57 protein-coding genes and 1 tRNA gene (2 of these 58 cut by a window edge) are annotated in these 54,190 nt (G+C 68.3%); 30 read left to right on the forward strand and 28 right to left on the reverse strand.

The window, feature by feature from the left end:
• Both AC1RN5_RS01400 and AC1RN5_RS01405 read right to left on the reverse strand, forming a co-directional pair.
• A protein-coding gene (locus AC1RN5_RS01400) for a DHA2 family efflux MFS transporter permease subunit (protein ID WP_493039497.1) crosses the window boundary here: on the reverse strand, nt 1–879 show its 5' portion. The gene continues 648 nt to the left of window position 1, outside the view; 879 of the gene's 1,527 nt are visible here — the first part of the coding sequence; it begins with the start codon at nt 877–879; its stop codon lies off the left edge, out of view.
• Nucleotides 880–888: 9 nt separating this feature from the next.
• Nucleotides 889–1,980, reverse strand: a complete 1,092-nt coding sequence (locus AC1RN5_RS01405; protein WP_493039498.1) for an HlyD family secretion protein — start codon at nt 1,978–1,980, stop codon at nt 889–891.
• Between the two features lie 145 nt (nt 1,981–2,125).
• On the opposite strand from AC1RN5_RS01405, the gene AC1RN5_RS01410 reads away from it, so the two are divergent.
• From AC1RN5_RS01410 to AC1RN5_RS01430, 5 genes are all read left to right on the forward strand, one after another.
• A complete protein-coding gene (locus AC1RN5_RS01410) occupies nt 2,126–3,073 on the forward strand; it encodes a LysR family transcriptional regulator (RefSeq protein ID WP_493039499.1) in 948 nt (315 codons plus the stop codon).
• 117 nt (nt 3,074–3,190) lie between these two features.
• A complete protein-coding gene (locus tag AC1RN5_RS01415) occupies nt 3,191–3,871 on the forward strand; it encodes a sensor histidine kinase (RefSeq protein ID WP_493039500.1) in 681 nt (226 codons plus the stop codon).
• A gap of 181 nt (nt 3,872–4,052) precedes the next feature.
• Nucleotides 4,053–5,231, forward strand: a complete 1,179-nt coding sequence (locus tag AC1RN5_RS01420; RefSeq protein ID WP_493041462.1) for an aspartate aminotransferase family protein — start codon at nt 4,053–4,055, stop codon at nt 5,229–5,231.
• Nucleotides 5,232–5,343: 112 nt separating this feature from the next.
• Nucleotides 5,344–6,279 (forward strand): ornithine carbamoyltransferase, encoded by a 936-nt coding sequence (gene argF / locus AC1RN5_RS01425; RefSeq protein WP_493039501.1) that lies wholly within the window; start codon nt 5,344–5,346, stop codon nt 6,277–6,279.
• A gap of 207 nt (nt 6,280–6,486) precedes the next feature.
• On the forward strand, nt 6,487–7,398 hold the full coding sequence (locus tag AC1RN5_RS01430) for an Hsp33 family molecular chaperone (protein WP_421932967.1): 912 nt from the start codon (nt 6,487–6,489) through the stop codon (nt 7,396–7,398).
• A 134-nt stretch (nt 7,399–7,532) separates the two neighbouring features.
• Here AC1RN5_RS01430 and metZ read toward each other — a convergent pair whose 3' ends face one another.
• The gene (metZ, locus tag AC1RN5_RS01435; protein ID WP_493039502.1) at nt 7,533–8,717 is read right to left on the reverse strand and encodes an O-succinylhomoserine sulfhydrylase; all 1,185 of its coding nucleotides are present in this window, start codon (nt 8,715–8,717) and stop codon (nt 7,533–7,535) included.
• 208 nt (nt 8,718–8,925) lie between these two features.
• Here metZ and AC1RN5_RS01440 point away from each other — a divergent pair, with 208 nt between their 5' ends.
• The 3 genes from AC1RN5_RS01440 to AC1RN5_RS01450 all read left to right on the forward strand — a co-directional run bounded on the left by AC1RN5_RS01440 (nt 8,926) and on the right by AC1RN5_RS01450 (nt 10,632).
• On the forward strand, nt 8,926–9,147 hold the full coding sequence (locus AC1RN5_RS01440; RefSeq protein ID WP_421932965.1) for a hypothetical protein: 222 nt from the start codon (nt 8,926–8,928) through the stop codon (nt 9,145–9,147).
• A 5-nt stretch (nt 9,148–9,152) separates the two neighbouring features.
• On the forward strand, nt 9,153–9,371 hold the full coding sequence (locus AC1RN5_RS01445; protein ID WP_493039503.1) for a hypothetical protein: 219 nt from the start codon (nt 9,153–9,155) through the stop codon (nt 9,369–9,371).
• Between the two features lie 232 nt (nt 9,372–9,603).
• Complete coding sequence (locus tag AC1RN5_RS01450) at nt 9,604–10,632, forward strand: 2'-deoxycytidine 5'-triphosphate deaminase (protein ID WP_493039504.1); 1,029 nt, start codon at nt 9,604–9,606, stop codon at nt 10,630–10,632.
• Nucleotides 10,633–10,819: 187 nt separating this feature from the next.
• Here the strand turns inward: AC1RN5_RS01450 and AC1RN5_RS01455 are convergent, their stop codons facing one another.
• Nucleotides 10,820–11,419, reverse strand: coding sequence for an HD domain-containing protein (locus tag AC1RN5_RS01455; RefSeq protein ID WP_493039505.1), 600 nt, complete (start codon nt 11,417–11,419; stop codon nt 10,820–10,822).
• Between the two features lie 137 nt (nt 11,420–11,556).
• Here AC1RN5_RS01455 and AC1RN5_RS01460 point away from each other — a divergent pair, with 137 nt between their 5' ends.
• From AC1RN5_RS01460 to AC1RN5_RS01495, 8 genes are all read left to right on the forward strand, one after another.
• Nucleotides 11,557–11,763: a hypothetical protein gene (locus tag AC1RN5_RS01460; protein WP_421932961.1), complete on the forward strand. Its 207-nt coding sequence runs from the start codon at nt 11,557–11,559 to the stop codon at nt 11,761–11,763.
• A 131-nt stretch (nt 11,764–11,894) separates the two neighbouring features.
• Nucleotides 11,895–12,596: a hypothetical protein gene (locus AC1RN5_RS01465; RefSeq protein WP_493039506.1), complete on the forward strand. Its 702-nt coding sequence runs from the start codon at nt 11,895–11,897 to the stop codon at nt 12,594–12,596.
• Complete coding sequence (locus AC1RN5_RS01470) at nt 12,583–14,103, forward strand: hypothetical protein (RefSeq protein WP_493039507.1); 1,521 nt, start codon at nt 12,583–12,585, stop codon at nt 14,101–14,103. Before AC1RN5_RS01465 ends, AC1RN5_RS01470 begins: the two co-directional genes overlap by 14 nt.
• A gap of 130 nt (nt 14,104–14,233) precedes the next feature.
• Nucleotides 14,234–14,308 (forward strand) — tRNA-Gly (locus AC1RN5_RS01475).
• A gap of 128 nt (nt 14,309–14,436) precedes the next feature.
• Complete coding sequence (locus tag AC1RN5_RS01480; protein WP_493039508.1) at nt 14,437–15,720, forward strand: cytochrome P450; 1,284 nt, start codon at nt 14,437–14,439, stop codon at nt 15,718–15,720.
• A gap of 61 nt (nt 15,721–15,781) precedes the next feature.
• A complete protein-coding gene (locus AC1RN5_RS01485; protein ID WP_493039509.1) occupies nt 15,782–16,351 on the forward strand; it encodes a TetR/AcrR family transcriptional regulator in 570 nt (189 codons plus the stop codon).
• Nucleotides 16,352–16,443: 92 nt separating this feature from the next.
• Nucleotides 16,444–17,325 carry a class I SAM-dependent methyltransferase gene (locus AC1RN5_RS01490; RefSeq protein ID WP_493039510.1) on the forward strand — a complete coding sequence of 294 codons (882 nt, stop codon included), beginning with the start codon at nt 16,444–16,446 and terminating at the stop codon, nt 17,323–17,325.
• 1 nt (nt 17,326) lies between these two features.
• Complete coding sequence (locus AC1RN5_RS01495) at nt 17,327–18,670, forward strand: MBL fold metallo-hydrolase (RefSeq protein WP_493039511.1); 1,344 nt, start codon at nt 17,327–17,329, stop codon at nt 18,668–18,670.
• Between the two features lie 77 nt (nt 18,671–18,747).
• Here the strand turns inward: AC1RN5_RS01495 and AC1RN5_RS01500 are convergent, their stop codons facing one another.
• Nucleotides 18,748–19,212 carry a MarR family winged helix-turn-helix transcriptional regulator gene (locus AC1RN5_RS01500; RefSeq protein WP_493039512.1) on the reverse strand — a complete coding sequence of 155 codons (465 nt, stop codon included), beginning with the start codon at nt 19,210–19,212 and terminating at the stop codon, nt 18,748–18,750.
• Nucleotides 19,213–19,614: 402 nt separating this feature from the next.
• On the reverse strand, nt 19,615–19,905 hold the full coding sequence (locus AC1RN5_RS01505; RefSeq protein ID WP_493039513.1) for a DUF6356 family protein: 291 nt from the start codon (nt 19,903–19,905) through the stop codon (nt 19,615–19,617).
• Nucleotides 19,906–19,967: 62 nt separating this feature from the next.
• Between AC1RN5_RS01505 and AC1RN5_RS01510 the strand changes: the two genes are divergently transcribed.
• Together AC1RN5_RS01510 and rsgA are read left to right on the forward strand one after the other, a co-directional pair.
• Nucleotides 19,968–20,429 carry an Lrp/AsnC family transcriptional regulator gene (locus AC1RN5_RS01510; RefSeq protein ID WP_493039514.1) on the forward strand — a complete coding sequence of 154 codons (462 nt, stop codon included), beginning with the start codon at nt 19,968–19,970 and terminating at the stop codon, nt 20,427–20,429.
• Between the two features lie 282 nt (nt 20,430–20,711).
• The gene (gene rsgA / locus AC1RN5_RS01515) at nt 20,712–21,785 is read left to right on the forward strand and encodes a ribosome small subunit-dependent GTPase A (protein ID WP_493039515.1); all 1,074 of its coding nucleotides are present in this window, start codon (nt 20,712–20,714) and stop codon (nt 21,783–21,785) included.
• On the opposite strand, the gene AC1RN5_RS01520 is transcribed toward rsgA, so the two are convergent.
• On the reverse strand, nt 21,782–22,174 hold the full coding sequence (locus AC1RN5_RS01520; RefSeq protein ID WP_493039516.1) for a putative quinol monooxygenase: 393 nt from the start codon (nt 22,172–22,174) through the stop codon (nt 21,782–21,784). The genes rsgA and AC1RN5_RS01520 overlap by 4 nt on opposite strands.
• Nucleotides 22,175–22,377: 203 nt before the next feature.
• On the opposite strand from AC1RN5_RS01520, the gene AC1RN5_RS01525 reads away from it, so the two are divergent.
• The gene (locus tag AC1RN5_RS01525) at nt 22,378–22,980 is read left to right on the forward strand and encodes a sensor histidine kinase (RefSeq protein WP_493039517.1); all 603 of its coding nucleotides are present in this window, start codon (nt 22,378–22,380) and stop codon (nt 22,978–22,980) included.
• Here AC1RN5_RS01525 and AC1RN5_RS01530 read toward each other — a convergent pair.
• The 3 genes from AC1RN5_RS01530 to AC1RN5_RS01540 form a co-directional block, all read right to left on the reverse strand.
• Complete coding sequence (locus AC1RN5_RS01530) at nt 22,977–23,678, reverse strand: Crp/Fnr family transcriptional regulator (protein ID WP_493039518.1); 702 nt, start codon at nt 23,676–23,678, stop codon at nt 22,977–22,979. The two genes, AC1RN5_RS01525 and AC1RN5_RS01530, sit on opposite strands and share 4 nt — an antisense overlap.
• Before the next feature lie 358 nt (nt 23,679–24,036).
• The gene (locus AC1RN5_RS01535; RefSeq protein ID WP_493039519.1) at nt 24,037–24,534 is read right to left on the reverse strand and encodes a pyridoxamine 5'-phosphate oxidase family protein; all 498 of its coding nucleotides are present in this window, start codon (nt 24,532–24,534) and stop codon (nt 24,037–24,039) included.
• A gap of 154 nt (nt 24,535–24,688) precedes the next feature.
• Nucleotides 24,689–25,228, reverse strand: a complete 540-nt coding sequence (locus AC1RN5_RS01540; RefSeq protein WP_493039520.1) for an AAA family ATPase — start codon at nt 25,226–25,228, stop codon at nt 24,689–24,691.
• A gap of 94 nt (nt 25,229–25,322) precedes the next feature.
• Between AC1RN5_RS01540 and AC1RN5_RS01545 the strand changes: the two genes are divergently transcribed.
• Together AC1RN5_RS01545 and AC1RN5_RS01550 are read left to right on the forward strand one after the other, a co-directional pair.
• The gene (locus AC1RN5_RS01545; protein ID WP_493039521.1) at nt 25,323–26,585 is read left to right on the forward strand and encodes a cytochrome P450; all 1,263 of its coding nucleotides are present in this window, start codon (nt 25,323–25,325) and stop codon (nt 26,583–26,585) included.
• 121 nt (nt 26,586–26,706) lie between these two features.
• Nucleotides 26,707–27,105: a response regulator gene (locus AC1RN5_RS01550; protein WP_493039522.1), complete on the forward strand. Its 399-nt coding sequence runs from the start codon at nt 26,707–26,709 to the stop codon at nt 27,103–27,105.
• 33 nt (nt 27,106–27,138) lie between these two features.
• On the opposite strand, the gene AC1RN5_RS01555 is transcribed toward AC1RN5_RS01550, so the two are convergent.
• The 4 genes from AC1RN5_RS01555 to AC1RN5_RS01570 all read right to left on the reverse strand — a co-directional run bounded on the left by AC1RN5_RS01555 (nt 27,139) and on the right by AC1RN5_RS01570 (nt 29,289).
• Complete coding sequence (locus tag AC1RN5_RS01555) at nt 27,139–27,273, reverse strand: hypothetical protein (protein WP_304829386.1); 135 nt, start codon at nt 27,271–27,273, stop codon at nt 27,139–27,141.
• Nucleotides 27,274–27,483: 210 nt separating this feature from the next.
• Complete coding sequence (locus tag AC1RN5_RS01560) at nt 27,484–28,365, reverse strand: PhzF family phenazine biosynthesis protein (protein ID WP_493039523.1); 882 nt, start codon at nt 28,363–28,365, stop codon at nt 27,484–27,486.
• Nucleotides 28,366–28,404: 39 nt separating this feature from the next.
• Nucleotides 28,405–28,776 (reverse strand): GFA family protein, encoded by a 372-nt coding sequence (locus AC1RN5_RS01565; RefSeq protein WP_493039524.1) that lies wholly within the window; start codon nt 28,774–28,776, stop codon nt 28,405–28,407.
• A 12-nt stretch (nt 28,777–28,788) separates the two neighbouring features.
• Nucleotides 28,789–29,289, reverse strand: a complete 501-nt coding sequence (locus tag AC1RN5_RS01570) for an MOSC domain-containing protein (protein ID WP_493039525.1) — start codon at nt 29,287–29,289, stop codon at nt 28,789–28,791.
• 124 nt (nt 29,290–29,413) lie between these two features.
• Here AC1RN5_RS01570 and AC1RN5_RS01575 point away from each other — a divergent pair, with 124 nt between their 5' ends.
• The 3 genes from AC1RN5_RS01575 to AC1RN5_RS01585 all read left to right on the forward strand — a co-directional run bounded on the left by AC1RN5_RS01575 (nt 29,414) and on the right by AC1RN5_RS01585 (nt 33,365).
• Nucleotides 29,414–31,189 carry a DUF885 domain-containing protein gene (locus AC1RN5_RS01575; RefSeq protein WP_493039526.1) on the forward strand — a complete coding sequence of 592 codons (1,776 nt, stop codon included), beginning with the start codon at nt 29,414–29,416 and terminating at the stop codon, nt 31,187–31,189.
• 270 nt (nt 31,190–31,459) lie between these two features.
• Nucleotides 31,460–32,470 (forward strand): zinc-dependent alcohol dehydrogenase family protein, encoded by a 1,011-nt coding sequence (locus tag AC1RN5_RS01580; RefSeq protein ID WP_493039527.1) that lies wholly within the window; start codon nt 31,460–31,462, stop codon nt 32,468–32,470.
• A 328-nt stretch (nt 32,471–32,798) separates the two neighbouring features.
• The gene (locus AC1RN5_RS01585; RefSeq protein ID WP_493039528.1) at nt 32,799–33,365 is read left to right on the forward strand and encodes a hypothetical protein; all 567 of its coding nucleotides are present in this window, start codon (nt 32,799–32,801) and stop codon (nt 33,363–33,365) included.
• A gap of 61 nt (nt 33,366–33,426) precedes the next feature.
• Here AC1RN5_RS01585 and AC1RN5_RS01590 read toward each other — a convergent pair whose 3' ends face one another.
• On the reverse strand, nt 33,427–33,846 hold the full coding sequence (locus tag AC1RN5_RS01590; RefSeq protein ID WP_493039529.1) for a MerR family transcriptional regulator: 420 nt from the start codon (nt 33,844–33,846) through the stop codon (nt 33,427–33,429).
• A gap of 54 nt (nt 33,847–33,900) precedes the next feature.
• Here AC1RN5_RS01590 and AC1RN5_RS01595 point away from each other — a divergent pair, with 54 nt between their 5' ends.
• Nucleotides 33,901–35,847 carry a TonB-dependent receptor plug domain-containing protein gene (locus AC1RN5_RS01595; RefSeq protein ID WP_493039530.1) on the forward strand — a complete coding sequence of 649 codons (1,947 nt, stop codon included), beginning with the start codon at nt 33,901–33,903 and terminating at the stop codon, nt 35,845–35,847.
• Between the two features lie 64 nt (nt 35,848–35,911).
• Here AC1RN5_RS01595 and AC1RN5_RS01600 read toward each other — a convergent pair whose 3' ends face one another.
• On the reverse strand, nt 35,912–36,565 hold the full coding sequence (locus AC1RN5_RS01600) for a leucine-rich repeat domain-containing protein (RefSeq protein ID WP_493039531.1): 654 nt from the start codon (nt 36,563–36,565) through the stop codon (nt 35,912–35,914).
• A 3-nt stretch (nt 36,566–36,568) separates the two neighbouring features.
• Entirely contained in the window at nt 36,569–37,516 is a 948-nt protein-coding gene (locus AC1RN5_RS01605; protein ID WP_493039532.1) for an amidohydrolase family protein, read from the reverse strand.
• 108 nt (nt 37,517–37,624) lie between these two features.
• Between AC1RN5_RS01605 and AC1RN5_RS01610 the strand changes: the two genes are divergently transcribed.
• Nucleotides 37,625–38,650 (forward strand): lysine-2,3-aminomutase-like protein, encoded by a 1,026-nt coding sequence (locus tag AC1RN5_RS01610; protein ID WP_493039533.1) that lies wholly within the window; start codon nt 37,625–37,627, stop codon nt 38,648–38,650.
• Between the two features lie 117 nt (nt 38,651–38,767).
• Here AC1RN5_RS01610 and AC1RN5_RS01615 read toward each other — a convergent pair whose 3' ends face one another.
• Nucleotides 38,768–39,187: a CBS domain-containing protein gene (locus AC1RN5_RS01615; RefSeq protein ID WP_493039534.1), complete on the reverse strand. Its 420-nt coding sequence runs from the start codon at nt 39,185–39,187 to the stop codon at nt 38,768–38,770.
• 127 nt (nt 39,188–39,314) lie between these two features.
• Here AC1RN5_RS01615 and AC1RN5_RS01620 point away from each other — a divergent pair, with 127 nt between their 5' ends.
• Nucleotides 39,315–39,908, forward strand: a complete 594-nt coding sequence (locus tag AC1RN5_RS01620; RefSeq protein ID WP_493039535.1) for a hypothetical protein — start codon at nt 39,315–39,317, stop codon at nt 39,906–39,908.
• Here AC1RN5_RS01620 and AC1RN5_RS01625 read toward each other — a convergent pair.
• The 3 genes from AC1RN5_RS01625 to AC1RN5_RS01635 form a co-directional block, all read right to left on the reverse strand.
• Nucleotides 39,905–40,135, reverse strand: coding sequence for a hypothetical protein (locus AC1RN5_RS01625; protein WP_493039536.1), 231 nt, complete (start codon nt 40,133–40,135; stop codon nt 39,905–39,907). The two genes, AC1RN5_RS01620 and AC1RN5_RS01625, sit on opposite strands and share 4 nt — an antisense overlap.
• 61 nt (nt 40,136–40,196) lie before the next feature.
• Nucleotides 40,197–40,820 carry a terminase small subunit-like protein gene (locus AC1RN5_RS01630; RefSeq protein WP_493039537.1) on the reverse strand — a complete coding sequence of 208 codons (624 nt, stop codon included), beginning with the start codon at nt 40,818–40,820 and terminating at the stop codon, nt 40,197–40,199.
• A 142-nt stretch (nt 40,821–40,962) separates the two neighbouring features.
• Nucleotides 40,963–41,400: a PaaI family thioesterase gene (locus AC1RN5_RS01635; RefSeq protein WP_493039538.1), complete on the reverse strand. Its 438-nt coding sequence runs from the start codon at nt 41,398–41,400 to the stop codon at nt 40,963–40,965.
• A gap of 524 nt (nt 41,401–41,924) precedes the next feature.
• Here AC1RN5_RS01635 and AC1RN5_RS01640 point away from each other — a divergent pair.
• A complete protein-coding gene (locus AC1RN5_RS01640) occupies nt 41,925–42,857 on the forward strand; it encodes a hypothetical protein (protein WP_493039539.1) in 933 nt (310 codons plus the stop codon).
• Nucleotides 42,858–43,131: 274 nt separating this feature from the next.
• Here the strand turns inward: AC1RN5_RS01640 and AC1RN5_RS01645 are convergent, their stop codons facing one another.
• The 6 genes from AC1RN5_RS01645 to AC1RN5_RS01670 form a co-directional block, all read right to left on the reverse strand.
• Nucleotides 43,132–43,992 carry an SDH family Clp fold serine proteinase gene (locus tag AC1RN5_RS01645; RefSeq protein ID WP_493039540.1) on the reverse strand — a complete coding sequence of 287 codons (861 nt, stop codon included), beginning with the start codon at nt 43,990–43,992 and terminating at the stop codon, nt 43,132–43,134.
• Nucleotides 43,993–44,420: 428 nt separating this feature from the next.
• A complete protein-coding gene (locus tag AC1RN5_RS01650; protein WP_493039541.1) occupies nt 44,421–45,509 on the reverse strand; it encodes an acyl-CoA dehydrogenase family protein in 1,089 nt (362 codons plus the stop codon).
• 178 nt (nt 45,510–45,687) lie between these two features.
• The gene (locus tag AC1RN5_RS01655; protein ID WP_493039542.1) at nt 45,688–46,896 is read right to left on the reverse strand and encodes an acyl-CoA dehydrogenase family protein; all 1,209 of its coding nucleotides are present in this window, start codon (nt 46,894–46,896) and stop codon (nt 45,688–45,690) included.
• 87 nt (nt 46,897–46,983) lie between these two features.
• Nucleotides 46,984–48,192 carry an acyl-CoA dehydrogenase family protein gene (locus AC1RN5_RS01660; protein WP_493039543.1) on the reverse strand — a complete coding sequence of 403 codons (1,209 nt, stop codon included), beginning with the start codon at nt 48,190–48,192 and terminating at the stop codon, nt 46,984–46,986.
• 69 nt (nt 48,193–48,261) lie between these two features.
• Entirely contained in the window at nt 48,262–49,473 is a 1,212-nt protein-coding gene (locus AC1RN5_RS01665; protein WP_493039544.1) for an acyl-CoA dehydrogenase family protein, read from the reverse strand.
• Between the two features lie 84 nt (nt 49,474–49,557).
• The gene (locus AC1RN5_RS01670) at nt 49,558–50,781 is read right to left on the reverse strand and encodes an acyl-CoA dehydrogenase family protein (RefSeq protein ID WP_493039545.1); all 1,224 of its coding nucleotides are present in this window, start codon (nt 50,779–50,781) and stop codon (nt 49,558–49,560) included.
• 149 nt (nt 50,782–50,930) lie between these two features.
• On the opposite strand from AC1RN5_RS01670, the gene AC1RN5_RS01675 reads away from it, so the two are divergent.
• Nucleotides 50,931–52,604 carry a phosphatidylglycerol lysyltransferase domain-containing protein gene (locus AC1RN5_RS01675; RefSeq protein ID WP_493039546.1) on the forward strand — a complete coding sequence of 558 codons (1,674 nt, stop codon included), beginning with the start codon at nt 50,931–50,933 and terminating at the stop codon, nt 52,602–52,604.
• A gap of 1 nt (nt 52,605) precedes the next feature.
• Here the strand turns inward: AC1RN5_RS01675 and AC1RN5_RS01680 are convergent, their stop codons facing one another.
• Nucleotides 52,606–52,797 carry a hypothetical protein gene (locus AC1RN5_RS01680; protein ID WP_493039547.1) on the reverse strand — a complete coding sequence of 64 codons (192 nt, stop codon included), beginning with the start codon at nt 52,795–52,797 and terminating at the stop codon, nt 52,606–52,608.
• 227 nt (nt 52,798–53,024) lie between these two features.
• On the opposite strand from AC1RN5_RS01680, the gene AC1RN5_RS01685 reads away from it, so the two are divergent.
• On the forward strand, nt 53,025–54,190 hold the start of the coding sequence (locus AC1RN5_RS01685; RefSeq protein WP_493039548.1) for an SEL1-like repeat protein. Its footprint extends 1,882 nt past the window's final position; only the first 1,166 of its 3,048 coding nucleotides appear in the window; it begins with the start codon at nt 53,025–53,027; the stop codon falls past the right edge of the window.

Below are 54,190 nucleotides of genomic sequence, written 5' to 3' on the forward strand. Positions count from 1 at the left end.
CTGCATCATCGGCGGCAGCAGGGCCATGGTGCTGAACAGCAGGATGCCGATGAAGAAGCCGAAGACGCTGGCGGTGAGGAAGTTGCGGTCGCGCACCAGGGCCCGGTCGAAGAAGGGGTGGCTGGCGGTCATGGTGTGGATCACGAAGATCCACAGGCCGATGATGGCCAGCAGCAGCTCGGCCCAGACCTCGGGGGCGGCGAACCAGTCGAGGCTGGGGCCGCGGTCCAGCATCAGCTGGAAGGCGCCGATGAACAGCACCAGGGTCCCGAACCCCAGGAAGTCGAAGGGCTTGGCCCGGCCGCCGCGGTCGGGCGAGATGAACAGCCACACCCCCAGCAGGGCCATGATGCCGATGGGCAGGTTGATGAAGAACACCCAGCGCCAGGAGAGGTGCTCGGTGAGATAGCCCCCGAGCGCAGGCCCCAGGATCGGCCCCAGGATCGCGCCCGCCCCCCAGATGGCCATGGCCTGGCCGTGCTTCTCCGGCGGGTTGATGTCCAGCAGGACGGCCTGGGACAGCGGGATCAGGGCCGCGCCGAACACCCCCTGCAACAGGCGGAACATCACGATCTCCGCCAGGCTGTTGGAGACGCCGCACAGCATGGAGGCGATGGTGAAGCCGGCGATGGAGATCAGGAACAGGGGCTTGCGGCCGATCTTGTCGGCCAGCCAGCCGCTCATCGGCGTCATGATCGCCGCCGAGACGATGTAGGAGGTCAGGACCCAGGTGATCTGTTCGGGCGAGGCCGAGACGCTGCCCTGGATGTGGGGCAGGGCGACGTTGGCGATCGTCGTGTCCAGGGAGTTCATCACCGTGGCCAGCATGATCGAGATGGTGATCGGCCAGCGGTTGGCGGCGTCGTGCTTGCTGATCATGGCGAGGGCCTAGCTGGCCGCGCGGCCCGGGGCGCGGACGTCGACCTTCACGTGGGCCGAGAGGCCGGCGCGGCCGGCGGTCTCCGGCGGGGCGTGATCGAAGGCGATGCGCACGGGGAGGCGCTGGGTGACCTTCACCCAGTTGCCGGTGGCGTTCTGGGCGGGCAGGGCGGAGAAGACCGAGCCGGTGCCGGGGCTGAAGCTTGAGACGTGGCCCTTGAGCGGATGCTTGGGGTCGGCGTCGATCTTGATGGTCACCGGCTGGCCGACCTTCATGTCCTCCAGCTGGTCCTCCTTGAAGTTGGCCTCCACCCAGGGCTGGCCGGTGATCAGCCAGAAGACCGTCTGGGAGGGGTTCACATAGGCGCCGGGCTGCAGCTGCTCGACGCGGGTGACCACGCCGTCGGTGGCGGCGATCACCTGGCCGTAGGACTGGTTGAGGGTGGCGCGCTCGAGCTGGGCGCGGGCGGCCAGCACCGCCGGCTGACGGTCCGTCGAGAGGCCGGGGTCGCCGTTCAGGTTGGCCAGGGCCGCGGCCACCTGCTGGCGGGCCACGGCGATCTGCTGGCGGGCCTGCTGGGCGGCGTGGACGGCCTCGTCATAGGACTGGCGCGAGGCCACCCCGGCCTCGACCATGGCCTTCTGGCGGGCGGCCTCGCGGGTGGCGAAGTCGAGGGTCTCGTTGGCCGAGGCCAGGGCGGCCTGCTGTTGCTCATAGGCCGCGCGCAGGGCGCGGACCTGGAGCTGGGCCTGGGCCAGGTTGGCCTCCGCCTGGGCGGTGTTGGCCTGGAAGTCGCGCTGGTCGAGGCGGAACAGGGGCTGCCCTTTGCGCACCCGCTGGTTCTCCTTGACGTAGACCTCCACCACCCGGCCGCCGACGCTGGAGGAGACCGGCGCCTTGGCGATCTGGACATAGGCGTTGTCGGTGGACTGGTAGCGGCCGCCGGTGATGACGAAGAAGAGGGTGACCGCCAGGATCGCCAGGGGCCCGCCGATGATCAGCGGCCAGCGCCAGCGGCGCAGCCAGGTGTCGCGCGCGCCGGACTGGGCGGCCTGGACCTCGGCGTCTGCGATCGCGGTATAGCCTTCGGCGTCGCTCACGGGCGCGTCCTTCTGCAGGTTCTTTGGAGACGACAACGCGCCCAGGCTCCCCACAGACCCGGGTTCGTGTCTAACCGTGCAGATAGACGCGACGTCACGATGAGCAAAATGATATGTCGTCACGCAGCAAATGAACGAGCTGCATATGCCCTCTATCGATCTGAATCTGTTGCGGGTCTTCGACACCCTGCTCACCGAACGCAGCGTCACCCGGGCCGGGGCGCGGCTCGGCCTCAGCCAGTCGGCGGTGAGCCACGCGCTCAATCGGCTGCGCTACGCCCTGGGGGACGAGCTGTTCGTGCGCGGCACCCAGGGCATGACCCCCACCGCCCGGGCCGCCGAACTGGGGCCTCAGGTCCACGCCGCCCTGTCCCAATTGCAGGCCGCCATCGCGCCGCGCGACTTCGATCCCGCCACCACCGAGCGCCGGTTCACGGTGGTGGCCGGCTCCTACGCCTGCGCCGTCCTGATCCCGCGGCTGGTGGAGCGCCTGGCCGAGGAGGCGCCGCGGGCCGAGCTGGTGGTGGCCGACGCCGCCGTCGACGTGCTGGAGCAGCTGGACGCCCGCCGCACCGACTTCGTGGTGGGGGCGGTGCTGGCAGGGCCGCCGCGGCTGTCGATCGCCCCCCTGATGACCGACACTCTGGTCTGGGTGGTGCGCGCCCAGAACCCCCTGGCCGGCGCCCCCATCGGCCTGGAGGCGCTGCTCTCCCTGCAGCATGTGGTGATCTCCCGCCAGCCGGCCCTGGACGACATGCGCCGCGCCAATACCGGCCTGCTGATGCATGCGAGCTGGGAGGACATGGGCGCCTTCGACGCCGCCCTGGCCGACAGCGGCCTGTCGCGCCGGGTGGGGGTGGTGGTGCCCGACACCTATTCGGCCCTGGGGATCGTCGCCCGCTCGGACATGGCCGCCCTGATCCCCCGCCGCCTGGCCCTGCTCTCGGCCCAGCGGGGCTTCATCCAGCTGGCCGACCCGCCCTATCCCGCCGCCCCCATCGAGCTGTCGCTGCTGGCCCTGAAGGACCGGCTGGGGGACCCGGCCATCGCCTGGATGCACGATCTGCTGTGCGCGGTGGGCGCGGAGGTCTGAGGGCGGGGGACCGGCGATTCTCGGCACGCGCGAACTTGATCGTCGTCAATGCCCGCGGGTTGAATCGGCGTCTGGTGAAGCTGGGCGTGGGGCGCTCCCGAGAGCCGGATGGAAGCCATGCAGGTAGATCTGTCGCGATGTGAGGGCTGGATCGCCGGCGGCCCGCCGCCCGCCGGTCGGGGCGAGCAACCCGTCCCCGAGGTCGCCTCGACCTGCGACGACTGCAGCCTGCTGGTGGAGGCCGACCACCGGATCGCCAACCACCTGGCCATGCTGAGCGGCTATGTGCGCCTGAAGGCGGCAGGCGTGGACGGCGAGACCCGGCTGCTGCTGGAGACCATCGGCGCCCAGGTGGACGCGGTGGGCCGGCTGCATCGGGCCCTGGCCGCCCATGGCCAGCACGGCGACGTGGACCTCAGCGAACACCTGCGGACCATCTGCGCGCCCTTCGCCGCGGGCCTGTCGGGCGCGGCCAAGCTGATCCAGGACATTCCGGCGGCCTGTCCCGTGCGCCCCGAGCAGGTCCTGCCGGTCAGCCAGATCGTCTCGGAGGTGATCACCAACGCCTTCAAATACGCCCCGGCCGGGATCGTCCTGGTGCGCTGCCGCGGGGGCGAGGCGGGCGGGGTCGAGATCGAGGTGGTGGACGACGGCCCGGGCCTGCCGCCGGGCTTCGATCCGGGCGTCGACGGCGGCCTCGGCTTCCGCCTGATCCGGGCGTTGAGCCGGCAGGTGGGGGCGACCCTGGCCTTCGACTCCGCCGGCCAGGGCCTGAACGTGCGCCTGACCCTGCCCTGAGGCCGGCCCTGTCACCGATCGGTCGCGCGCAAGCAATATTGACAGATCGGGGTTCGGAGACGAAAACGTCGAGCCTTCCTGTCCCCGCCGCCACGCGCCGGGGACGCTTCTCTTTTGGGAGGTATCCCCAGTGACTGAAAAGACCGCGACGCAAGCCGCGCCCGTTCCCAGCGATCACATCATGGGCGTGTACAACCGCACCCCGCTGGCGTTCGAGCGAGGCGTGGGCGCGCGACTCTTCACCACCGACGGGGACGCCTATCTCGACTGCATGGCCGGCATCGCGGTCAACGCGCTCGGCCACGCCAATCCCAAGCTGGTGGCGGCGGTGAAGGACCAGGCCGAGAAGCTCTGGCACGTGTCCAACATCTTCACGATCCCGGGCCAGGAAAAGCTGGCCAAGGTGCTGACCGACGCCACCTTCGCCGACGAGGTGTTCTTCACCAACTCCGGCGCCGAGGCCATCGAGTGCGCCATCAAGACGGCGCGCAAGTACCACTGGGCCAAGGGCCACCCTGAGCGGATCGACATCATCGGCTTCGACGGCTCCTTCCATGGCCGGACCCTGGCGGCGGTCAACGCCTCGGGCAACGCGGCCTATCTTGAGGGCTTCGGTCCCCGCATGCCGGGCTTCATCCAGGCCAAGTTCGGCGACATGGAGGCCCTGAAGGCCCTCGTCGGCCCCACCACCGCGGCGATCATCGTCGAGCCGGTTCAGGGCGAGGGCGGCGCCCGCTCGCTCAGCGAACAGCAGCTCCAGGCCCTGCGCCGCCTGTGCGACGAGACCGGGACCCTGCTGATCTACGACGAGATCCAGTGCGGCCTGGGCCGCACCGGCAAGCTGTTCGCCTATGAGTGGGCCAGCGACGCCGCGCCGGACATCATGGCCATCGCCAAGGCGCTGGGCGGCGGCTTCCCGGTGGGCGCCTGCCTGGCCACCGCCGAGGCCGGCCAGGGCATGACCGTGGGCTCCCACGGCTCCACCTACGGCGGCAATCCGCTCGCCATGGCCGTGGGCCTGGCGGCCATGGAGGAGCTCAACAGCCCCGAGCTGCTGGCCCACGTCCGCGAGGTCGCCGGCTACTTCACCCAGCAGCTCTCGGGCCTGCAGGAGCGCTTCCCCGACGTGGTGGAGGACATCCGCGGCAAGGGCCTGCTGATCGGCATCAAGCTGAAGACGCCCAACCGCGAGTTCATGCAGCATGCCCGCGACCAGCATATGCTGATCGCCGGCGGCGGCGACAACTGCGTGCGTCTGCTGCCGCCGCTGAACCTGACCCTGGAAGAAGCCCAGGAAGCCATGGCCAAGCTCGAGGCCGCCTGCGAGGCGGCGCGAACCCAGGCGAAAGCCGCGGCCTAACTCCACACCGCTCATCCCGGCGAAGGCCGGGACTTTAGATTAGGACTCCACGCTCTCAGGCTGAACCTGGGCCCCGGCCTTCGCCGGGGTGAGCGGGAGTTGGGAGATTCCCATGACCCAAGTCAGACACTTCCTCGATCTCTGGCGGATTCCCCCCGCCGACCTGCGCGCCATCCTGGCCGACGCCAAGGCCCGCAAGGCCGCGCGCAAGGGCTGGACCCAGGGCCGCGTGGACGCCGACGCGCCTGGCGCCGAGCGGACCCTGGCCATGATCTTCGAGAAGAACTCCACCCGCACCCGCTTCTCCTTCGACGCGGCCATGCGCCAGCTCGGCGGCGACGTGATCATCTCCACGGCGGCCGACATGCAGCTCGGCCGCGGCGAGACCATCGAGGACACCGCCAAGGTGTTGTCGCGGATGGTGGACGCGGTGATGATCCGCGCCAACCGCCACGCCGACCTGGAGACCTTCGCCTCGGTCTCCACCGTGCCCCTGATCAACGGCCTGTCGGACAAGAGCCACCCCTGCCAGATCCTCGCCGACCTGCTGGCCTATGAGGAGCGCTGCGGCTCGGTGGAGGGCAAGACCCTGGCCTGGATCGGCGACGGCAACAACGTCTGCTCGACCTTCATCCATGCGGCCCCCGTCTTCGGCTTCAAGCTGCAGATCGCCAGCCCCGCCAAGTATCATCCCGACCGCGTCGACCTGGCCCGCGCCGCCGACCTGCAGGGGCGGATCACGGTGACGGAGAACCCGCTCGAGGCCGTCGCCGGCGCCGACTGCGTGATCACCGACACCTGGGTCTCCATGGGCGACACCGACCGCGACGACCGGCTGGCGGCGCTGGGCCCCTACCAGGTCACCGAGGCCCTGATGGCCAAGGCCAATCCCGGCGCCGTCTTCATGCACGACCTGCCCGCCCACCGCGGCGAGGAGGTCACCGGCGAGGTGCTGGACGGCGCGCGGTCGCTCGCCTGGGACGAGGCGGAGAACCGCATCCACGCCCAGAAGTCGATCCTGGCCTGGTGCTTCGGGAAGATTGGCTGATCCTCAGATGCTCCCCCTCTGGGGGAGCTGTCGGCGAAGCCGACTGAGGGGGACTTTGACTCCTTGGGCCCTGCCGGCCACCCCCTCCGTCACGCGCATATCTGCGCGCGCCACCTCCCCCAAAGTCGCGCTGCGCGCTGGGGGAGGATCTGGCCGCGACAAGCTGAAGCTCGCAACCTCGCCCCAGCCCCCCTATATGGCCCGCCCATGAGCATCGAAACCCTCACCGCCCCCGACGACCTCGTCGCCCCGTTCCAGATCGAGGGCGAGCCCGTGCGTGGGCGCCTGGCGCGGATGGGCGCCAGCGTCGACGAGATCCTGGCCGCCCACGCCTATCCCGAGCCGGTGGCCAATCTGCTGGGGGAGGCCTGCGCGCTCGCCGCCCTGGTGGGCTCCAACCTGAAGTTCGAGGGCCGGCTGATCGTCCAGGCCCAGGGCGACGGGCCGGTCCGCTACGTGGTGGTGGACTACGACACCGGCGGCGCCCTGCGCGGCTACTGCCGCTATGACGAGGACGCGGTGGCCAAGGCCGCCTCGGGCTTCGTGCGGCCGGGCGCCAAGACCCTGCTGGGGGAGGGGGTCTTCATCATGACCGTCGACCAGGGCGTCGACATGGACCGCTATCAGGGCATCACCACCATCGAGGGCGAGACGCTGGCCCTGTGCGCCGAGCAGTATTTCGCCCAGTCCGAGCAGACCCCGACCCGGGTGCGGCTGGCCGTGGGCCAGGCCGACTTCGGCGACGGCCCCACCTGGCGGGCCGGCGGCATGCTGATCCAGAACATCGCCGAGGACGAGAACCGCGGCCCCACCGCCGAGGCCTGGGTGCGCACCCAGGCCTTCTTCGAGACCATCGGCGAGGACGAGCTGATCGACCCCACCATCTCGGCCGAGACCCTGCTGTTCCGCCTGTTCCACGAGGATGGCGTGCGCGTGTTCGGGCCCAAGCCCCTGGTGGCCGCCTGCCGCTGCTCCCAGGCCCGCATCGAGAGCGTGCTCACCTCCTTCTCCGCCGCCGAGCGGGCGGAGATGGTGGAGGACGACGGCCACATCAGCGTGACCTGCGAGTACTGCTCCAAGACCTATTCGGTGGACCCGGCGAGCCTGGCCGAGGCTTAGTCAAAAGTGTCATCCCGGTTTCCGCGGCACGCGGAAGACCGGGACCCAGACGCGCGGGGCGTGCCTGTTGGATCGGTGCTTCTGGGTCCCGCACTTCCGCGCCTTCGGCGCTCCATGCGGGATGACACCTGGCTCTAAGCCGCGTCCAGCGCCCGCTCGACATCCCGCGTCAGGTCGCCGGCGCCCTCGATGCCCACGCTCATCCGCACCCAGCCCTCGGTGAGGCCGATCTCCAGGCGTTCGGCCTCGGGCATGGAGCGGTGGGTGGTGGTGCAGGGGTGGGTGGCCATGGACTTGGCGTCGCCCAGGTTGTTGGAGATGTCGATGATGGCGAGCGTGTCGAGGAACCGCCAGGCCGTCTCTCGGCTGCCCAGGTCGAAGGCCACCACATTGCCGCCGCCCGACATCTGATTGGCGATGATGGCGGCCTGCGGGTGGTCGGGCCGGCCGGGATAGATCACCTGCCTGCACTTGGAATGCGCGCCGATCACGTCGGCGATCCTGGCGGCGTTCTGGGTCTGGCGGGTGACCCGCAGCTCCAGGGTCTCGAGGCCCTTGATCAGCACCCAGGCGTTGAAGGGCGACAGGGCCGGCCCGGTGTGGCGCAGGATGTCCTTGTAGCTCTGGGTCATCAGCTCGGTCGCCCCGAGGATCGCCCCGCCCAGCACCCGGCCCTGGCCGTCGATATGCTTGGTGGCCGAATAGACGACGATGTCGGCGCCCAGCGCCAGGGGCTTCTGGTAGATCGGGGTGGCGAAGACATTGTCCACCACCAGCTTGGCGCCGGCGGCGTGGGCCACGTCGGCCACGGCCCCGATGGCGGTGATCTCCAGCAGCGGATTGGCCGGGGTCTCCACCAGGAAGGCCTTGGTGTTGGGACGCACGGCGTTCTTCCAGGCCTCGATGTCGGTGGCGTCGACATAGGTCACCTCCACCCCGAACCGTGGCATCCATTCCGAGAGGATCCAGCGGCAGGAGCCGAACAGGGCCCGGCCGGCCACGATGTGGTCGCCGGCCCGCACCAGGCCCTGCAGGGCCACATGGACGGCGGCCATGCCCGAGGCCGTCGCGCGGCACTGCTCGGCGCCCTCCAGCAGGGCCAGCCGGTCCTCGAACATCTGGGTCGTGGGGTTGCCGAAGCGCTGGTAGATGAAGCCCGGCTCCTCGCCGGAGAAGCGCTTGTCGGCCGCGCCGGCGCTCTCATAGGCGAAGCTCTGGGTGAGGTAGAGGGCCTCGGAGATCTCGCCATAGGGGGAGCGGGCCATGCCGCCGCGCACCAGCTTGGTCTCTTGCTGCCAGGTGTTCGGATCTTCGGCCATGGGGCGCTCCTTTAAGACGTGCGCAGAAGGCGCCTTCGCGCGGCGAACCGGAACCCAGTTTTCCTGCGAAGCCCTTCAGGGAGGGCGGCATGAACCTCAAGGCGCGCGCCCGGGTCAAGCTTGGCCGTTCGCCGTCCGGCTGAATCGGCTTCGCCTCTGCCCAAAAACACGGCAACCTCCGCCTTAACTATAGGGAGGACACCTACCAATGCCGCTCAACATGCTGTTTCGCCTTCTCGGACTGATCCTGGTCGTGCTTGGCCTCGTCAATGTGGCCCTGGGCTTCCTGCCCGCCGACCTGGCGGCCAAGATCCCGCATCAGCTCATGCTCGTGGAAGGGTTCGCCCAGTCGGTGAGCCTGCTCGGCCTCGGCGCCATGATCTATCTGCTGGCCGAAATCGCCGCCAAGCGTCCGGCCAAGAGCTACTAGGACCGATGCCGGTCAACTTCGCGATCCGGGTCTTCAGCCTGCTCCTGACCTTCTTCGGGGCGCTGAACCTGGTGATCCTGGCCCTCTCGGACCACCTGCAGAGCGTGGTTCCGGCGGTGCTGCGGCCGGCCGCGACCTTCGGTGAGGCGCTCGCCCTGTTCGGGGTGGGCGCCGCCGTCGCCATGCTGGGCGAGATCGCCGCCAAGGTCGGGAAGAAGCACTAGGCGGCAAGGGGTCGGGCGGAGAGCGCCCAGCCCCAAGGCCCGCTCACCCCGGCGAAGGCCGGGGCCCAGATCGTATGGTTGGGCCTGCCCGGAGAGGCCCGAGCGGGTCCTTCCGCGTCCTCGGCGCTTTATGATCTGGGTCCCGGCCTTCGCCGGGATGAGCGGAGTTGGGGGCCCTCCGGCCACCACGCCGCACTTGCCAACCCACCCCCGCGCGGCGAGTGTCCCAGCGATGACCGACGCGACGCGCGCGGGGATTCTCCCCTGCCAATCCATCGACGACCTGATCGCCCAGGGCGCCATCCTCTCGGCGACCGCCTTCGATTTCGACCAGGTGCAGCCCGCCAGCCTCGACCTGCGCCTGGCCGCCCGCTGCTGGCGGGTCCGCGCCAGCTTCCTGCCCCGCCTGGGCCGCACGGTGGCGAGCCGCATCGCCGACGTGGCCATGCACGAGCTGGACCTGTCCAAGGGCGCGGTGCTGGAGAAGGGCTGCGTCTATATCGCCGAGCTGCAGGAGCGCCTGCATCTCCCGCCGGGGATCTCGGCCCGGGCCAATCCCAAGAGCTCGACGGGCCGGGTGGACGTCTTCGTGCGCCTGCTGTCGGACAACCAGCCGGCCTTCGACGACGTCATCGAGGCCTATGACGGGCCGATGTATATCGAGATCGCGCCCCAGACCTTCTCTATCCTGGTGCGCACCGGCACCCGGCTGAACCAGCTTCGCCTCAAGCGCGGGGCGCCGCCCAAGCTCGCCACCCGCAGCGTCGGCGTCGACCTGTCGGACGGGGTGGCCGGCTTCCGCGCCCGCCGGCACGCGGGCGTCATCGACATGGATCACGTCGACGGCCACGACCCGCGCAACTTCTGGGAGCCCCTGACCCCCCAGCGCGGCGAACTGCTGCTGGATCCCGGGGAGTTCTACATCCTGGCCTCGAAGGAGGCGATCGAGATCCCGGTGCTGGAAGCCGCCGAGATGACCCCCATCGACCCCTCGGTGGGCGAGTTCCGCGTCCACTACGCCGGCTTCTTCGACCCCGGCTTCGGGACGGAGGAGGCCCAGGGCGTGGGCTCCAAGGGGGTGCTGGAGGTCCGCAGCCACGAGACCCCGTTCCTGCTGGAGGACGGTCAGACCGTCGCCCGCCTGGTCTATGAACCCCTCACCGCGCGGCCCTCGCGCCTCTACGGCGCCCTGGGCGGCCACTACCAGCGCCAGGGCCTGAAGCTGTCCAAGCACTTCCAGCTGTGGGCGGGGAGCCTCTAGAAGGCTAGCCGAGGCGCACCTATCCAATCCACGACCGTCATCCTCGGGCTCGTCCCGAGGATCCATGATCTCCGGCCGTCCGCAGAGGGCGCGAACGGCGCCGCCCGGGCCACCCTGCGCCACGGTGTTTATGGATCCTAGGGACAAGCCCGAGGATGACGATTGGGGGAGAGAAGGGCGGCCCCGCCTACTCCGCCTCGACCGCCTCGCGCTTGTAGATCGAGCGCTTGGGCGCGGCGAGGACCTTGCGCAGCATGGGCTCGAAGGCCTCCAGCGGCATGGACTCGTAGGTCGGATCGAAGCTGTTCTGGTCGTAAAGGTGGCAGAACTGGGCGGTGTATTCGAACCACTCATGGCCCCGGTACTGCTCGCGCATGTCGCGGTCCAGGCCCAGGTGGTGGAAGAAATAGTAGCCCTGGAAGATGCCGTGCTTGTCCATCATCCAGTAGTTCTGCTCGCTGACATAGGGCTTCATGATCATGGCCCCCATCTCGGCGTGGTTGGAGGGCGAGAGCAGGTCGCCGATGTCGTGCATCAGGGCGCAGACGACATATTCCTCGTCGCGGCCGGCCTTGAAGGCCCGGGTGGCGGTCTGCAGGCTGTGCTCCAGCCGGTCCACCGGATAGCCGCCGGTGTCCTCCTTGAGCATCCGCAGGTGGGCCAGCATCCGGTCGGGGAGTTCGCGGGTGAAGGGCCCGTTGCCGCGGACGATGGCCATCCAGTCCTCCTGGGTGCCCTCGGTCATGGCGTGGAACTTCGCCTGCTGCAGCATCTCGCCGTCGGCCATGGTCGTCTCCCGTCGATCTCTTGTGGACGCATCGTGCGGCGAGGCGCCGCGGAGGTCAATCGCGCCCACTTGTCGGCGTTAACCATGTATAAGCTCGACTCGTCGTTCCTGATCCCGAGGGATGCAGGATCACGGCCATGCCCGATGCGACCTACATAGCTTTCGTGCCCACCGCCAAGCGCGACCGATTGCGGCAGATCCTCCAGACCGAGGACACCGGCCCCCTGGCCTGGCGCGAGCAGAAGAGCCTGTTCGGCAGCGAGTTCTACTTCTCCGGCCCGCCCGGCCTGGCCCGCAAGGCCCAGGCCTATGTGGCGCAGTGGGTGATCAACGGCGTCGGCTAGCCCTTGAGCAAGCCCTAGAGACCCGCTGGCGCGGTCTCGAACCAGATTCCCTTGGGTTTGCGTAGGCTGTCGCTAAAAGGTTGGCGTCGGTTCGGGGAATTCGCCCGGCCGCGCAGTCCCTGGAGCCTCGGTTGTCACCTTCCCCCACCCTGGACATCTACATCGGCTACGACGCCGCCGAACGCGTCGCCTACCACACGCTCTGTCAGAGCATTATCGACCATGCATCCCGTCCGATCCGGATCGTACCGATCGCGCTTTCCACGCTCGGGCCGCTGCACAGCCGGCCGCGGGCGCCGGAGCAATCCACCGACTTCTCGTTCACCCGCTTCCTCACCCCCTACCTGTCGGGGTACGAGGGCTGGTCGCTGTTCATGGACTGCGACATGCTAGTGCGCGCGGACATCGCCGAGCTGTTCGCCCTCGCCGACGATCGTTTCGCGGCGATCGTCGCCAAGCACGAGTATACGCCCCGCGACCGCCAGAAATTTCTCGGAAACCAGCAGCTGCCCTATCCGAAGAAGAACTGGTCGAGCGTGATCCTCTTCAACAACGCGCGCTGTAGCGCCCTGACGCCCGAGTATGTGGACACCGCCAGCGGCTTGGACCTGCACCAGTTTCGATGGCTGAAAGGCGAGGAGGAGATCGGCGGGCTACCGCTCGAATGGAACTGGCTGGTGGGCGAATACGCGTCCAACCCGAGCGCCAAGATCGCGCATTTCACGCGCGGCGGTCCGTATTTCGCCGAGTACGCGGACTGCGACTATGCCGACGAGTGGCGCGCGGCCCTGGCGCGCACCATGGACGCCGCGAGGTCCGATGCAGGCGCCTGATCCGCGCAAGGTCGTCAATCAGCTGCGCCATCGGCTTCTGAAGAATCCACGCGACGTGGAGGCGCTCGTCGCCCTCGCCAGCCAACTTGCGGCCGACGGTCAGGACCGGGAGGCGGAGGCGTTGGCGCGCAAGGCTCACCGCGTCAGCCCGGGCGCGCCGCAGCCTCTGTGGATTCTGAGCCGGCTCCTCCAACTGCAGGGCCGCTACGACGACGCCCTGACCATCGCCGACGCCGCCTTGGCTTCGAATTCCAGTTTCGGTGTCGCGTGGCAGATGCGCGGAGACTCCCTGGCCAACGCTGGTCGCGAGCGGGAGGCGATCGAGGCCTACCGCGAGGCCCTGCGGGACGAAGCGCTGGCCTTCGACACGCTGGTGCGCCTCGGGAAGATGCACCGGGCGCTGGGTGAGAACGACGAGGCCCTGACCACCTTCGCGGAGGCCGCACGCCTGCAGCCGCAATCGGCCGTCCCCCAACACGAATGCGGCCTTCTCCGATTGGCGAACGGCGATTTCGCCGAGGGCTGGCGCGACTACGCCGCCCGCTGGCGCCTGGAGGATATCTCCCGCAACCGAGGCTTCGTTCCGCTCCAGATGATCCCTCTGTTGACGACGGTCCCGGCGAAGTCGGACCTGATCGGCAAGCGCGTGCTGCTGATCGGCGATCAGGGCATCGGCGATCAAGTCATGTTCGCCAGCATGCTTCCGGACCTGCAGGTCACGGCCAAGAACGTCGTGTGCCTCTGCGAACCGCGGCTCATGCGCCTGTTGCAGAACGCGTTCCCCACCGTGTCCTTCGTCCATCCGAGCGGCGCCCAGGTGGACAGTGAAGCCGTGGATGTCCTGCTGGCGATGAGCAGCCTCGGCTCGGCGTTCCGCAGGACGGCGGCCGACTTCCCGGGTCGCCCCTATGTGAAGGCGCAGGCGCAGGGTGTCGCGCGCTGGGCGACGAGACTCGGGGAGCGCCCGGCGGGTTTGCGGGTCGGCCTCTCCTGGCGCGGCGGCGTGCCTCAGACTGGTCGCGCGGACCGTTCGATGGACCTGACGGCCCTGCGCCCCCTGCTCGAAGCGCCGGGCTGTGAGTTCGTCAGCCTACAGTACGGCGATGTCGCCGCCGAGATCGAGCAGGCGAACGCTGGACTGGCGTGCCCGATTCGCCATTTTCCGGCGGAAGAGCTTTACGACTTCCAGGATTTCGCCGATCTGATCGCAAACTTGGATCTGGTGGTCTCGGTGCAGAATTCCACGGTCCATCTCGCCGGGGCCCTGGGCAAGGCCTGCCTCGCCTTACTCCCTCAGTATACGGAGTGGCGATATATGAGGCGCGGCGCCCAGATGCCTTGGTATGGGTCGGTCCATCTGATCCGGCAGGCCGAGAAGGGCGCATGGGCGCCGGCGATCGCCGGCGCCGCGGATATCCTGCAGACGTTCGCCCCCGGAGATGCTCGTCGCGACCTTGAGTCTCTCGCGCTGGGGAAAGGGTTTCTCGACGCGATGGGGCGGGCCTAGGGGGCTCCCGAGCCTGGCCCGCAAGCCCCGGGCCCCTGTGGCGCGGCGGGTGATCAACGGCTAGCCCTTGAGTGGGCCCTGGAGACCCGCTAGAGAACCCCCACTGCAAGCCTTGCTCCGCAAGGCCTTCGCGGGCGTAGCTCAGGGGTAGAGCGTCAGCTTCCCAAGCTGAATGTCGTGGGTTCGAATCCCATCGCCCGCTCCAATCTTTCCGCCATCCCACCTCCGGTCCTGACGCCCCCGTCAAAGCGCGCCCTTGTCGAACCATGTTCGGAAGGTCTCGATAGACCCAACAGCGCGTGAAAAACGCCGCGCCGGGCAGGGAGATTTTCGATGGCTGACGGAACCGTGGACATCCTGAAGGACAAGCGCGCCGCCGCCCGCAAGGCCGCCTACGAGACCCCGCTGGAGGAGCTGAGCCCCGCCCGGGCCTCGCTGTTCCGCGACGACGCCATGTGGCCGATGTTCGAGCGGCTCCGCGCCGAGAGCCCGGTCCACTACACGCCGGACTCGAACTACGGGGCCTATTGGTCGATCACCCGGTACAACGACATCCTGGCGGTGGACTCCAACCACCAGGTGTTCTCCTCGGCCAAGGGCATCACCCTGACGCCCAAGGCCGCCCAGGGGTTCCGCGACCCCAACAACACCGCCACCAACTTCATCGCCATGGACCCGCCGCGCCACGACGTGCAGCGCAAGACGGTCAGCCCGGCGGTCTCGCCCCACGCCCTGCAGATCATGGCGCCCCTGATCCGCGAGCGGGCCGGCCTGATCCTGGACTCGCTGCCGATCGGCGAGGCCTTCGACTGGGTGGACCTGGTCTCCAAAGAGCTCACCACCATGACGCTGGCGACCCTGTTCGACTTCCCCTTCGAGGAGCGGCGCAAGCTGACCCGCTGGTCGGACGCCATGACCACGGCGCCGGGCTTCGGACCGGCCGCCGACCTGATGGAGATGCGGGCGATGATGGCCGAGTGCTTCGGCTACTTCACCGAGCTCTGGAACCAGAGGGTCAACGCCGAGCCGGCCGGGGACCTGATCTCCATGCTGGCCCACGGCGAGGAGACCCGGACCATGACCCAGCAGGAGTTCCACGCCAATGTGGCCCTGCTGATCATCGGCGGCAACGACACCACCCGCAACACCATCTCCGGCTCGGTCCTGGCCCTGAACCAGAACCCCGACCAGTACGCCAAGCTGCGCGCCGACCCGTCCCTGATCCCCTCCATGGTGTCGGAGACCATCCGCTGGCAGACCCCGCTGGCCCACATGGCGCGCACCGCCACCCAGGACTTCGAGCTGGGGGGCAAGACCATCCGGGAGGGCGACAAGGTGGCCATGTGGTACGTCTCGGGCAACCGCGACGACACGGTGATCGAGAACCCCAATTCCTACATCATCGACCGGGCCCGGCCGCGCCAGCACATGTCCTTCGGCTTCGGCATCCACCGCTGCGTGGGCAACCGCCTGGCCGAGCTGCAGCTGACCATCATCTGGGAGGAGATCCTCAAGCGCTTCCCCGACATCCAGCTGCTGGCCGAGCCCAAGCGCAGCTACTCGATCTTCGTGAAGGGCTACGAGGACATGCAGGTGGTGCTGCCGTCCCGCGTCTAGACGCGCGCCGGGCTGGCCGCGGGCGGCGTCCGCGGCCATTGTCGTTCCCATGAAGCAAGACATGGCCAGCCCGGGCACGGTGCGCCGGCGCGCCCTGGACGCCGCCCGCGCCCTGCTGGAGGAGAGCGGGGCCGAGGGGGTGCAGCTGCGCGCCATCGCCGCCCGGATCGGCAGCGGGGTGGCCACCCTCTATCACCACTTCGACGACAAGGACGCCCTGCTGGCGGCGCTGGCCATCGAGGGCTGGGGCGAACTTGCCCGCAAGATCGAGGACGCCATGGCGTCCGACCGGTTCGCCCACCGGATCGACGGGGCGTCGTCGGCCTTCCTCAGCTTCATCCGCCGCCATCCCCAGCTCTACGCCCTGATGCAGACCGAGCAGGCCCTGGCCGCCAACCGGGAGGTCCGCGCCGCCGAGCAGCAGGCCTTCGCCAGCTTCCAGACCGCCTTCCGCGGCGACGCGCGCGTGCCGCCCGAGCGGGTGGAGGAGATCTCCCTGGTGATCTGGGTGCTGGGCCGCGGCATCGCCTCGGCGGTGCTGATGCAGGGGGAGGGGGAGGCCGCCGACGAACTGGTGCGCCGGGTGATCTCGGGCTTCGGCTTCCTGCTGTCGCCGCGCTTCGCCGGCTAGGAACCCGTCCCGCCGCGCCGGCGGTTATGGTTAAGCGACTGTTAACCACGCCTTGCCACCCTGGGTCGGTCAGCTTCTGAAGGATCACCGGCGTGACCGACCTCGCGATTCAGCCCGAGGGGTGGCGGCGCGTCACGCCCACCCCCAGCTCCGAGGAGCTGAAGGCCTTCTACGCCCAGGAATATTTCCAGCAGTCGCACGGCACCTATGCCCCGGCCTATACCGAGACCGAACTGGCCCACCGCGAGCTGCTGGCCCGGCAGATGCTGGCGGCGATCGCGCAGGCGCGGTCCGGCGCGGCCCCCGGCGCCCTGCTGGAGATCGGCTGCGGCGAGGGCTGGCTGATGGCCGCGGCCCAGGCCGAGGGCTACGACGTCCACGGCCTCGACTTCTCCCGCGACGGCCTGGCGCGGTTCAATCCGCAGCTTCTGGACCGCGCGGAGTTCGGCGACGCCTTCGAGAGCCTGGACCGGCTGATCGACGCCGGCCGCCGGGTCGATGTCTGCGTCATGGAGCACGTGCTGGAACACGTCGTCGACGCCGAGGCCCTGCTGGTGCGCCTGCCGCGCCTGCTGAACCCGGGCGGGGTGGTGGCCATCACCGTGCCCAACGACTACAGCCCCCTGCAGCTGGCCGCGCGGGAGGCCGGGGTCATCGACCGGGACTTCTGGCTCGCCCCGCCCCAGCACCTGAACTACTTCAACGCCGCCAACCTGCCGCCGCTGCTGGACCGGCTGGGCTTCGATCTGAAGCTCGGCTTCGCGACCTTCCCCATCGACTGGTACCTGATGCACCCCGGCTCGAACTACATCGCCGATCCCACGGCGGGGAAGGGGGCGCACCGGGCGCGCATGGCCATCGACCTGATCCTGGCCCGGGAGGGCATGGCCGCCTATCTCAACCTGGCCAAGGCCCTGTTCGGCTGCAACGCCGGGCGCAGCGTGACGGTCATCGCCCAGCCGCGGGCCGCCTGACATGCAGATCCGCTACGTCGCCAACGCCTGTTTCCTGATCACCCTGTCCACCGGCGAGCGCCTGCTGACCGACCCCTGGTTCGACGGGCCCTGCCAGCAGACCTGGTGGAACTTCCCTCCGGTTCCCGACGCCCTGAAGGCCGAGATCTGGGCCTGCGCGCCCGACGCCATCTATATCAGCCACCTGCACCACGATCATCTGCACCCGCAGACCCTGGCGCCCTTCGACCGCGCCACCCCCATCGTGATCGGCAAGCTGAACACGCCCAACCTGCGCAACGCCCTGCGCGCCCTGGGCTTCACCCACATCACCGAATACCCCTTCGAGACCCGCGCCCCCCTGGGCGGCAAGGGGGCGAGCTTCGTACTGTTCAAGGATTTCCACGGCAACACGGTCGGCGACGCGACCCAGGTCGACTACGACCTGGACACCTCGATCTACCTCTGGGACGCCGACGGGACCGCCCTGTTCAACGCCGTCGACAACACCATCCTGCCCCCCGACGCCGCGCGGATCGCCGAGACCTACGGGCGGCCGGACGTGGCCATCCTGCCCTACGCCTCGGCCTCGCTCTATCCCATGGCCATGGGCGACTATGACGACGCGGCCAAGGCGGCGGCCACCGCGGCCCTGCGCCGCCGCACCGGGGGGAACTTCCGCGAGGTGTTCAAGGCCCTGGGCCCGCGCGCCGTGGTCCCGGCCGGCGGCGAATATGTGCTGGGCGGACCGGCGGCGGCCCTGTCGCGGTTCCTGCCCCAGCCCCTGGAGAGCGAACTCGCCCAGGAGCTGGCGAGCCTGGGCCAGGGCGAGACCCTGGCCAAGCTCTATCCCGGCGACGTGCTCGACAGCGCCGGCCTGACCGTGACCCAGGACCCCCGCGCCCCCTATCGCGGCTTCACCGACGCCGACCGCGCCGGCTACGCCCTGACCCTGGCCGACCAGGCGCCCAGCTTCACCCAGACGCACCTGCCGCCCGACCTGGCCTTCGACTGGAACCGGGCCCTGCGCAAATGCGCCGCCAACTACGCCGCCCGCTGCGCGAAGATGGGCCTGGAGCTGAGCGCCGACATCTATCTGGACGCCCGCCGGCCCGACGGGTCGCGCGCCCTGCTGTTCCGCTTCGCCACCGATTCAGAGGCCTGCGGCCTGTTCGACGCCGTGGAGGAAGGCGACCGCGCCCGGCTGATCTATGAACTGGACGAGCGGCTGCTGTTCAACCTGATCACCGCCCTGCTGTCCTGGAACGCCATGGAGGCCAGCGCCCTGATGACCCTGCGCCGCGCGCCGGACGTCTACATGCACGACGTCCACCGCTCGATCGTGCACTTCACCCTGCTGAGCTAGAGCGCAATCCGACGAAGTGGACACCGGTTCGCCGGAAAATTGCGCGACAAGACAGCAAGCTGGAGCGCCGCTCCGATTCAATCGGAGCGGATCACGCTCCAGGTCCGCGGCGCCAGCCGCTCGCTGGCGTGGGTGAGCACCCGCAGGGCCGCGGCCAGGTCGGCCTCGGGCAGGTCGCCGAAGGCGTGGGCCCGCAGTTCGCGGCCGATCCGGACGCCCTCCTGGTGGATCGCCTCGGCGGCCGGCGTGATCTGCAGGATCTTGGCGCGGCGGTCATTGGCCGCGCGCCGGCGCTGCACCAGGCCCTGGGCCTCCAGCGCCGCGATGATCCGCGCCAGGCTGGGCTCGTCGGCGCCCAGCATCCGGGCCAGCTCGCGCTGGTTTATCCCCTCGGCGGCCTCGGAAATCCGCGACAGGGCCATCCAGCGCAGGTTGGTCTGTCCCATGGCCGCCATCTGCTCATTGAACAGCGCCGTCCAGCGCCGCTGCGCCAGGCCGATGGCCCGGCCAAGGGCTTCATAGGGATCCGGTTCGTCTGACAATTCGAATACCGAGGGTCTCAGCTCTAAGGGCGGCTGCGGTCTTCGCATCGACCGGTCGAAAAATGAAGCAAATATTCGCAGGAGCAGCGGCGCGGAGGGATCGTTGGTTGTTTAGGACAACAAATCCGTATGGTTATCTCTTTCTGAAAACGAGAAGTCTTCAACCTTCTAGGGAAAGTTGAGCATCGATCAGGTCAAATTTGGACACTTGATAAGTTATCCGCTTCAGCCAGGCGCGCCACCGCGTCTGCGGCTGGCGCGGAATCCGGGCTGGCGCCTGGCCAATGCGGATCGCCCTGACCAGCCTGCCCGTCGCCGACCCTGACACGGCCAGCCTCTTCTAGCTCGGCCCCCGGGGCTTCGCTTTGATCTCGGACAACTCACCGGGACCTGATCGAGCCCCTAGATCTGCACGAGGGTCTCGTCGTGGCGGGGCAGGCGGCCGCGCAGGGCCATGGTCCCGTGCAGGCGGGCGACGCAGGCGCTGGCGGTCTTCTCGAACAGGAAGGGGAAGACCGCGTGGATCACGCAGGCGATCCCGGCGCCGATCAGGGTCCAGCCGAAGCCGGCCGCGGCGGCCATGTGCTCGCCATAGGTCTCGCCCACCTGGTGGGGATGTCGGGTGAAGCTCTCGATCATGGCGCGCCCCTTGTCTGCTGAGGCCAGGATGCGGCGGGCCGCCGAGAGGATCATTGTCGATTTCGCCGGTGAACCCGGGTAGAAGAGAAGAATATTCTCCAATCGTGGCGATCTGCATGGACAATCTTCTCGATCCCATCGACCGGCGCATACTGCGGGAGCTGCAGGCCGACGCCACCATCGCCATCGCCGACCTGGCCGAGCGGGTGGGCCTGTCCCAGACCCCCTGCTGGAAACGGGTTAAGCGCCTCACCGACTCCGGCGTCATCGAGCGGCGCGTGGCCCTGCTGGACCGCGAGAAGCTGGACCTGTCCCTGGTGGTCTTCGTCTCGGTCCGCACCGCCCGCCACGACGAGGCCTGGCTCAACGCCTTCGCCAAGGGCGCCTCGGCCCTGCCCGAGGTCGTGGAGTTCTACCGGATGAGCGGCGAGACCGATTACCTGCTCAAGGTGGTGGTGCGCGACATCGGCGCCTATGACCGCTTCTACAAGCGCCTGATCGCCACGGCGGAACTGGGGGACGTCTCCTCCTCCTTCGCCATGGAGCAGATCAAGTTCACCACCGCCCTGCCGCTCTAATACGTCATCCCGGACGGCCGCCAGGCCGATCCGGGACCGCGAAGCGCGGCGCGTAGCTGCGCTGCGGCCGGGATGACGAGGTGGTTTCGCCTCTCACTTGACCCCGCTGAACCCCGCGCCTAGCTTCTGCCCATCGACCACGCGCCCGGAAAGGAGGGTTTCGAAGATGACTGTGCTCCTCCAGACCCCCCTCCGCTGCGCCGCCGACCGGGTATTCTGATACCTTAGACCTCTCCGTCGGCCGGGCGCTCAAACGCGACCCTCGATCGACGGATCATTCCATTGCTTAAGACCTATGGTTGGAGCGACACGCTCCAGACCCACTTCCAACCCTTCGCGGCGCGCGGGCTGACGCCCGGCCGCGTCACCGTCCAGCAGCGCGGCCTCTACCGCCTGGCCACCCTCGACGGCGATCTCTCCGCCGAGCTTTCCGGCCGCCTGGCCCACGAGGCCGGCGAGGGCGGCTATCCCGTGGCCGGGGACTGGGTGGCCTGCGCCGCCCGGCCCCAGGAGGGGGCGGCCACCATCCATGCCGTCCTGCCGCGCTCCAGCGTCTTCGTCCGCAAGGCCTCGGGCCCCAATGTCGCCCCGCAGACGGTGGCGGCCAATGTCGACATCGCCCTGCTGACCGCCTCCCTCAACGCCGACCTCAGCCTGCGCCGCCTGGAACGCTACCTGGCCGTGGCCTGGGAGAGCGGCGCCCAGCCGGTCATCGTGCTCACCAAGGCCGACGCCTGCGACGACGTCGAGGCCCTGACAGCGCAGGTGGAGTCCATCGCCATCGGCTGCCCGGTCCACGCCGTCTCGGCCGTGACCGGCCAGGGCCTCGACGCCCTGGCCGCCCTGCTGGGCCCGGGCCAGACCGCCGTCCTGCTGGGCTCGTCGGGGGTGGGCAAGTCCACCCTGGTCAACGCCCTGGCCGGCCAGGCCCTGATGGCCACCCAGGAGATCATCGAGGAGGGGGCGCGGGGCCGCCACACCACCACCCACCGCGAGCTGATCCTGCTGCCCTCCGGGGGCCTGGTGCTGGACACGCCGGGCATGCGCGAGCTGGGGCTGTGGGACAGCGAGGCCGGGGTCGCCGCCACCTTCGGCGACATCGAGGCCCTGGCGGCCCGCTGCCGTTTCGGCGACTGCGCGCATCGCACCGAGCCCGGCTGCGCCGTGCGGGCGGCGCTGGAGGATGGCAGCCTCGATCCCGGCCGCTGGAAGAGCTTCTCCAAGCTGCAGCGGGAGCTGGCCCACCTGGAGGCCAAGGACGACCCCCTGGTCCGGGCCGAGGTGCGCAAGGTCTGGATCGCCCGCCACAAGGCCGGCCGCGCCCAGATGAAGCACCGATGGAAGGAGAGGGACTAGGCCTTGGCCAGGCCGTGGCCGCCCACCGGGGTGGTCACGGTCCCGGGCGCCATGTCGGCCAGGATCGGGCGGGCCTTGGCGATGGCCTCGCGCACGGAGGGGAGGGCCAGCGAGGCCTGGTGGCTGGCCTGGCTGTCCCAGACCTCGGTGATCCAGATGGCCTCCGGGTCGGCCGGGTCCTGGGCCACCACATAGCTCAGGCAGCCGGGCATGCCCGAGATCCCCTCCAGCAGGATCGCGATCAGGGCGTCCCTCTGGCCCGGCTTGGCGGTCATCTTGCCGATCAGTCCGTACATGGGCGGGGCTCCATTGGCGGCGGCCAGGACGGGGCCGCCCAGGGTGGCGGTGGCCGCGACGCCGGCCAGCAGGGTGCGTCTTTGCCGATTCATGGACCGATCCTAGCCCGGAACCTGCGGGGCGGTCCGCTCCCAGGTGATGATGGCGCGCGCGGCCTGCGCGACTTTTCGCCTCTGAGGATAGGTTTTGTGCAGCGGCGGCCGAATTCCTGCGATATCTGTCGCCGGTCCGACGGACGAGGGCGTTTCGCCCGGTTCTACTTCAGATCATATTCACCGCGTGGGGCCGCGGCCGCATGAGCGACGAGACCAATGATCGTGACGCGCGGGCCGCCTCGGACCTGCGGCACCGGATGGCCAACACCTTCCAGCTGATGTCGGCGCTCGGCCGCATGCGCAGCCAGCGGGCCGCCGAGCCGGAGGCGCGCCGCCAGCTTCTGTGGATGGCCGACGCCATCGGCACCCTGGGCGCCCTGGAACGCCACCGCACCCCCGAAGGCGTCGACTTCACCGCCTATCTCGCCGAGATGGCGCCGGTCTGGCGCCGCCGCCACGCCTCGCGCAAGGCCGAGGTGCGGGTCTCGGCCATCCAGCTCTTCACCCCCGACACGGCGGCCTCAACCCTGGCCCTGATCGCCCAGGAGCTGGTGGGCAACGCCCTGTCCCACGGCTATCCCGGCGACCGGCCGGGCATGGTCGAGCTCAGCCTGCTGAAGACCGAGGACGGCCGCTACGAATTGACGGTGACCGACGACGGCTGCGGCTTCGATCCCGGATCGCCGGCGGCGCGCGAGCGCTTCGGGCTGTGGTTCATCCGCAGCCTGGCCGCCCAGGTGCGCGGCGAGTTCTCGCTGACCTCCCAGCCCAGCGTCACCGCCAAGCTGACCTTCCCGCTCTAGGCCTCGCCCACCGGGGCCGGCAGCAGCCGCTCATAGGTGCGGCGGACCACGCCGTAGCATTCGCAGGCCATGGCCTCGAGTCCCGCCCGGTCCAGGATGTCCACCACCCCGCGCCGATAACGGATGTAGCCGCGGGCCTGCAGGGTCCGCGCCACGGCGGTGACGGTGGTGCGCTGCACCCCCAGCATGTCGGCCAGGAACTCCTGGGTCAGGGCCACGGTGTCGGTGGAGATCCGGTCGCGGCAGGTCAGCAGCCAGCGGCAGAACCGCGCCTCCACCGAGTGCAGGGCGTTGCAGGCCACCGACTGGGCGGCGTGGCCGAACAGGGCCTCGGTGTGGTTGTCCACCAGGACGCGGATGCGGGGGCTGCGCTCCCAGGCCTCGTGCAGCTGGGCGGCGCTGATCCGCGCCGCGCGGCAGGGGGTCTGGACGATGGCCCGGGACAGGGACTGGCGCGGCGCCACGGCGGCGGTCAGGCCCAGGGCGCCCTCGCGGCCGATGGTGGCGCTCTCGATGGCCGCGCCGCTCTCCATCAGGGTCAGCAGCGAGATCACCCCGTCATGGGGGAAGTAGACGGTGTCGATGAGGTCGCCGGGATCGTAGAGCAGTCGCCCCCGTTCCAGGTCCAGATGGGTCAGGTGCGGGGCCACCAGGCCATAGTCGGCCGGCGTCAGGGCGGCGAGCAGACGGTTTTGCAAGGAACGAAGAAGCCTTTGCATCGGGGAATCGAACGTCGCCGGACGGCGAAGGTTGCAAGTTATCGAGGCCGCGGGGCGCAGACTGTCGAGAACGCGACACAATTCCGAAATGCAGTTAGTAAAATCAAGGCATAGATCGGGGTCGCGTAATGCTCACTCCGCTTTGAATAATTCGGAGCCTCGCCGTTGATTGCATTCGCGGTCGTCTATTGATCTCCGAGACTCTCTCGCAAGATCATCCTGCCCTTGCTCTTCACCTTGGCGGTTCATCTCTATCCGCTGAGTAGGACATCACCAAAAGAACGCCCCGCCGCGGGCCACGGCGGGGCGAACGCTTCCTCGGGGTTCGGCTGACCCCTTAGTGGAAGTTCAGATTGGCGCTGCCGCCCACGTCGGGGGTCGTGTGGGTGGCGTTGGCCTTGGCGATCTCCCAGGCGAACTTGGCCGGGCCGCCCTGGCTGACCCAGACCTGGGCGTTGTCGCAGTCCAGGCAGAGCAGGGTCAGGTGGGGGTCGTCCTTGCCGTCCGGGTACCAGGCGGCCACGACGGCGTTCCAGTACTTGGCGATCCGGTCGGGGTCGTGCTGCAGGGTCAGTTCCCCGGCGATGCAGGCCTGGAAGTCCTTCTGCTGGTGCACGAACATGGCGGGCTTGCCCTCGCCGATCTCGCGGGCCAGGTCGGTGTCGGTGCGGGTGAAGAACCAGATCTGGTTGGTCTTCGGCTCCACGAAGGCGGTCATCGGCTGGGTGTGGTGGGCCGCGGCGCCTGTGATCCCCAGCATGCCGGTGTTGTGCTTCTCGATCTCGTCCCACAGCCGACGTTCGACGTCGGCGCGGTTGGTCATGTCGGTGCTCATGGGGAGGCTCCTGGATTGCGGGGGTTCGTTGCTGAATCAACCCCAGGGCCGGCCGCAGGTTCCGACGACTAGCCGACGCTTCGCCCGTTTCGGCCCCTAGAGCGCGTCAGGGTTAAGTGGAAGCCCGTTAACCCGTCCGACGCGCCCTCTCCTCTCAGCCCGCCAAGCCGAACCGCCCCGCCTCGATCCCCTCGCGCACCCGCTCGGCCAGGGCGGGCGGGGTCAGCCGGCCGCTGTCGAGGCGGTGGCGGGCGTCCTCGGCGGCGAACAGGTCGTAGAGCGCCACATAGGGCGCGTAGTCGGCCACCGGATCGTCGGTCCGGTCCCGCGCCCGGGCCGCCGCCGTCGCCTGGTCGGGGATCAGCACCACGAAGTCCAGGGTCAGGCCCGCCTCCCGGGCTGCTTCCACGAAGGCCTGCTTGACCCAGTCGGTGATGATGCCGTCGGCCACCACCTCGTAGCCGCCCGCCGCGTAGGTCGCCGCCGTCCGCGCCATGGCCGCCACCACCACCAGGTTCTGCGGGTGGGACTCCGGCGTCCAGGGGGCCAGCCAGCCCTTCTTGATGGCGCGGTAGAAGTCGTCGGTGTGCAGGTGGACCGCCAGGGGCCCCGGGGCGTTGGCGCAGAGCAGGGGCGCCACCGTGGTCTTGCCGGCCCCCGGCGGCCCGGTGAGCAGGATGATGCGGCCGGCCATGGACGCCTCCGACAATGGACAGGGAGCCGGCGATGGTCTCTGATCCGCATAACGACGGTCAAGCTCAGGGCCGCGCAATTCCAGGGAGGCCGCCATGGCCGACGGCGCACGCATCGCTGCGGAGGCCCGCGAGAAGGCCTACGCCACCCCGCTGGAGGCCTTCCACGTCGGCGACCCGGAGCTGTTCCGCACCGACACCCACTGGCCCTGGTTCGAGCGCCTGCGGGCCGAGGATCCGGTCCACTACTGTCCCGCCAGCGAGTTCGGCCCCTATTGGTCGGTGACCCGCTTCGAGGACATCGTCGCCGTCGACGGCGACCCCGTCACCTTCTCCTCCAGCTCCGAGCTGGGGGGCATCGCGCTCGGCGACTCCTTCGAGGCCGCCGCCGGCGCCAGCTTCATCAGCCGCGACAGCCCCAGCCATGAGGCCCAGCGCCGGGTGGTGACCCCGATGTTCGCCTCGGCGGCCCTGGCCGCCCTGGAGCCCCTGATCCGCAGCCGCGCCGCCGCCATCCTCGACGAGCTGCCGGTGGGGGAGACCTTCGACTTCGTCGAGAAGGTCTCCGTCGAGCTCACCGGCCAGATGCTGGCCACCCTGCTGGACTTCCCCTTCGAGGAGCGCCGCCTGCTGCCCCGCGCCTCGGACCTGCTGCTGGCCGCCCCGATCCTGGGCGGCGGCTCGCCGGCCGGGGAGCCCGCCCGCCAGGCCGAGCTGATGGCGACCTTCACCAAGCTGGTGGCGCTGTGGGGCCAGCGCGCCGCCGAGCCCCCGGCCGACAACCTGATCTCCATGCTGGCCCACGACCCGGCCACCGACGGCGGCGGCGACCCCTACAAATATATCGGCAACCTGGTCCTGCTGATCGTCGCCGGCAGCGACACCACCCGCCACTCCATCACCGGCGGCCTGCTGGCCCTCAACGAGAACCCGGACCAGTACGCCAGGCTGCGGGCCGATCCCGGCCTGATCCCCGGCATGGTGCCCGAGATCATCCGCTACCAGAGCCCGGTGGCCCACATGCGCCGCACCGCCACCGCCGAGGCGGTGATCGGCGGCAAGACCATCGCCAAGGGCGACAAGGTGGCCATGTGGTACGTCTCGGGCAACCGCGACGGCTCGGCCATCGCCGACGCCGACGCCTTCGTCATCGACCGCGAGCGCCCCCGCCATCACGTGGCCTTCGGCTTCGGGGTCCACCGCTGCGTCGGGCAACGCCTGGCCGAGATGCAGTTGCGGGTGGTCTGGGAGGAGATGCTCAAGCGCTTCCCGGTCATCGAGGTGGTGGGCGAACCCCGCCGCCTGCGCTCCAACTTCGTGAAGGGCTACGAATACCTGCCGGTGCGCATTCCAGCCTGAATAGTGTTCGAATACTGTTCGAGCTTAAGCATGGTTTGTCGGCTATCCGACAAATAATCCCTGGATGATGGAAACAATCTGTCTCTCGGAGGTTGAGTAATCTCCTAGAGGTTTGAAAGTCATGTTCCCGAAACCCACTACGTTTGTCGATGACGATCCCATCCTGTTCGTCGATGATGACGCCCTGTGCAGCTTGGACACCTGCACTGCCCTGCGAGAGCTTGGCTATAACGTGCTCTGCGCTCACACAGCCCAGGGCGCCCTGGACACCCTGGGGGCCCGGCGGGCCCTGACCGCCCTCGTCACCGACATCGACCTGGGGGAGGGTCCCGACGGGTTCGAGGTCGCGCGGGCCGCCCGGCTCACCTATCCGAACCTGGCGGTGGTGTTCATTTCGGGCACGGCGGCGGCCCGCCACGCGGCCGAGGGCGTCTGCCGCTCGGAGTTCATCGCCAAGCCGTATCAGCCGCAGCAGATCGCCGAGGCCCTGGATCGCACCATGGGGCTGGAAGCCGCCTAGCGATCGGCGCGCGAAGGCGGGGCCGGTCGGGGTCTAGTCCTTCGGAGCCTTCTCGGCGGCGGCGGCGGCTTTCTTCTCGGCCTTGGCGGCCGCCTTCTGGGCGTCCTTGGCGGCCTTGGCCTTGTCGCGTTCCATCCGCTCGAAGCTGTAGTTGGGTGTCCGCGCCATGTTGGGCCGCTCTCCTGCAAGTCAGTCGCTTATCTGGCGTATCGCACCCCGCGCCGCAAGCGTGACACACTGACAACCGCTCATCCCGGCGAAGGCCGGGACCCAGGTTCATCCCGGACGCGCGCGATTTATCCCAGGCTCAGCCTCGGATGCGCATCCGACTTCGGTGGGTTTCACCTGGATCCCGGCCTTCGCCGGGACGAGCGGGGATTACAGCGTCACCTCGCCCCGGAACATCGGGGCGCAGCCGCCCCCCACCGTGGCCCGCACCCCGTCGGAGGTCCGCCGGGCGGTGGCCTTCAGCACGCTGGGCCGCCCCATCTCCACCCCCTGGCTGATGCTGAAGGCGCCCTCCTCGGCCCCGGACAGCGACACCAGCAGGGCCGCCAGGGTCGCATTGGCGCTGCCGGTCGCCGGATCCTCATAGGTGCCGGCCAGGGGCGCGAACATGCGCGCCCGGATGTCCTGGCCGTCGCGCACATAGATCAGCAGGGAGTAGCGCCCCGCCAGGTCCGGCCGTCCCGCCTCGGCCTTGCGGAAGGCGGCCACGTCGGGCTCGGCGCGGCTCAGCGAGTCCGCCGTCACCTGGGCGATGATGAAGGGGACCCCCACCGTGGCCAGGATCGGGGTGTGGGCCGTGGTCAGCACGTCGCCCACCGCCAGGCCGGCGCAGGCCGCCACCTCCTGCGCCGGGATCTCCGCCCCGGTGGTGAGCGCCTGCGGCGCGGCGATCACCGCCCCCCTCGGCGCGCCGGCGGCGTCGCGGTCGATGTCCACCTTCACCAGGCCGGCGATCATCTCCAGGGTCAGGGCGCCCTCATGGCCCATCGTGGCCAGGACGTAGCCGGTGCCGATGCTGGGGTGGCCGGCGAAGGGCATCTCGCCGGTGCGATGGAAGATCCGCACCCGGGCGGTGTGGGCCGGGTCCTGCGGCGGCAGGACGAAGGTGGTCTCAGACAGGTTCATCTCGCCAGCCAGGGCCAGCATCTGGGCGTCGCTCATGCCGCGGGCGTCGGTGAACACCGCCAGGGGATTGCCGCCGAAGGGGCGGTCGGTGAAGACGTCGAGGGTGACGAAGGCGTAGGTCGGCATGGCGGGGTTCCGGTGAAGCTTCACGGCCTTTGCCATGAATTAGCCAGTTGGCAAAGTCCCAAAGATGTAGTGGCCCAGGGTCGCGAAATCGTGGGCGCCGTCCAGCCGCTTCACCCGCATGCCCTCCAGCACCTCCGGCGGCATCAGCCGCGCGTTCACCCCCATGCGCAGATAGGCCGGATCGAGCGACTTCCAGTGGGTGATGCAGCCGCAGGTCGGGCAATGGTGGGTGGTCAGCGTCCTGTCGCCCTGCAGGTAGGCCACCGTCTCGCCGTGGATCTCCACCCCCTGCTTGTAATAGGCCCACAGGGCCCCGTGCTTGTGACAGAGACTGCAGTTGCAGTCGGTCACCTCGGTCGGCGCCTCGGCCTCGAAGGTGACGGCGCCGCAGTGGCAGGCGGCCTGGATCATGCGGGAGCTCCTCTAGTCCGCGGGCAGGACCTCGAGACTATCGCCGAGGCGCACCGTCCCGCCATCCAGGATTCGCGCCGTGATCCCGCCGTGGCCGCGCACGGCGTTGTAGCCGCCGACGCCCAGGATCGCCTCCATCCGCGAGCAGGGATGGCACTCGCCGCTATAGGCCAGCAAGGCGCCGCCCAGGCGGAAGCGCTTCTCCTTGCACGCCAGCAGGTTGACGCCCCGCACCACGACGTTGCGCCTCAATTCCTCCGGCCCGACGGCCTCGCGGCCCAGATAGCTGGCGATGGCCGCCAGGTCCTCGGCCTGGATCAGGGTCACCTGCCGCCCGCCGTTGTTGCGGGTGCGGTAGCGGTCGCCCTCGATCCCCTGGGCGGCGACCAGGGTGGCGGACTCCACCGGCGTCATCGGCGCGTGGGCCGCCGGCCGCAGACCGATCCAGGTGACGGCGCCGGCGCGCACCGGGGCGGTCATCAGGCGGGCGAGGGGCGAGTTGGGGTTCAGCATGGCGGGTCCTTGCCACACCCGTCCTGGAGGCATCCAGCGGCATGACCGATTGTTAAGGACCGGGGCCGTTTCCCCGGTCCGCGGCCCCTGGTAACACTGAACGTAACAGGACCAGGAAACGCCCATGCCCCACTTCTCCCGCCGCACCCTGCTCGGCATGACCGCCGCCGCCCCCTTCACCTTCGGGGCCCTGGCCCAGGCCGCCACCCCGGCCGACGCCAGGTTCGAGGCCCTGGCCAAGGGCTGGGTGGACGCCTCCATGCGGCTGTCCCCGGTCAGCGCCACCCAGATCGGCGACCACCGCTTCGACGACCTGATCGACGACATGGGCCCCAAGGGCCGAGCCGCGGTGGTCAAGCTGGCCTCGGAGACCCTGGCCGCCCTGAAGGCCACGCCGCGGGCCCAGCTCAGCCGCGCCAACCAGGTCGACGCCGCCATCCTGGAGAACCAGGTTCGCAGCGACCTCTGGACCACCCAGACCCTGCAGCCCTACGCCTGGGACCCGCTCACCTGGAACGCCGTGGCCGGCGGCGCCCTCTACACCCTGACGGCCCGCGAGTTCGCCCCCCTTGAGGTACGCCTGCGCAGCGCCACCGCGCGCATGGAGAAGCTGCCGGCCCTGCTGGCCCAGTGCCGCGCCGACCTCGTCCCGGCCCGCGTGCCGAAGATCCACGCCGACACCGTGGTGGGCCAGAACAAGGGGCTGCATTCCCTGGTGGACGGCGTCGTCGCCGACGCCGGCAAGCTGCCCCCCGCCGACCGCGCCCGCCTGGAGGCCGCGGCCAAGACCTGCAAGGCCGCCATCGACGAACATCAAAAGTGGCTGGAGACCGTGCTGGTCCCCGGCGCCAAGGGCGACTTCCGCCTGGGCGCCGAGCTCTACGACGCCAAGCTGGCTTTCGCGCTGAACTCGCCGCTGAGCCGCGCCGAGATCAAGACCCGGGCGCTCGCCGAGATGACCTCGCTGCGGGCGACCATGTACGACATCTCGGCGAAATTCCTGGCCGGCAAGCCCGGCTCCCCGCCGACGCCGGCCAATCCCACCGAGGCCCAGCGCCAGGCCGCCATCGAGGCGGCGCTGGAATACGCCTATGCCAAGAAGCCCGCCCGCACCAAGCTGGTGGAGGCCGCCGAGGCCTGCCTGGTCCAGGCGACCGCCTTCGTCCGTGAAAAGAACATCGTCACCGTCCCCAGCGACCCGGTGAAGATCGGCCTGGTGCCGGAGTTCCAGCGCGGCGTCGCCGTGGCCTATTGCGACGCGCCGGGCCCGCTCGATAAGGGCCAGCAGACCTACTACAAGATCTCGCCGATCCCCGACGACTGGACCGACGCCCAGGCCGATAGCTTCCTGCGCGAATACAACAGCCTGGGCATCCAGGAGGTCACGGTCCACGAGGCCATGCCGGGCCACTACCTGCAGCTGGCCCACGCCAACGCCTATCCCTCGGTGCTGCGCGCGGTGCTCTCCTCAGGGCCCTTCGTGGAGGGCTGGGCCTGCTATGCCGAGGACGTCATGGCCGACGAGGGTTACCTGGACCGAGACCCCCTCTACCTGCTGGTCCACCTGAAGCTCCAGCTGCGGGTCTGCGCCAACGCCCTGCTGGACCAGGCCGTCCACGTCGACAACATCAGCCGCGAGGACGCCATGAAGCTGATGACCGTCCAGGCCTTCCAGCAGGAGCGCGAGGCCGCCGGCAAGTGGGTCCGCGCCCAGCTCAGCCAGGCCCAGCTGCCCACCTATTTCGTCGGCTGGGAGGAGCACAAGGCCCTGCGCAAGCAGGCGGAGGCCAAGTGGGGCAAGACCTTCACGCTGAAGCGCTACCACGACGGCATCCTCGCCTACGGCTCGCCCCCGGCCCGGTTCGCCGGCCAACTGCTGTTCGACCTGCCGATCGCGTAATTCCACCCCGTCATCCCGGCCGCAGCGAAGCGGAGAGCCGGGACCCAGGGGCCGCAATCAATCCCCCTGGGTCCCGGGTCTCCCTGCGGTCGCCCGGGATGACGGGAATTGTCAGGGGGCGGGGGCTAGGTCTTCTCCGCCGTCGACAGAATCTCCGTCAGCTGATCCGCTCATCCCGGCGAAGGCCAGGATGAGCGGATGTGTGTTGCGTTCCCCGAGGGGAGCCGCGTCTCACTGTCGCCAACGAAATTCAGCATTAGGCGACACCCCATGAAGGCCATCCAGACAGTCCACCCCACCGGCCTCGACACCCTGCGCTACGCCGACATCGCCGACGCCAAGCCCCCGGCCGCGGGCGAGATCACCGTGCGCCTGCGGGCCAGCTCGCTGAACTATCACGACTACATGGTGGTCCTGGGCGCCATCCCGACGCCGGAGGGCCGCATCCCCATGTCCGACGGCGCCGGCGAGGTGACGGCCGTCGGCGAAGGCGTGCGCGAGTTCGCCGTCGGCGACCTGGTGGTCTCCACCTTCTTCCCCGCCTGGCTGGACGGGGTCGACGCGCCGGACGGCGGCTTCTCCGGCGTGCCCGGCGACGGGGCCGACGGCTACGCCCGCGAGATGATCACCACCGCCGCCACCTCCTTCACCCACGCCCCCAAGGGCTGGACCGCCGCCGAGGCGGCCACGGTCACCTGCGCCGGCGTCACCGCCTGGCGCGCCCTGGTGGCCGACGGCCAGCTCAAGGGCGGCGAGACCGTTCTTGTTCAAGGAACCGGCGGGGTCTCCATCTACGGCCTGCAGATCGCCAAGGCCTATGGCTGCACCGTCATCGCCACCTCCTCCTCGGACGCCAAGCTGGAGCGGCTCAAGGCGCTGGGGGCCGACCACCTGATCAACTACAAGTCCGAGCCCGCCTGGGGCGCGGCGGCGGCCAAGCTCACCGGCGGCCGCGGCGTCGACCACATCCTGGAGATCGGCGGCTCGGGCACGATGCCGGAGTCCATCAACGCCACCCGCAACGGCGGCCACATCGCCGTGATCGGCGTCCTGGCGGGCTATGCCGGCCCGATCCCCACGGTCGCCATCATGGGCAAGCAGCTGAAGGTCCAGGGCCTCACCGTCGGCAGCCGCCGCCACCAGCTGGACCTGATCCGCGCCATCGACGTCGCCGGCTACCGCCCGGTGCTGGACAAGTCCTTCCCCCTGGAAAACCTCGCCGACGCCTTCCGCCACCAGGCGTCGAACACCCACTTCGGCAAGATCGTGGTGGATATCTAGGCGGAGGGCGGTCCCACCAAGATCCTCCCCCAGGCCGCAGGCCGATGTGGGGGAGGTGGCGCGGACCGCAGGTCCGTGACGGAGGGGGATGGACGTAGTCCACCCCTCGACACGAAAACCAGAGTCAAAGTCCCCCTCAGTCAGCTTCGCTGACAGCTCCCCCAGAGGGGGAGCATCTCGCAACCCGGCTGTCGCCCCTATGAAGGGCGGCAGGCGTCTCCACCCCATCGCGCCCCTGGTTGTGCCACCCTCCAAAATACATCCAGGGCGGAGTCGCCCGAACCTTGATGTTCTGCGTTTGTTCCGACATCGGAGCAGAGCCTGCGTCATGAGCGAGTACATCCCGCCGCCCAAGGGCTGGCGCGTCTTCAACGGCGAGCTGGTCCCCGACCCCACCCTCTGGGGCTACATGCACCGCCGGCAGATGGTTCGCGGCGCCTGCTACACCCGCGACTGCCGGCGCAACTACAACCTCGACGTCGAACTGCTGCTGCGGCGCGGCTACGCCCATGTGTCGATGAAGGAGATCCAGCGCCAGCTGCTCTGCCACATGCCCGGCGGCTGCCGCATGACCTTCCGCGACGAGAAGGAGGGCTCGGGCCTGCCCCTGTCGGTCCTGGCCGCCAACCGCGAGGTCCGCATCCTCTTCCGCTGCGGTGGCTGCAAGTGGGAGAAGTCGGTCACCCCGGCCCAAGCCATCGCCCAGCTCGTGGCCGCCAAGACCGGAACCTCCAGCACCCTGCACACCGACCTGACCAGCAAGACCACCAAGCCCTGCCCCAAATGCGCCGCCGCCAAGTGGACCTGCGAGGTCCGCTGGCCCACCGCGCCGAACGACAAGACCTACGGCCAGCGGCGCCTGGAGGAGCTGGCGGCTGCGCGGGGGCGGCGGTGAGCGGCCGGCGCACGACCCCGGCCCGCGCCGCGAGCTGAGCGCGATCCCCCGGCCTGCCACCTCATCCGTGTGCGCAGGTCACATCCCCCAGCGCCTCGATCACGTGGCATTCCCCCGCCGGACCGCTGCAGCCGGCCGCCGTCATGCGCTTCAGCTCCGTGCGCAGCGCCTCCAGCTGCCGAATCTTGGCCTCCACCTCGGCCAACTGCGCGGCGGCCAGGTGATTGGCCTCGTCGCAGGGGCGCTCGGGATCGTCGCTCAGGGCCAGCAGCGAGCGGATCGCGTCCACCGAGAACCCGAGCTGTCGCGCATGGCGGATGAAGGACAGCCTGCGCACCCCACCCTGGTCATAGACTCGCCGCTCGCTCTCGGTCCGGTCGGGCGGCGGCATCAGGCCGATCTGTTCGTAGAAGCGGATGGTGGGAACCTTCACCTGCGTGCGGCGGGAGAGCATGCCGATGCTGAGGACGCTGTCTGTCATGCCGCGACGATAGGGCCTTGATCCTCTAGTCACTAGAGCCTGTACGACCGGCGCATGACCAACGCCCCCCTCGCCGCGCTTTCCGCCCTCGCCCTGGCCCTGACCGCCGCTGAAGCCCACGCCCAGGACCACGACGATGAGGTCGAGGAGCTGGTGGTGGAGGCCACCCGCTCGGGCCGCCTGGTGCAGGACGAACCCATCCGCGTGGAGGTGATCAATCGCGAGGAGATCGAGGAGAAGATTCTCATGAAGCCCGGCAACATCGCCATGCTCCTCAGCGAGACCGGCGGCTTGCGGGTGCAGGTCACCTCGCCCGGCCTGGGCTCGTCCAACATCCGCGTCCAGGGCATGCGTGGCCGCTACACCCAGCTGTTGGCCGACGGCCTGCCGCTCTACGGCGGCCAGGCCTCCTCCATCGGCCTGCTGCAGATCGCGCCCACCGACCTGGGCCAGGTGGAGGTGATCAAGGGCGCGGCCTCGGCCCTCTACGGCCCGTCGGCCCTCGGCGGGGTCATCAACCTGGTCTCCCGGCGGCCGGCGGCCGAGGCGCAGGGCGAACTGCTGGCCAACCTCACCAGCCGCGACGGCCAGGACCTCACCGCCTACGGAGCCTCGCCGTTGAGCGATGGCTGGAGCGCCTCGATCACCGCCGGCGCCCACCGCCAGAGCCGCCAGGACCTGGACGGCGACGGCTGGGCCGACATGCCGGGCTACGAGCGCTGGACCCTGCGCCCGCGGCTGTTCTGGAGCGGCGCCGGCGGCGCCAGCGTCTTCGTCACCCTGGGCGCCCTGGACGAGGACCGGCGGGGCGGAACCCTTCCCGGGCGCACCGTCCCCGACGGGACCGCCTTCCCCCAGGATCAGGAGACCCGCCGCTACGACGCCGGCCTGGTCGGCAAATTTCCGCTGCAAGGCCTGGGCGTGGCCCATCTGCGCGCCTCGGCCATGACCCAGGATCATAGCCACCGGTTCGGCGCGGTGCGGGAGGACGACCGCCACACCACCCTGTTCGCCGAGGCCTCCCTGTCGGGCCAGGCCGGGGCGACCAACTGGCTGGGGGGCCTGGTGGGCCAGAGCGATCAGTTCCGGTCCAAGACCTTTCCGGCCTTCGACTACACCCACGCCGCGCCGGCCGCCTTCGTCCAGGTGGAGCAGGACGTGACCGACGATCTCACCCTGGCCGCGAGCGCCCGGGTGGACGCCCATAGCCGCTACGGGACGAAGTTCAGTCCCCGTCTCTCCATGCTGTACCGTCCCGGTCCCTGGACCTTCCGCGCCACCCTGGGCCGCGGCTTCTACGCGCCGACCCCCTTCGTCGAGGAGATCGAGGCCGCGGGCCTTTCGCGCCTGGAGCCGCTGGCCGGCCTGAAGGCCGAGGTGGCCGAGAGCGGCTCGGTGGAGGGCGGCTACCGGTCAGGGCCGCTGGAGATGAACCTGGTGATCTTCGCCTCCAGCATCGCCGACGCCGTGCAGCTCCAGACCGTCGGCCCCGCCGCAGGCGGCGGCGCGGTGCGGCTGGTGAACGCCGCCGGAGACACCCGCACCCGGGGCGCCGAGGTCCTGCTCCGCTACCGGTGGGACGAGATCACGCTCACCGGCAGCTACGTCCATGTCGACGCCACCGAACCTGACCCCAGCGGCGCGGGGCGCCGGGCCATTCCCCTGACCCCGCGCCATACCGCCGGCCTCGTGGCCATGTGGGAGCCGCAGTGGGGGCGCGTGGGACTGGAGGCCTACTACACGGGCAGGCAGGCGCTGGAGGACGACCCCTACCGCGGCAAGTCCAAGCCCTACTTCGAGTTGGGCGCGATGGTGGAGCGCCACTTTGGAAACGTCAGCCTCTTCCTGAACCTCGAGAACCTGCTGAACATCCGGCAGACGGAGTACGCCCCCATCGTCCTCCCCCGCCGCGCCCCCGACGGTCGCTGGACCACCGACGCCTGGGCGCCGCTGGAGGGGTTCGTCGCCAATGGCGGCGTGCGGGTGAGGTTCGGCGGCTGACGTCTCGACGGGCCGACGCCCACGCGGCCTTGCCGTTCATCGGTGGTGGAACCTCGGTCCCGGCTCACCGATAGATCGCGCACCCCCGCGCCTCGAGGTCGGCGAACCAGGGCGGCGGGTCCAGGGCCACCCAGCGCAGGTCCAGCTTCTCCAGCCGGGGCAGGGCCGCCAGCGCTTCGGGCAGGCTCGTCAGCGGATTGCCGCGCAGGTCCAGCTGCCGCAGCTCCACGAGGTCTCCGATCGCCGCCGGCAGGGTCGTGAGCCGGTTGTTGCGCAGGTGCAGCTCCCGCAGGTTGGCGAGCCGCCCGACACTGTCGGGGATCCTCGTGAGCCGGGCGTCGGTGATCCGCAGCTCCAGCAGCCCGGTCATCGCGCTCACCGCCTCGGGAAACACCTCGAACGGGTTCTCGCTGAGGTTCAGGTAGCGCAGCCGCGTCATCCGCGCGAGCGAGGCGGGCAGGGCGGTCAGCCGGTTGTCGTGCAGGTAGAGGAAGTCCGCCAGTCCCTCGATCTCCCCGAGCGCCTCGGGCAGCTGGGTGAGCGCATTGTGCCCCAGGTCCAGCATCCGCAGCGCCCTCAGCCGCCCGATCCCCTCGGGCAGCTCGGTCAGCCCGTTGTCGGCCAGGACCAGGGTCTCCAGGTCCGTCCGGTCCCAAAGCCAGTCGGGCGCGGCGCCGAGATTCTGCTTCCAGAGGGAGAGGTCGCGGCCCTCGTCCATCCCCTACAGCCCCAGCACCCGCGCCGCGTTGCCGCCCATCCACTTGGCCCGCACCTCGGCCTTCAGGGGCAGCTCGTCGGCCTCGGCCACCAGCTGCACCAGGGGGACCATCGAGGTGCCCCAGCCGGAGCCGAAGATGATCTTGTCCTGCAGCCCGCGGGCTCCGTAATAGATCAGGGCCTCGTAGCCCGCCCCCGGCGAGAGCATGTACTTCACCCGGCGGCAGGCGAAGTCGATGTAGACGTTCCGGTGCCGGCCGGCGATCGCCACCATGTCGGGGATCCAGGGATAGCCGCCGAGGCCGGAGACGATCCTCAGGTCGGGGAAGGCGATGGCCAGTTCGTCGATATATTTCGGGTGGGCGTAGTCGTAGGGGCGGTCCGACAGCAGGTGGACCCCGACGGTGATCCGCACCGGGATGTTCAGCTCCACGCACTTGGCGAGGAAGGGCCGGTAGGCGGGATCGTTGATGTAGCGCTGCTCGCGGTAGGAGCTGATCTCGAAGCCCTTCACCCCCAGCTCCCGCACCCCGTGCTCCAGCGCAGCAACCCCGGCCTCGCCCTCGTCGCCCCAGATGCGGAACCAGGGGATCAGGCGGTCGGGATATTCGGCGGCGAAGGCGGCCACGTCCTCGTTGCTGGCCCGGCGGCCCGCATTGCCGATGCAGGCCATGGCCACGCCGGCCTGGTCCAGCATGGCGATGACCTGCTCATGGGTCATGGCCTTGGTCATGTCGACCTCGCAGAGCTTCAGCGCCAGGGCCGTCAGGCCGATGGTCTGCTTGGCCTCGTTGAATTCCTCCAGGGACATGCCGATCTGGGCCGCCCAGCCGGGCGCCATCTGCTGGGCGTAGCCCTCCTTGTCGAAGCCGCGGCCGGACTTGATGAGCCGCACGGTGTCCTCGACGGCCTCCTTGGTGGGGGTGTCGCACTCGAAGTCGATGATCTGCATCGGGGGTCTCTTGAAAATGGGCTGCCTAAGAATTCACCAGAGGTGGCACAGCCCAGCTTGCCCGACAATATTTGCCGCGCGCCCCCGTTTGCGTCATAGGGGCCGCCCGTGACCGCCACCCTCCGCAACCTTCCGGCCCTGCTTGAGGCCGGCCTCCTCGAGGCCGAGCGCCTGCCCGCCCTGGAGCGGGTGGCCGCGCAGTACGCCGTGGCCGTGACCCCGGCCATGGCCGGGCTGATGGAGGAGCCCGGCGTCGCCCGCCAGTTCCTGCCCGACCTCGCCGAGCTCACCGTCCTGCCGGGCGAGGACGCCGATCCGGTGGGGGACTTGAGCCACATGCCGGTGGAGGGGATCGTCCACCGCTATCCCGACCGGGTGCTGCTGAAGGTGACCCACACCTGCGCGGTCTATTGCCGGTTCTGCTTCCGCCGCGAGATGGTGGGGCCGACCGGCGAGGTCCCGGCGCTCACGCCCCAGGCCCTGGACGCCGCCATCGGTTACATCGCCGCCCATCCCGAGATCTGGGAGGTGATCCTCACCGGCGGCGATCCCCTGGTGCTGTCGCCGCGCCGCCTGGCCGACATCCTGGGCAGGTTGGGGAAGATCGAGCATGTGAAGGTGCTGCGGATCCACACCCGCGTCCCGGCCGTCGATCCGGCCGCCGTCACCGAGGCGCTGGTGGCGGCGCTGAAGGTCCCGCCCCAGGCCCTCTATGTCGCCCTGCACGCCAACCACGCCGCCGAGCTGACGCCCGCGGCGCGGGCCGCCTGCGCCCGGCTGGTGGACGCCGGCATTCCCATGGTGGGCCAGACGGTGCTGCTGAAGGGGATCAATGACGACCCGGCGGTGCTGGAGGCCCTGCTGCGGGCCATGGTGGAGAGCCGGATCAAGCCCTACTACCTGCACCACGGCGACCTGGCGCGCGGCACCAGCCACCTGCGCACGACGCTGGCCGAAGGCCAGGCGGTGATGCGGAGCCTGCGCGGCCGGCTCTCAGGGTTAGCCCAGCCGACCTATGTGCTCGATATCCCCGGCGGCCACGGCAAGGTGCCGGTGGGGCCGGACTATCTGGCCTCCGACGGCGCGGTGGAGGACCCCGACGGGACCCTCCACCCCTATCCGCCGAAGCCGTAAAGTCCCGCTCACCCCGGCGAAGGCCGGGGCCCAGATACATCCGCCGAATTCAGGTCGGAATCCGAGGCTGTGACCTATGACCTGGGTCCCGGCCTTCGCCGGGATGAGCGGAGGGTCTTACGCGTCGTTGTCGGTGGAGATCTCTTCGAGGGTCTTGCCCACCACCTTGGCGCCGTAGTCCACGGCGATGTCGCCGAGGCTGAGGATGCCCACCAGCTTGCCGGTGTCGTTGGCCACGACCAGGCGGCGGATCTGGTGGCTGGCCATCTGGGCGGCGGCGTCGGCCAGGTTGTCGTCTTCCTTGCAGGTCTGGACCTCGCCGCTCATCACGTCGCTGACCGGGGTGGAGAGCTGGCCGCCCTTGGCCACCACCTGCAGGACGATGTCGCGGTCGGTGACCAGGCCGACGACCTTGCCGTCCTCGACGATCGGCACGGCGCCTGAGTCGATGTTGAGCATGATCCCGGCGACCTTCTGCACGCTGTCGGCGGGCGCGGCGGTCACCACCTGGGCGGTCATGGCTTCACTGACTTTCATCGGGGTCGTCCTTCGTGTTGGGGGAGCAGACACGAGAACCCGCCGCACGCCCAGGCGTTCCCCGCGCACTCTTGACGGGAACGAAAGAGGAACGATAGTCTCAAGCTCCACTTTAGGGAGCGGGGCGATGGGGCTGACACTATCCTGGGTCGCCGTCGACGGGATCGGCAAGGACGAGGCGCTGGGGCGGCTGGGGCTGGAGGACTCGGGCGATCCGGCCGAGTTCTGGCAGCGGCGCGCCCAGACCTGCGCCGAACTGCCCAACGGCCGGCTGCTGCTGGCGCGCGGCGAGATCGACGCCTTCAGCCCCGCGGAGATCGCGGCCCTGTCCCAGGGCGCCCGCCTGGTCAGCGCCTATTGCAGCGAGACGGTGATGTACAGCGGCGCCAGCGGCTGGACCGACGGCGCCCGCCGGTGGGCCATCGACCACGACCCGGAGCGCGGCCTGAGCGATCTCGCGGTCGAGGGCGAGGCCCCGCCCGAGCTGAACGCGATCCTGGCCGCCGCCCGGGCGGCCCAGGCGGAGGAGGGCGGTGACGAGGCCGATGTCGACGTCGTCTTCGATGTCCCCATGGAGCTGGTGGGCGTGCTCTGCGGCTGGCGTCCCGACCGGGACAACGAGGCCTGGGGCGAGATCGAATTCACCCGCCTGCGTCGCCTCGGCGAGCCCGATCCGCCGCCGAAGCGATCCTGGCTCGCGCGGCTGCTGGGCCGGGGCTAGGACGGCCGCTCGGTCTGTTTCAGGGCGTGGCGGAACATCAGCACCCCCACCACCGCCAGCAGGGCCCCCACCGCCGGCAGCAGCAGGCTGGCGGGCATGCCCAAGGTGAACAGCACCCGGGCCCAGTCGTCGTCGGTGCGGTAGGCCGCCGTCAGGGCGAAGGCCGCCACGGCCACCCCCACCAGGGCGGTGATGATGGCGGTCAGCTTGTAGAACAGGTTGCCCATGGCGCATCTCCGGCTAGGCCCCGATCCTGGCGGCCCGCGCCGGGGCCCGCCTTGACCTCCGTCAAGGCTGGAGCCGGGTGCGGTAGAGCTTGGGGGTCAGCCGGCCGATGCGGCCCTCCAGCCAGGCCACGTCCCGCTTGGCGGCGCGCAGGCCGGTCAGCTCCACCTGGTCCACCACCCGGTCGATATCCACCTGCAGCATCAGCCGCTGGGTCGCCCGGGCGCGTTCGTACATGGCCCGGAACTCCGGCCTCTGCCGCAGCCAGCGATAGACCATCCTGGGCGTCGGCAGGCTGGGGTCCTCGGCCATCTGCGCCAGGGTCGCCCCGCCCGCCACCGCCTGGCAGAAGGCCCAGGCGCGACAGAGGGTGTAGCGGCTCTTCTGCCCGCCCGGACGCCCCCGCCGCTTGCCGAATTTCGCCTGATAGCCCCGCCGCTCGGCCGCAACGTGATCGCGCGACCACAGGGTGTTCTCGGCCAGCACCCGGCGGACCTCCGCGTACGCCTCGGCGAAGTCCTCGTGCATCTTCAGCCAGCGATAGAGGGTCGCCCGGCAGGGCATCTGCGGATCGGCCACGATGGAGGTGATGGTCTCGCCGACCTCGACCCGGGCCAGGATCACCCGCCCGATGGCCGGCCGATAGGCCGAGGGCTTCCACCCGCCGGTATGGTCGAAGTCCGGCACGACCCGCTCCCGCGGCGGCCGCCAGGGGTTGGCGGGAGAACAGGGCGGATCGAACCTCGACACCGGGGGGAGTGTGCCATGGAAGCCGGCGAATGTCGAACAAAACAAGAACATTTATCACCCGCTGATGAGCGGTAAGGGGTTATTTCCCCGCCGCCGCCCGCGCCGCCCCCTCGACCCGGGCGCGATCCATCAGCCGCACGGTGGACGACGCCTTGGCCAGGACAGCCCCGGACGCGTCCGTCAGCCGCCCCTCCAGGAAACAGACCGAGCGCCCCTGCCGCTCCACCCACCCCTCGGCGATCACCAGGCCGGGCCGCGCCGGCGCGAAGAAGCTGACCTTCAGCTCCAGGGACATCGGCGTCACCTCGCCCCCGGCGGCGCTGATCGCCGCGTGCGCCATGGCCGCGTCGAGCCAGCCCGAGATAAAGCCCCCCTGCACCACCCCGCCCGAGTGGCACATATGCGCCCCCGCCACATACTCGATCACCGCGCGGCCCTCAGCGTTCGACACCACGCGCTGCTGGCCGAGGGTTTCGTTGAGGGAGGGGGAGGCACCAAGGCTCGCAGCGACAGCCATAATATTGCTTAAGATCGAAACGCGTAGATCAGTTGTGGATCTTTAGATTTCCAATCAATGCGCTCTCAACAGCTTGAAAATCAGCAGTTAATTTCTCAAAAGTTCCAGCCGTCTTAGAGTCTATAGGGTCGACGCTGTTCGCAGAGCTTAAATGCGAAGAAGTCGTTACTATTCTTGTAGCGCTAACGACTGTAACCGCGCGCACTCGGTCGAATGTGGAGCTGGACCAAGTCGAAATGCGATCAGCACCGTTAGGCAAAAGGACGGCATTTTTGGAGCCAGAGGCGGGTTGCGAACCTTGAACGGTTACCGCAGTCCCTCCGGACTTTCCATGCGCGTTCTGAGCCATCTGAAATCCTAAGTGAGCGAGGTCGCTAAGGCCAAGCGAAACGATAGCATATTTAGACTCGTGCGAAGCTGTAAATTAAAGTTTGCGACGGAAACAAAACGTGTAAACGACGGTTAAGGGTGCCGTTATAGAGCGCCAGCAAAAGCTGTTGCCTCGTAAGGGGGTATTCGTCGTCATGGACCAAATAGTGCTAGTTGATGGCGAGAATGGTGGTGACAGGACCGTTTCAGACGAAGGTCTCGCTCATCTAAATTTCCTGCTAGCCGAAGCTTGTGCGGCCGCTCATGCTGCTTTGACCTCGTGGCAAGCCGAAAATGCCCTGCTGTCGACTCCTCTGTCCGAAATAATAGGCGTCATGGACGCCCATCGTTTGACGGTCGCAAACGACTTGGGCGATGCCGGCTTTGTCCTCGATGAAACGAAGGAAATACAGTTCAATGCCTCTGCGTTAGAGAGGGTCGTTCGTTTCGTTGTGGATTTATTTGGTAACGGCCTGCCGGCAGAAGAAAAGCGGAACGTAGAGATTGATGCCGTGGGGCTATATATATTTCATGAATTGTCACATGTGCTTCAAAATTTTATTACGCATCCTCAAGCTAAGGCTATTAAGAGGACCTTCGGCGCTGATGAGGTCCCGAGGATGGATGTTATTTCAGATATCCGAGCCGCGCACTGCGTTGCGTTGACGAAATTGGATAGAGGAAAGTCCCTAGAAGATTCTGCATACCTGAAATGTTACCGCGATAATATTATGACCTCGTACGAGGTTCTAATAAATGTATTTGGGGTTCAGAATTCGGACGGGAAAAAGAAAAGAGCGCTGGGATTGCTGACGAACGCAATGCTCGCTCAAGAGGCTATCAACGCGGAACCAGAGGCGAAAGCTGAATTAATCAAGCAGGCTGTGAGACCGACCTTCGTCGCAGTAGATCCCGAAGATCAAGCTATACTCTGCCAAATTTGCGGAAGCGGCGGATGGACAATTCTCTTCCACGGCGTGGTCAAGACAAACCGGATAAGCTTAGAAGAGATGTGGAATTTAGTTGGTGATATAGATCCGGCCGACATAATAGCGCTATTGCAGGCATCCTATCAGCAGCTCAAGTAGACTAATTGTCAGTGTAATTTGAGGTTAGTCGGCGAAAAATATCTGCCCATTTCCTTGGGACGATATGGACACCACCTCAGCGGTCGTTCGATTTTGTAATCCCCGAAGGGTTATGCGACCGCCGCCTCTAGCTGCAGCCCGAGCTAGGGAAATCAAGTCGGAGGTTGATCGAGTAGAAGCCGTTAACTCGAATCCCCCGCCTGCTAGGGCGATTTGAATTAGTTCTGCGGTTGGACGGGCGTCGAACATTTTTGTGTTCTGATATTCTGAGGATTTAAGGTGTTGGCGTAATCGGCCGGGACATTGAGAATATATTTCCCTCAAATATCTTTCCGAAGCTTCCCGCCTTAGCGTCATGGTCATACATGCAGTAAAGCATCCAAATACGACGCCAGAGCTCGTCATTTGGAGGCCAATATTCGACGTCCAATCCTAGCGCATGGGCTTCCGAATAGTCGATTACTGCGCCGTGAGATTTGTACCCCGACGAGGCGGAGATTTTGGCGATGGACTCGTCAATCTCAGCGGCAGAGCGTGCGCTCATCATGCCCCGCTCAAGGAGATCACGGCTGAGTGCAATCATCCGATCAACAGCCATTTGAGCCATTTGCTGTAGGTGCCAACCGAAAGCTGGATCTTGCGCTATTAACTCGCATGGGACCATCCCGTTGGCGGTGCTCCAGTGCGGGTCGATTGGCCCCAGTTCAGAGTTGACCCCGAGAATAATTTTGTTGGACGAAAGTGCGATTACCGTACCTGCAGACTTGGCCCAGCTTGGAACGATAACGCGGTAATCGTCTAAATAAGATTTTAGTATAGAGATAATCTTCTCGGCAGCATCGACCGATCCACCAGGCGTCTGAAGAAGAATATCTGCTGATCGTCCTGAAATGCCACTTAACATTTCTGAAAGATCATCTGGATCGGTATGATTTATTTCCTCGCTCAGCTGCGAGTAAAAAACAATTAAGGGCCGACCCGTCGAATGCTCCACATCGCGAATGAGGAGTTGCCTTAGATATCTATCTTTTTCCTTTACCCAGTATTTCGGTGACTGAGTAGGAAGATCAGCGGATCGGGGAAAGCGTTCCCACGAGCTTAGCGGTTTGGGTGGTGACGCGGCGTTGGCGGTCATTCCTATCCTGCGGAAATACAGTCGCGCCCTTGAGATTCGGCTCCGACTTCGGGGATGGAAAAACAATCACGGGCTTGGGCCCAACGCCACTGCTTTTAATTTCATCACCTAGATTTACACGCTTCGGTGTTTGCATCTGGACCTCTCTGGCTTCGCCCTCCTGCCATCCGCAACGCGCAAAATCGCGGAAGGTTCCCGGTTCGTTCTCGGAACGGCGACCGTATGTAGTTTCCTGGTGGCCTATGTCAATCTTTACCGTTGAATATTTGGTTACGGTGCCCTGAGCCGGGGGTGTTGACAAGTAGTCGAGTGTGGCCGGACGACCTGCCAAGATGGCCTGAAAAACCCCGCCGGCTCGCACCAGCGGGGTCTCTCGCTTCTAGCTCAGAGCCCGTCCCGACCCTCGGCAAGCCGAGGGTCGAAGCGGCCTAGTAGCCCTGGATCTTGGCGTACCGGTCGCGGTGGAACGCTTGGTTCCCAAACGCCGCTTCCGCGGCGCGGGCGCGCTTCAGATAGAAGCCGGCGTCGTGGGCGTCGGTCATGCCGATGCCGCCGTGCATCTGGACCATCTCGTTGGAGACCAGGTGGAAGGTGTCGCCCATCTTGGCCTTGGCCAGGGAGACCAGCTCCGGCACGTCCGGGGTGCCGGCGTCGATCGCCTGGAGGGCGGCTTCGACGGCCGAGCGGGCCAGTTCCAGATCGGTGAACATCTTGGCCGCGCGGTGCTGCAGGGCCTGGAAGGAGCCGATCACCTGGCCGAACTGCACGCGGACCTTGAGGTAGTCCAGGGTGGTCTCGAAGGCCTGGACGGCGGCCCCCAGCATCTCGGCCGACAGGGCGGCGCGGACGCGGTCGAGGACCTTTTCCACCAGCTCTGCGCCGCCGGTCAGGGGCTCGGCGGCCGCGCCCTTGAACTCGATATTGGCCGCGCCGCGGCTGTCGGCGAGCGCCAGGCGCTTGCGGCTGACGCCGGCGTCGTCGCCGCGCACCAGATAGAGGCCCACGCCGTCCGGGCCCTTGGCCGAGACGATCAGGACGTCGGCCTTGTAGCCCTCCAGCACGAAGGTCTTCTTGCCGGTGATCTTGCCGCCGGCGAAGGTGGTGTCGACCTTGTCGGGGTTGTGGTGGGCGCCTTCGTCGACGGCGAGCGCGCCGACGGCGGTGCCTTCGGCGATCTTCGGCAGCCACTCGGACTTCTGGGCGTCGGTGCCGCCCAGGACCAGGGCCGAGGCCGCGCCGACGGCGGAGACCAGCAGCGGGGAGGCCGTCAGGGTGCGGCCCAGCTCTTCCAGGATCAGGCCGATGGACAGGTAGCCGAAGTCGGACCCGCCGTATTCCTCGGGGATGATCACCCCGGCCCAGCCCATCTCGGCCATTTCGTTCCAGGCGGCGGCGTCGTAGCCGATGTCCACGCCGCTATCGCGCATCTTGCGGAAGGCGGTCACCGGGCTCTTTTCCTGGGTCCAGCTCTTCGCGGCGTCGCGGAGCATGCTCTGTTCTTCGTTCAGAACGGCCATTTCAAATAATTCCCTATTGAATCTCGAAGTTGGTTTGTTTTGCGAAAGCGGGGGTCCCCTCCCACGTCATCCCGGCCGAAGCGAAGCGGAGAGCCGGGACCGAGGGGGGATTGCTCCGGCCCCTGGGTCCCGGATCGGCCTGGCGGCCGTCCGGGATGACGTCAGAGAGAGCTCCGCATCAGTTGTTCTGCGTCAGGTCCGGCAGGCCCAGGATGCGCTTGGAGATGATGTTGTTCTGCACCTCCTGCGAACCGCCATAGATGGTGGTGGCCTTGCCGCCGAGCCAGCCGCGCACGGCGCCCAGCTCCTCGGCGGTGAAGTCCTCGCCTTCCCAGCCCAGACCCTGGTGACCCATGATCTCGAGGGTGAGTTCGGCGCGGTCCTGCATCCAGCGGGTGCCGGCGTTCTTCATGATCGAGGTCGCGGCCGAGGGGCCGGAGTTCGAACGCGCTTCCATCATCGACCGCACGGCGGTCTGCTGGAAGGCGCGGCCGTCCATCTCGTTCATGATCAGGCGGGTGCGCAGGTCGGTGTCGGCCAGGCGGCCGGTCTCATCGACCCCCACATAGTCCTTGGCCATCTGCACGACGCCGCGGCCGCCGAAGCCCATGCCGCCGCCACCGGCGCCGGACAGGCCCGAACGCTCATGCTGCAGCAGGCGCTTGGCGATGGTCCAGCCGCCGTTCAGCGGGCCCACCAGGTTCTTCTTGTCGGCGATCGCGTCGGTGAAGAAGGTTTCGCAGAAAGGAGAGTTGCCGGCGATCAGAGGAATCGGGCGGACTTCGACGCCCGGCTGATGCATCGTGAACAGCACGAAGGAGATGCCTTCATGCTTCTTCGAAGTATCCGTGCGGACCAGGCAGAAGCACCAGTCGGCGTATTGGGCGCCGCTCGTCCAGATCTTCTGGCCGTTAATGACGAAGTGGTCGCCCTTGTCTTCGGCCTTGCACTGAAGACTTGCCAGGTCGGAGCCGGCGCCCGGCTCGGAGAAGCCCTGGCACCATTGCAGCTCACCCTTCACGATCGGCGGGATGTGCTCCTGCTTCTGCTCTTCCGTCCCGTACTCCAGCAGGGTCGGGCCGAACATCATCACGCCCATGCCGCCGATGGGGTTATAGGCCCCGGCGCGGGCCAGCTCCTGCTGGATCACGCGCGCCTCGGCGGGGGACAGGCCGCCGCCGCCATAGGCCTTGGGCCAGGTGGGGACGCCCCAACCCTTTTCGCCCATGGCCTTGCGCCAGGCTTCCTGCTCCGGGGAGGGCGTCGAGCGCTCTTCCCGCATCATCGGGTTCGGACGGCCCTTGAGGGACGCGGGGAAGTTCGCCGCGATCCACTCCTTGGCCTCGGTGCGCAGGGCGTCCAGGTCGCCGCCGCCAAAGTCTGCCATTGAAAAAGTCTCCTTGAAAATCAGGTCGTTCGAAACGGGGTGGCCCCGCACCCGCGATGGGCGGGAAGCGGGGCCTTGAAGGCCACTCTAATGGCTTTGCGTAAGGTCAGGCAGCCCCAGAATCCGCTTCGAGATGATGTTGTTCTGCACCTCGTTGGAGCCGCCATAGATCGAGCCCGCCTTGCCGGAAAGCCAGCTGCGCACGGCGGCCAGCTCCTCGGGCGTGAAGTCGGCGCCTTCCCAGCCCAGGCCCTGGTGGCCCATGAACTCCAGGGTCAGCTCGGCGCGGTCCTGCATGGCCTTCATGTTGGCGTTCTTCATGATCGAGGTCGCCGCCGAGGGGCCGGAATTGCCCTTGGCCTCCAGGGCCGCGCGACGGACGGTGAGGGCCAGCGCCTTCTTGTCCATCTCGTTCATGATGATGCGGGTGCGCAGGTCGCTGTCGGCCAGGCGGCCGGCGGCGTCCTCGCCCACATACTTCTTGGCCACCACGCCCAGGGCGGGTTCGGCCACCGGGCCGGCGCGGCCGCCGTTCATGCCCGAGCGCTCGTGCTGCAGCAGCCGCTTGGCCACCGTCCAGCCGCCGTTCAGCGGGCCGATCAGGTTCTCCTTGGGGACCTTCACGTCGGTGAAGAAGGTCTCGCAGAAGGGCGAGGAGCCGGCGATCAGGCGGATCGGACGGACCTCGACGCCCGGCTGGTGCATGTCGAACACCACGAAGGAGATGCCTTCGTGCTTCTTCGACTGGTCGGTGCGGACCAGGCAGAAGATCATGTCGGCGTATTGACCGCCGCTCGTCCAGATCTTCGACCCATTCACCAAGAAGTGGTCGCCCTTGTCTTCAGCTTTCGTCTGCAGGGAGGCCAGGTCGGAACCGGCACCCGGCTCGCTGAAACCTTGGCACCACCGGACCTTGCCGGTGACGATGTCGGGGATATACTTGCGCTTCTGTTCCTCGGTCCCGTATTCCAGCAGGGTCGGGCCGAACATGCCCACCCCCATGCCGCCGATCGGGTTGACCGCGCCGATCTTGGCCATCTCGGCCTGCAGCACGCGGGCCTCGGCCGGGGACAGGCCGCCGCCGCCATAGGCCGCCGGCCAGGTGGGAACGCCCCAGCCCTTGGCGCCCATGCGCTCCTTCCACACGGCGAAGTCGCCGGTGGGCTTGTCGGGGCTCATCAGAGCCGCCTGCTGAGCGTCGACATTCTTGCTCAGGGACTTGGGGAAATTCGCCTCGAGCCATTCGCGCGCTTCGGCGCGGAAAGCGTCGAGATCAGCGCCTCCGAAATCTGCCATGAAAATTCTCCCTTAAATTCAAATTCTTATAAATCACTATAGCACAAAAAGCGGTCTTTCGGAGTCCCCCTACTTGGGGTCCGGCAGGCCGAGGACGCGCTTGGAGACCACGTTGAGATTGATCTCCGAGGTGCCGCCCTCGATGGAGTTGCCCTTGGAGCGCAGCCAGGCGCGCACCGTGGCCAGCTCATTGGCTTCAAAGCCCTCGCCGTCCCAGCCCAGGCCGTTGTGGCCCATGGCTTCCACCATCAGCTCGTTGCGGTCCTGGGCGATCTTGGCGCCGGCGTACTTCATGATCGAGGTGGCCGAGGAGGGGCCCTGGTTGGACTTGGCCTCGTCGGCCGCCCGGCGCACCGTCAGCTGGAAGGCTCTCGTCTCCATCAGGTGCTCGGTGATCCGGCGGCGCAGGTCGGTGTCGGCCAGCCGGCCGGTCTCGTCGGTCCCGATGTAGTGCTTGGCCGCCTCGTTGACGGTCATGGTGGCCTGGGCCGCGCCCAGGTTGCCGCCGCCCAGCCCGGCCGAGATGTTGTCGCGCTCGAACTGCAGCAGCCGTTTGGCCACCGTCCAGCCGCCGTTCAGCGGGCCGAACAGCTGGTCCTTGGGGACCTTCACGTCGGTGAAGAAGGTCTCGCAGAAGGGCGAGGTGCCGTTGATCAGCCGGATCGGGCGGACCTCGACGCCGGGGGTCTTCATGTCGATCAGCAGGAAGCTGATGCCCTCATGCTTCTTTGAGGTGTCGGTACGGACCAGGCAGAAGCACCAGTCGGCCAGATTTGCGCCAGAAGTCCAAATTTTTGAGCCATTTACCAGCCAGTGGTCGCCCTTGTCCTCGGCGCGGGTTTGAAGACTCGCCAGGTCGGAGCCGGAGCCCGGCTCGGAGTATCCCTGGCACCAGCGGACCTCGCCCTTGATGATGCCGGGCAGGTGCTGGCGCTTCAGCTCCTCGGTCCCGTATTCCACCAGGGTGGGGCCGAACATCATCACCCCCATGCCGCCGATGGGGTTGCGGGCGCCGATCTTGGCCATCTCCTCGGCCAGGACCCGGGCCTCGGCGCGGGAGAGGCCGCCGCCGCCGTACTGGGCCGGCCAGGTCGGCGTGCCCCAGCCCTTGGCGCCCATGGCCTGGCGCCAGGCCTTGGCGTCGGGGGTCTCGGTCCCGCCCATGGCCGCGGCCAGCTGGGCCGCCGGGTTCTTCTTCAGGGATTCAGGGAAGTTCGCGTCGAGCCAAGCCTTGGCCTCCGCGCGGAATGCGGTGGTGTCCTCGCCGCCGAAGTCAGCCATGGGAAAATCGCCTTCTGAAAATCCGTCGTTCAAATCGAAAGGAAGCGCCGCCCTGAAATTGAGCGGCGCCTTGGATGTAAGCGCTTACTTCGGATCGGGCAGGCCCAGCACCCGCTTGGCCACCACATTGATGTTCACCTCGGTCGTGCCGCCCTCGATGGAATTGCCCTTGGACCGCAGCCAGCCGTGGGTCGCGGTCAGCTCGCCCGGGGTGAAATCGTCGCCGGCCCAGCCCAGGCCCTGATGGCCCATGGACTCGATCATCAGCTCCGAGCGTTCCTTGGCGAATTCGGCGGCCGCGTACTTGATGATTGAGGTCGCCGCGCTCGGCCCGTTGCTGGCCCGCGCCTCCGCCGCCGTCCGCGCGATGGTCAGCCGCAGAGAGCGGAAATCCATCTCGTTGCGGGTGATCCGCTGGCGCAGGTCCGCGTCGGCCAGTCGACCGGTGTCATCGGTCCCGTTGTAGCTCTTGGCCACCACCGGCAGGTCCGCCGCCGAGCCTCCGGCCCCGCCGCCGCCGCCGAACCCGCCCGAGATGTTCTGCCGCTCGTACTGCAGCAACCGCTTGGCGATCTCCCACCCGCCGTTGACCTTGCCCACCAGCTGGTCCTTGGGGATCTTCACGTCCGTGAAGAAGGTCTCGCAGAACGGACTCTCCCCTGAAATCAACTGGATAGGCCGCGTCTCGACCCCCGGCGTCCGCATGTCGATCAGCACGAAGCTGATCCCCTCATGCTTCTTGCTCGTATCGGTCCGCACCAGACAGAAGCACCAGTCGGCCTTGTCGGCGTAGCTCGTCCAAATCTTTTGGCCGTTAATCAGCCAGTGGTCGCCCTTGTCCTCGCAGCGGGTGGCGAGGCTGGCGAGGTCGGAGCCGGCGCCCGGCTCGGAATAGCCCTGGCACCAGCGGATCTCGCCGCGGACGATCGGGGGCAGGAAGGTCTTCTTCTGCGCCTCGCTGCCGTATTCCAGCAGCACGGGGCCGAGCATCCAGATGCCGAAGGCGAGCACGCCCGGACGGTAGCGGCCGGCGGCCAGCTCCTGGTCCAGAACCCGCGCCTCGGCGGGCGAAAGGCCGCCGCCGCCGTATTCCTTGGGCCAGGTGGGCGTGGTCCACCCCTTCTCGCCCATGCGCTTGGTCCAGACGGCCTGGGGGTCGTCGCCGCCGGCGAAGGCGCGGCCGCCCCAGACGGCTTCCGGATCGGTCTTGGCCTTGGGATCCCGCAGCTCGGCCGGATAGTTGGCCTCCAGCCAGGCGCGAACGTCCTTGCGGAACGTGTCGATGTCGCCGCCGCCGAAGTCGGCCATGGAATCCTCCCGAGGTCTCAAGCTTTTCGCCCGGCCACATTAGCGTCGGGGCCCTCAAGAGCAAGGAACGAAACGCTTGTTTGACCCGGCCCAAAGCTCAAAAATCAGCTATGAAGGCGGCCGGCCTTTCGCCGCAGCACGGACCGTGAATGAGATTTTGGCGAGAATTGAAGCCGGCGGCCTTCGCGGTCGCCCCCTTCATCGGCGCGGTCCTGACCCTGGCCGCCGGCGTGATGCTGGTGGCGTCGGGCGCGACGCCTTCGGTCCCCGACCGCTTCCTGCGCCTCTATCAGGTCACGCCGGTCTATCTGATCGAGGTCAGCCACTTCCTGTCCAGCATCCTGGGCCTGACCCTGGTGATGCTGGCCTTCGGCCTGCGGGCGCGGCTGGACGCGGCCTGGGCGGCCACCATGGGCGCCCTGTTGCTGGCCGCGCCGCTGTCGCTGCTCAAGGGCTTCGTCTGGGAGGAGACCGCGGCCCTCGTGGCGCTCGCCTTCCTGCTGCTGCCCTTCCGCGGGGCCTTCCCCAGGCTGGCGCGGCTGTCGCGCATGGAGATCACCCCGGGGTGGCTGGCCTCGGCCTTCGCGGTTCTGATGGGGGCGGGGCTGCTGGGCCTCTGGTCCTTCCAGCACGCCGACTACGCCGACCAGCCCTTCTGGCGGATGATGGTGGACGCCGACGCCGCGCGCTCGATCCGCGCCTGGGCCGGGGCGGCCATCGCCCTCTTCGCCTTCGGCCTGTGGCGCATGGTGGCCACCGCGGCCACGCCGCAGGTGGTGGGGGAGGCCGATCCGGACTTCCAGCGCGTGCGCCACATCCTGGCCAATGCCGAGGTCGCCGAGCCGGGCTCCAACCTCGCTCTGCTCGGGGACAAGCGGTTCCTGTTCTCCGCCAGCGGTGAGAGCTTCCTGATGTTCGGGGTCCGGGGCCGCTCCTGGATCGCGCTGGGCGCGCCGGTCGGCCGCCGCGACGAGCAGCTCGAGCTGTTGTGGCGCTTCCGCGAGCTGGCCGACGCCCATGCCGCGAGGCCGGGCATCTACGGCATCGGCGCCGAACACCTGCCCGACGTGGTGGAGCTGGGCTTCTCCATCCAGAAGGTCGGCGAGTCGGCCGCCGTGCCCCTGGAGAGCTTCCAGCTCGAGGGCCGCCGGCGGGGCAACCTGCGACGCGCCTGGCGCAAGGCCGCCGAGGAGGGGGCGACCTTCGAGGTCCTGCCGCCGGAACGGATCAGCGACATCATCCCGGAATTGGCGGCGGTCTCCGACGTCTGGCTGGCCGAGCACGCCGGCGGGGAGAAGGGCTTCTCCATGGGCGGCTTCCACCCCGGCTACGTCTCGGAGTTTCCCGTGGCGGTGGTGCGGTTCCACGGCGCCATCGTGGCCTTCGCCACCCTATGGACCACGGCGGCCAAGAGCTCGTTCTCCATGGACCTCATGCGCTACGGACCCAATGGGCCGAAGAACATCATGGACTACCTGTTCGTGGAGCTCATCGCCTGGGGCCGGGCCCAGGGCTATCAGGCCTTCGAGTTCGGCATGGCCCCCCTGGCGGGGCTGGAGGACCGCCCTCTGGCGCCGGTGATGTCGCGGGTGGGCAAGCTGTTCTTCGAGCGCGGCGAGGAGATCTACAACTTCCAGGGCGTGCGCCGGTACAAGGACAAGTACGACCCCGTCTGGCAGCCCCGCTACATCGCCGCTCCGCGTAAGTGGGCCATTCCCCTGCTGCTGGCCGATGTGGGCCTGCTCTCCTCCGGCGGGGTGGCGGGCCTCGCCAAGCGTCCGAAAAAGGCCGAGGAGCCGGAGGCGCCGCCGCTGGCGGCCTGACCTAGCGTCCCGTCGTCACCCCCAGCAGGTTCACCAGGTGGACCAGCAGGATCAGGGCGGCGGCGGCGGCGGTCACCATGATCAGCCGATGGGGCGCCATGCGCACGCCTTTGAGCGGATTGGGCGGCTGGGCGCCGCGCCAGCCGGCGAAGATCGCGATGGCCAGGGCGGCGGCGATCAATCCAAGGGTCACGGGAAGCGTCATGTGCGACGGCGTAGCGCAGGCGGGCGGCGACCGCAAAGTCGCTTCGCCGCTTGACCGTCGCAACGACGCCATCCCTGGCCCCGCCTGGGTTCGCCGGGCGCGGGGTTCATCCACAGCCAATCGCTCAAGACGCTATATCTAGCGTTAACGTCGCGTTTACACCCCAAGGATCGGTAGCTAGCGTCCGAAGTCGATCCTTTGGAGAACGATTCGGTATGAGCTCGGGGACGCCATGGAGCGTCAAAGGGATCGACCCAAAAGCCCGGGAGGTCGCTAAGGACCTCGCCCGGCGCTCCGGGATGACTCTGGGTGAATGGCTGAACCGGATGATCCTCGAGGACGAGGGTCCCGACGAAGTCACGTCGGAATCCTATTTCACCGAGCTCAGGGGCCAGGACCACGAGCCGCTCCGGCCCGAGGCCTTCCTCACCGAGGCCCCGCGCCCCGAGCCGGTCTATGTCGAGCCGCCCCGCGCCGAGGCGCCCCGGCCCCAGGCGTCGCAGGCCCCCGAACCCGCCAGCCGCTACGAGGCGCCCGAGCACCCGGCCGACGAGATCGGTCGCGTCACCATGGCCCTCGACCGCCTGACCGACCGCATCGAGCATTCCGAGGGCCGGGCCGGCCTGGCGATCAGCGCCGTCGAGCATTCCGTCCGCGAAGCCCTGTCGCGCATCGAGCTGGCAGAGCGCGAGAACATCGCCGTGGCCGCGCGCTTCGAGGGCGCCGTCGACGAGACCAAGACCGAGCAGGCCCGGCTGGCCGAGCGCATCCGCCGGGTCGAGCAGGAGGCCGCCGGCCCCCGCTCCGCCGAGGCCCTGCGCGCCCTGGAGCAGGCGCTCGGCAAGGTCGCCAACCATCTCTACGAGGGCGAGAACCGCACCCGCGAGACCCTGACCGCCCTGCGCGACCGGGTGAACGAGGTCGAGGCCCGCGGCGGCGGCGATCCCACCGCCCTGATCGAGGAGGTGGTCACCCGGGTCGGCGATCGCCTGGCCGACGCCGAGTCGCGCACCGCCGCGGCCATGGAAGGGCTGAAGGACGCCTTCTCCAATCTCGACGGCCGCATCCGGGTCGTGGAGGGCGGCGCCTCGCCGGCCATCGACAAGCGGCTGGAGGAACTGGCCGCCAACCTCACCCGCCGGGTCGACGCCGCCCGCGGCGAGATCGCCCAGAAGCTGCAGGTCTCGGCCGAGGGTCGTTTTGACCGCATGGAGCGCAAGCTGGCGGAGATGAGCGACCATGTCCGCCTGGCCGAGCAGCGCTCGGCCCAGGCCATCGAGAAAATGGGCCGGGAGGTCCTGACCGTGGCCGACAACCTCAATCGCCGGGTCCAGGCGACCGAGCACCGCAGCGCCGACGCCATCGAAACGGTGGGCGGCGA

The organism is Phenylobacterium sp. GW821-FHT12F10 (assembly GCF_058806695.1).

Bases quoted from the DNA above. Each gene is read 5' to 3' on its own strand.
- AC1RN5_RS01445 (WP_493039503.1), top strand. From the start codon at position 9,153: ATGCCGGTCAACTTCGCGATCCGGGTCTTCAGCCTGCTCCTGACCTTC.
- AC1RN5_RS01670 (WP_493039545.1), bottom strand. From the start codon at position 50,781: ATGGCCGACTTCGGCGGCGGCGACATCGACACGTTCCGCAAGGACGTT.
- AC1RN5_RS01450 (WP_493039504.1), top strand. From the start codon at position 9,604: ATGACCGACGCGACGCGCGCGGGGATTCTCCCCTGCCAATCCATCGAC.
- AC1RN5_RS01625 (WP_493039536.1), bottom strand. From the start codon at position 40,135: ATGGGCAACCTGTTCTACAAGCTGACCGCCATCATCACCGCCCTGGTG.
- AC1RN5_RS01650 (WP_493039541.1), bottom strand. From the start codon at position 45,509: ATGGCCGTTCTGAACGAAGAACAGAGCATGCTCCGCGACGCCGCGAAG.
- AC1RN5_RS01455 (WP_493039505.1), bottom strand. From the start codon at position 11,419: ATGGCCGACGGCGAGATGCTGCAGCAGGCGAAGTTCCACGCCATGACC.
- AC1RN5_RS01660 (WP_493039543.1), bottom strand. From the start codon at position 48,192: ATGGCAGATTTCGGAGGCGCTGATCTCGACGCTTTCCGCGCCGAAGCG.
- AC1RN5_RS01505 (WP_493039513.1), bottom strand. From the start codon at position 19,905: ATGATCCTCTCGGCGGCCCGCCGCATCCTGGCCTCAGCAGACAAGGGG.
- AC1RN5_RS01635 (WP_493039538.1), bottom strand. From the start codon at position 41,400: ATGGCTGTCGCTGCGAGCCTTGGTGCCTCCCCCTCCCTCAACGAAACC.
- AC1RN5_RS01675 (WP_493039546.1), top strand. From the start codon at position 50,931: ATGAGATTTTGGCGAGAATTGAAGCCGGCGGCCTTCGCGGTCGCCCCC.
- AC1RN5_RS01410 (WP_493039499.1), top strand. From the start codon at position 2,126: ATGCCCTCTATCGATCTGAATCTGTTGCGGGTCTTCGACACCCTGCTC.
- AC1RN5_RS01585 (WP_493039528.1), top strand. From the start codon at position 32,799: ATGAGCGAGTACATCCCGCCGCCCAAGGGCTGGCGCGTCTTCAACGGC.
- AC1RN5_RS01545 (WP_493039521.1), top strand. From the start codon at position 25,323: ATGGCCGACGGCGCACGCATCGCTGCGGAGGCCCGCGAGAAGGCCTAC.
- argF (WP_493039501.1), top strand. From the start codon at position 5,344: ATGACCCAAGTCAGACACTTCCTCGATCTCTGGCGGATTCCCCCCGCC.
- AC1RN5_RS01560 (WP_493039523.1), bottom strand. From the start codon at position 28,365: ATGCCGACCTACGCCTTCGTCACCCTCGACGTCTTCACCGACCGCCCC.
- AC1RN5_RS01580 (WP_493039527.1), top strand. From the start codon at position 31,460: ATGAAGGCCATCCAGACAGTCCACCCCACCGGCCTCGACACCCTGCGC.
- AC1RN5_RS01665 (WP_493039544.1), bottom strand. From the start codon at position 49,473: ATGGCTGACTTCGGCGGCGAGGACACCACCGCATTCCGCGCGGAGGCC.
- AC1RN5_RS01600 (WP_493039531.1), bottom strand. From the start codon at position 36,565: ATGGACGAGGGCCGCGACCTCTCCCTCTGGAAGCAGAATCTCGGCGCC.
- AC1RN5_RS01510 (WP_493039514.1), top strand. From the start codon at position 19,968: ATGGACAATCTTCTCGATCCCATCGACCGGCGCATACTGCGGGAGCTG.
- AC1RN5_RS01645 (WP_493039540.1), bottom strand. From the start codon at position 43,992: ATGACCGCCAACGCCGCGTCACCACCCAAACCGCTAAGCTCGTGGGAA.
- AC1RN5_RS01605 (WP_493039532.1), bottom strand. From the start codon at position 37,516: ATGCAGATCATCGACTTCGAGTGCGACACCCCCACCAAGGAGGCCGTC.
- AC1RN5_RS01420 (WP_493041462.1), top strand. From the start codon at position 4,053: ATGGGCGTGTACAACCGCACCCCGCTGGCGTTCGAGCGAGGCGTGGGC.
- AC1RN5_RS01535 (WP_493039519.1), bottom strand. From the start codon at position 24,534: ATGAGCACCGACATGACCAACCGCGCCGACGTCGAACGTCGGCTGTGG.
- AC1RN5_RS01570 (WP_493039525.1), bottom strand. From the start codon at position 29,289: ATGCTGAACCCCAACTCGCCCCTCGCCCGCCTGATGACCGCCCCGGTG.
- AC1RN5_RS01470 (WP_493039507.1), top strand. From the start codon at position 12,583: ATGCAGGCGCCTGATCCGCGCAAGGTCGTCAATCAGCTGCGCCATCGG.
- AC1RN5_RS01555 (WP_304829386.1), bottom strand. From the start codon at position 27,273: ATGGCGCGGACACCCAACTACAGCTTCGAGCGGATGGAACGCGACAAG.
- AC1RN5_RS01525 (WP_493039517.1), top strand. From the start codon at position 22,378: ATGAGCGACGAGACCAATGATCGTGACGCGCGGGCCGCCTCGGACCTG.
- AC1RN5_RS01565 (WP_493039524.1), bottom strand. From the start codon at position 28,776: ATGATCCAGGCCGCCTGCCACTGCGGCGCCGTCACCTTCGAGGCCGAG.
- AC1RN5_RS01540 (WP_493039520.1), bottom strand. From the start codon at position 25,228: ATGGCCGGCCGCATCATCCTGCTCACCGGGCCGCCGGGGGCCGGCAAG.
- AC1RN5_RS01615 (WP_493039534.1), bottom strand. From the start codon at position 39,187: ATGAAAGTCAGTGAAGCCATGACCGCCCAGGTGGTGACCGCCGCGCCC.
- AC1RN5_RS01550 (WP_493039522.1), top strand. From the start codon at position 26,707: ATGTTCCCGAAACCCACTACGTTTGTCGATGACGATCCCATCCTGTTC.
- AC1RN5_RS01415 (WP_493039500.1), top strand. From the start codon at position 3,191: ATGCAGGTAGATCTGTCGCGATGTGAGGGCTGGATCGCCGGCGGCCCG.
- AC1RN5_RS01520 (WP_493039516.1), bottom strand. From the start codon at position 22,174: ATGAATCGGCAAAGACGCACCCTGCTGGCCGGCGTCGCGGCCACCGCC.
- AC1RN5_RS01595 (WP_493039530.1), top strand. From the start codon at position 33,901: ATGACCAACGCCCCCCTCGCCGCGCTTTCCGCCCTCGCCCTGGCCCTG.
- AC1RN5_RS01495 (WP_493039511.1), top strand. From the start codon at position 17,327: ATGCAGATCCGCTACGTCGCCAACGCCTGTTTCCTGATCACCCTGTCC.
- AC1RN5_RS01640 (WP_493039539.1), top strand. From the start codon at position 41,925: ATGGACCAAATAGTGCTAGTTGATGGCGAGAATGGTGGTGACAGGACC.
- metZ (WP_493039502.1), bottom strand. From the start codon at position 8,717: ATGGCCGAAGATCCGAACACCTGGCAGCAAGAGACCAAGCTGGTGCGC.
- AC1RN5_RS01590 (WP_493039529.1), bottom strand. From the start codon at position 33,846: ATGACAGACAGCGTCCTCAGCATCGGCATGCTCTCCCGCCGCACGCAG.
- AC1RN5_RS01480 (WP_493039508.1), top strand. From the start codon at position 14,437: ATGGCTGACGGAACCGTGGACATCCTGAAGGACAAGCGCGCCGCCGCC.
- AC1RN5_RS01460 (WP_421932961.1), top strand. From the start codon at position 11,557: ATGCCCGATGCGACCTACATAGCTTTCGTGCCCACCGCCAAGCGCGAC.
- AC1RN5_RS01440 (WP_421932965.1), top strand. From the start codon at position 8,926: ATGCCGCTCAACATGCTGTTTCGCCTTCTCGGACTGATCCTGGTCGTG.
- AC1RN5_RS01485 (WP_493039509.1), top strand. From the start codon at position 15,782: ATGGCCAGCCCGGGCACGGTGCGCCGGCGCGCCCTGGACGCCGCCCGC.
- AC1RN5_RS01655 (WP_493039542.1), bottom strand. From the start codon at position 46,896: ATGGCAGACTTTGGCGGCGGCGACCTGGACGCCCTGCGCACCGAGGCC.
- AC1RN5_RS01430 (WP_421932967.1), top strand. From the start codon at position 6,487: ATGAGCATCGAAACCCTCACCGCCCCCGACGACCTCGTCGCCCCGTTC.
- AC1RN5_RS01620 (WP_493039535.1), top strand. From the start codon at position 39,315: ATGGGGCTGACACTATCCTGGGTCGCCGTCGACGGGATCGGCAAGGAC.
- AC1RN5_RS01575 (WP_493039526.1), top strand. From the start codon at position 29,414: ATGCCCCACTTCTCCCGCCGCACCCTGCTCGGCATGACCGCCGCCGCC.